This window comes from Actinophytocola sp. (genome assembly GCF_035762905.1).
In the GTDB taxonomy this organism is placed as follows: Bacteria; Actinomycetota; Actinomycetes; order Mycobacteriales; family Pseudonocardiaceae; genus DASYTH01.
In genome coordinates this window covers 1-56807 of the sequence record NZ_DASUCC010000077.1, presented here as the reverse complement: position 1 = coordinate 56807, position 56807 = coordinate 1, and the positions used below count along the sequence as shown (strand labels likewise).

The window sequence follows — 56807 nt, the reverse complement described above, 5'->3', positions numbered from 1 at the left end:
ACGCGCCTGCGAAGACTCACGTCCTCTCACGGTACGCCCACCCGACGCCGAGCGGGCACACTGGAAGGTATGCAACGCACCGAGATCGATCCGCGGTGGCAGGACATCGAGGTCATCGAGCGGTTGGTGCGGGAGTCCCGGACGGTCGCCGTGGTCGGCCTGTCCGCCGATCCCCGCCGGCCGAGCCACGGGGTGGCCAGGTACCTGCGGGACAGCGGGCTGGTGGTGCTGCCGGTCAACCCGGCACTGTCGACCTGGAACGGCATCCCCGCGTACCCGGCGCTGGACGCGCTGCCCGAGGCGCCGGACATCGTCGACGTGTTCCGCCGGCCGGAGTTCGCGCAGGAGGTCGCCGAGCAGGCCGTGGCCATCGGCGCCGGAGCGCTGTGGCTGCAGCTCGGGGTGATCAGTGACCGCGCGGCCCGGATCGCCGCTGCCGGCGGGTTGGACGTGGTCATGGACCGGTGCCTGGCCGTGGAGCACCGCGAGGTCGTCGGGTGGAGCTGAGCCACGGTTCACCTGTGGCGCCAGCCACACTGTCCGGCGCACAACCTACGGTCCCGTAACCTGGCATTCGTGTCAGCCGCGACGATGACCCCGCCGCCCACCGCGCCCGTCAAGCCCCGGATGCGCGGAGTGATCCACTATTGGTCCTTTGTGGCCTCGGTAGCCACCGGCGCCACCCTCATCGCTGTGGCCGCCGCCACCGTCTCCGCCCGCGCCGCCCTGGCCACGTCCGTCTACGGCGTCACCGTCCTGGCCATGTTCGGTGTCAGCGCCCTCTACCACCGTCGCTGGTGGGTCAGCCTCCGGGTCCGCGCCTGGATGAAGCGCCTCGACCACTCGATGATCTTCCTCTTCATCGCCGGCACCTACACCCCGTTCATGCTCCTGTCGATGCCGCCCACCTCCGGCTACGTCGTCCTCGCCATCGTCTGGTCCGGCGCCCTGCTCGGCGTGGCCCTCAAACTCTTCTGGCCGCACGCCCCCCGCTGGCTCGGCACCCCCATCTACATCGCCCTCGGCTGGGTCGCCGTCTTCATCCTCCCCGACCTCCTCCACCACGCCGGTGTAGCCGCCCTGGTCCTCCTGTTGGCCGGCGGCCTCCTCTACACCCTGGGCGCCATCTTCTACGCCACCCGCTGGCCCAACCCCTGGCCCCACCACTTCGCCCACCACGAGTTCTTCCACGCCGCCACAGTCCTCGCCGCCATCACGCACTACATCGCGATCTGGCTCGCCATGTACCCCTAGCTGCAGGAATGCGGCTGCATACCCCGACCAGGCCGTCATCAGGCCGCCCGGTCGCTCTCAGCTAGGAAGGCATCGATCGCCTTCCGGGTCCGCTCGTGGCTGGTCGGCAGCAGGTGCGTGTACACGCGCAGCGTGAACCCCGGATCCTCGTGCCCGAGGTACTGGGCCAGTGCCTTGATCGACTCGCCCGCGTCCAGCAGCACCGAGGCGTACAGGTGCCGTAGCGCGTGCATCCCATCCGCCCGGCTCGGCGCCACCTTCGCCTTCACCAGCGCCGGCCGCCACACGTACCAGTTGAACGCCGACCGCCGGCACGCCCGCCGCTTGTCGTCGACCAGGACCAGCCGCACCGTCACCGGCTTCCCACCCGGGTGCAGCCAGGGCAACGTCAGCTCGACCGGCTCGAACTCCTTGGCGTAGCTCTCCAGCGCCTTCGCCACCCCGGCCGGCAGCGGCACCGAGCGGGTCTTCCCCCGCTTCGGCGGCGCGAACACCGGCCGGTTGTTCACCAGCCGCACCTGGCGAACCACGTTCACCGTCTCGCCCTCCGGATCCACGTCATCCGGCGAGAGCCCGAACACCTCGCCCTGCCGCAGCCCGCACCCCGCCCCGAGCGTGACCACGATCTTGTACCGGTCCGGCAAGGCCTCCCGTACCGCGTGCGCCCGCTGGTGCGACCACACTTCGATCTTCGCCTGATCGGCACGCGGCCGGGACACGCTCTTGGCATGACACGGGTTGATCAGGATCCGCTTGTCGTCGATCGCCGCGTTCAGGATCGACGCCAGGTGGGTGAACAGCAGCACCCGGTAGTTCTGCGACACCCCGTTGTCCTGCAGCCACCGCACCCAGCCTTGGATGTCGGTCGGCTTCACCGACGCCAGCGACCGTCCCTCGAAGTACGGGTAGACGTGCACCCGCAGCCGCCCGCCGATCCGCTCCCGCGTGGTGTAGTCGAACGTCTGTGCCGCCCGCCACTGCTCGCCGAAGGTCTGCACCGACATCCGCCCCCGCGCCGGATCGAGGTACTTCCCCTCCCGCTTGTCGTTCTCGACGCCGATGAGGAAGTCCTCGGCCGTCTTCTTCTGCCGATCCGGGAACGACTTCGACCGCTCCCGCCCGTCCGGGTCCAGGTACCGAACCTTGTACCGGTCGCCGACCCCGTACAGATTCGTCCGCTCCCGCCCAACCTTCCCGGTGACTGGATCAACGACCTTCCGGTACCACCTGTCCTGAATGTGCGCCATCGCCGCCGCCCCCTACGCCGCATCCGTCGCCCAGCTGCGCACCGCCGCCGGGTCGTACCGCAGATGCCGTCCGATCTTCCGAACCGGCGGCCCCTCACCCCGCCACTTCCACTGGTAGAGCGTCTTGACCGGCACTCCGAGGTAGGCCGACACGTCCTCGACGCTCCACAACCGATCGATCGAGCTGCTTTGGTTCATCTCGTCCCCCAGGTCAGGCCGCTGTCGGTTGAGTTGCTGAAACATCTGGGTCGGGTGGTCCGGCCGCCGCCAGCAGTGCCGCGTCGTACTCAGCCCGCCATCGGATCCGCTCGGCGATGGCGTGCATGACCAGGTGCGCCCGTGGCGGCACGTTCGGATCACCGGGCTGGACCTTGAACCAGACCAGCCGGGTGCGGTCCGGTTCGGGCTTCTCGATCCCGATGGCCGCCAAGGCCTGCTTGACGAAGGCCTTCCGGTCGGCCCGGTGGTCGGCAAGCGTCTTGCCGGACCACTTGCGCGAGACCAGCACCCGCCGGCCGGGGAGCCCGAGGGTGGTCCGCCGGTGAGCCCGGCTCTTGCAGTGCCCGGGTGTGGCCTTGCTGGTGACCCCGAGAGGTTGGATGCCGTAGAGCAGCCACACCGCGCACCGCGACGAGCACGGCGTGATGGACAGTTCCTCGTGCAGCCGGTCATGGTGTGCGCGTTGCCGGTCGGTGTCGGCCTCAATCACCTCACCCGTGCTCTTGGTGAGGTACTTGGTCAGGTAGCCGATGTGCCGCCCGGCCTGGTCGGTGCCGCCGAGGATGCCCTTGGAGTGCACCTGCCGCCCGAAGGTGGCGACGTGCGCCGGCTCGTCGAGCTGCTCGACCGCCTCGTCCCACGCGGTCAGGGGCGCCCGGGTGTCCGGGTCGACGAACCGCTCGCCGTCCCACACCGGTAGCCGGCCCTGGCCGTAGACCAACTCGTCATGGTTGGGCCACCACACCTGCAGGTAGGTCGCCGCGGTGACCTGCCGCAGCACCTCATGCGGAATGGATCCCCGCAGCGCCGCGTGCAGATGCGGCGCCACCCGCTTCTGCGGCTCGACCGTGGCGAAGTACTGCACCTCCCACCCGACACAACGCCGCAGGTTCTGCCACCACCGGTCCACCAGCGAGGCGAAGTGCACCGCATCCCGCGCCGCCCGCCGATAGTTATAGGTCCCCGGATCCACCGGCGTGCCGTCATCCCGCACCCGGCCGTAGCTGTCACAGGTGAGCGTGACGAACATTGACGGCCGGAACCGCCCCGCGAACTCCCGGCCCACGGTCCGCTTCTCCACCGGCAACCGAGGCAGGTCCGGAGCATCCTGCCGCCGCCGCGTCGACCGGTTCGCCGGTTGCTTGCCGGGCCCGTCCGGATTCGGCATCCGCCCGCGCATCCCGAGCGCGTGTAGCTCCTCGTCGACCGAGCGGATCTCCTCGCGCAACTCCTCAGCATCCCCGGCCCGCTCGTCCTCGAGCGCGGATCGGTAGGCCGCCACGAGATCGGCGCGCAGCTCCAGTAGCGCTGTCTGATCGGCCGTGGGTGGCTCCGGTGTGAAGTCCGGCTCCACCTCCAGGTGCCAGCCCTCCCGGCACTGCGCCATTCGCAGCGCCCGCGCCTTCCGTGCACAGGGTCCACAGACACTCTCCACAGTGGACCCGCACGGAACGCCGACATACTTGAGTTCGCCGGTGTCCCGGTCGCCGACCTCCATCGTGAACGGCCGCACGCACACGCCGTGCTGCTCCGCCGTCGCGGTGATCACATCCAACGCCAGGGGTTGACGCATCCGCTCCGCGCGGGTCTGCCCAGCCACGTCCGCCGGAAGGGTGGGAACGGTGGCGTTCATGCGGCCACCCCCAACGCCCAGCCGCGCAGCACACCCAGCGAAACACCCTGTCGGCCGCCGGGCTGCAGATCCCCGAAGGTGGTCGGCTCGAACGGGACGCCGCCGTAGATCTTGACCGTCTCCTCGACCAGCCGGCCCGCCACGACCAGGTGCACGCACTCGCCATCGGGCACCCGCCACACGGTCACCCTCGGCTCGGACAGCCCGTGTGCCCAGTCCAGCAGCGCCGACGCCAACCCGGCCAACTTCTCCTCGCCGAGCTGCACCGACACGACCTCGCCGTCCACCCAGTTGATCACCACGTCAACCGAGGCGATCTCCCCGGCCGGCTCCACCACCGCCAGGTGATCCCGGATCGCACCGAGCAGCCGCACAAAGTCCGCATTGGTCCTCATGCCGCCGCACCCCCATCCGAGTCCCCACCAGCCACCGGGAACGCCAGGACCTCCGCCGAAGGCAGCGCCGAGCGCCCGATCAGATAGGAGACGAGCTGGGCCAAGTCGTCATCGGTGACATGGAACGCACGGGCCCGCACCGGTTCACGCCGGCCGTCCTCCTTCACCCACGCCACACCCGGCGTGTTCTCGCTGATCTCGTGCGCATTCGCGCCCCGCAGTCGCACCCCATCGCCGAGCACCATGTCCACCTGCGCCGGCTCATCCAGCCGCATCGCGACCCGGGTGGAGAACAGATGCCGGAAGGAGATGATCTCCTTGCGCGGGTCCTGCAACAGCCCCAGCACGCACACCCCGGGCGCCCGCCCCTGCGAGGTGATGGTCTGGATCGCCCGGGTCGCCCGGTCCCGAAGGGCCTTGTCCGGCTGGTACGCGATCAGGTCAGCCAGCTCGTCGATCACGAGCAGGATGAACGGATCACCCGTCTCCGGGGTCCACACCCGCCGCCGACCCCGATACGACTCGGCGCGCCGTTTGACCTCCAACGCCAGCCATTCGAGCTGGGTCACCGCGACCGACCCGTTGTCGAAGACCACCCGGTCGAACACCTCCGGGGCCGCGCCGAGCTCCATGCCGCCCTTGGGATCGATCCCGATCAACTTGACCCGGCCGGCCCGGATCGCCGGAGCCAACGCCCACGCGACCGCCCACAGCAACGACCCTTTGCCGGCCCCGGACACGCCCACCGTCAGCACATGCGTACCCACCAGCTGGAGCCGCCACGGCTTGCCGGTCTCGGTCCGCCCGATCACCACCCGCCGCAGGTCCACCGCCGCCGGATCCTCGGCCAGCGCCGGAACCGGCACACGCCGCGCCAGCGGGTCATGGTGGATGAAGTCCAACTCCAGCACGCCGGGCTTGCGGACCCTCACTCGGCAGGACGTAGCGTGGAACGAATGCGCCAGGCCGGAGGCGTGCAGCTCCCACTGTTCCGGCGCCTGGCCTTTGATCATCCGGACCCGCACCAGATCCCGCCATCCCTCCGCGCGGACCCGGCGCAGTCGAGGCCGGTGCTCCTTGCCACGCTTGTCCTTTGTGAGTTCGGACAGCCGCATGACCGTGCGCCACTGACAGGCGTAGATCACGAACCGGCGGAACTCCGTGCGTGGCCGGGGCAGCACCCACCGCTCAAACGACGATCGTGCCCGCCACCACCACACGAACAACCCGACGAGCAGCACGCCGCCGAGCACGGTCAGCGGCCACTCGCCCAACACCTGCCACAGCCAGCCGACCGCCGCGAGCACCGCGAGGGTCAGCGGGTAGCGGAACACGACGCGGCCGAGCTGGTAGCCGGACCAGCCGAGGAGGATCACCAGGGCCAGCGGCGAGAGGATGAGCTTGACCCAGCCGGGCAGCATGGTCCACCACGGCAACCGCGGCCGCGACACCTCCAACGGCGCCGGATCCACCCAGCGCGACTCCCGCCCGTTCATCGCCGATCACCGCCGCTCGGGGTGAAGTCCAGCGGCAGCTCTCCCCGGCACTTGGCGCACCGGGTCTCGCCAGGCCGCAGCCGGGCGAAGCGCCGGCAGGCCGCGCAGCGGGGACGAGCAATAGTAGGGGACCCCTCTAGCGGGGCCGGGACTGTTGGTTCTAGCCTGTGCATGTTCACCTTCTCCGGTGGACAGCGCAGAAGCGGAATGGTTGGTAGCCGGCCGCTTCTGCGCCTATCGATTCCTTGCAGGGCAACGGAGTCGTGTGTCATCGCCACGCGACGCGCCGTCGCATGTTCACTGTCTGATTTGGATTTATGGCTTGTCTCGTTAGGATCGATCGGCGCCCCCACCTGTCGTGTTCTGGCTGGCTTGCTCGCGTTCACGGCGCGCCCAGTAGAGCGCCTCGTGGTGGTGCCCCCGGTCGACGTCGGCGATCCATTCGTATGCCTTCGCGCTGCGCAGGCGGTAGGCCCGCCACCGCGCGACATCCGCCGTCGCCGAGGGCCGCAGCCGGCCCAGCGCCTCGTGCACCTGGAACAAGGTCTTGCAGGCCTGCACTTCCTGCCACGCCGCGTTGTGGTCACTCATCGGCGCCGGCCTCCCCGCGCGGCTCGTGACGCGACGCCGCCTCGACCGGCCGGTCCAGTGCATCTGCCAACCGCCCGGCCTCCCGTGACAGCTCCCGGCAGAACCGAGCCAGGATGTGCGGACCGTCCGGTATCGCTGGGAGTTGGATGGCCATGTTCACCGGGTCCAGGTAGAGCACCAGCGCCGGCAACTCCGGCGTGACCTGCATGAACGCCACCGCCGATTCCCGGCCGGGCGTGCACGTCACGTTGAAACCCACTGCTCAGTCCTCCTGCTTCCTGTTGGCCGCCTCCAGCTCACTGCGGCTGTGCTGGATCACCTCGCCGAGCCGTTCCAGGGCACCGCGGTCGACGACCAGCACGACCGGGAAGGCCTTGCCGAAGCGGATCTCCACGCGGTCCGCGAACGGCAGTGCACGGGCCCGGATCGGCAAATCGGCCGTGACATGCATGTGCACCAGGTCTCGCATGTCGGCCACCGCCGCGATCACGCGGCGGACTTCTGGGTCTGGCCCGACTTCGCACCGGCGGGCGCACGCATGCCGGCCGCGCGGAAGCTGTGCGCGATCCGCCCCTTGTTGTTCGCGTACGGGGTGATCGTCAGCCCGTCGAACTCCACCGGCGCGAACGGGAAGCCCTGGATCTTGGCCGGCGGCACCGGCTGGTGGTCGGCGCTAATCTTGACCTTGAACTCGGCGCCGAACTTGGCCGCGTCGGCGTTGGCGTCCAGCGCGCGGACGATCCAGACGAGCTGTCCGGTCTCCTTGTCCCGCTCCTGCACCTTCGGCGCGGACGCGTCCGCCGAGAACGCCATCGAAGCCTCCACGCCGAGCACGAACGCGCCGTACGGGAAGACCTCGCCGAAGTCCACAGCAAACCGGGTCGGGATGAGTGGCATGTCTGCCTCCAGTTGTCGGTGCCCGGCCGTTCCGGGCACTCTCCACTTTCGGCATTTCCGGAGGACGCAAGCACCGCATAGCAGGACATCTACGGACGTCCTTGCTACCCTTGAGACGTCCCTACTCGTCTCTGCGGAGGTGCGATGCCGAACGAGCGGCTACGCGACGCCTTGCTACGCAATGGATTAGACCTCGATCACGTCGCCAAGGCGACGGGCGTGGACCCCAAGACCGTCGAACGATGGATCACCAAGGGCCGCATCCCGTACCCGCGTCACCGGCACGCAATCGCCGCCATGGTCCGCGAGACCGAGAACTACCTGTGGCCGGATGCCGTTGCCCCGGAACGGAAGGCCGAGATCGGCGGATCGGAGATCGTCAAGGTCTACCCCCATCGCCACAACATCCCCGCCGACCTGTGGGACCGTCTCCTGGACCAGGCCGAGGAACACATCGAGATCCTGGTCTACGCCGCGATGTTCCTCACCGACAACCCGACGCTGATCAAGCGCCTACGCCGCAAAGCCGGGGACGGCGCCAAGATCCGCATCATGCTCGGCGACCCCACCAGCCGCGAAGTCGCCCGCCGCAGCGTCGAGGAAGGCCTGGCCAAGACCGCGATCCCCGCCAAGGTCGGCAACGCCCTGACCTACTTCCGCCCGCTGGACGGCGTGTCCGGCGTCGAGATCCGCTGCCACGGCACCACGCTGTACAACTCGATCTACCGCTTCGACGACGAGATGTTGGTCAACACCCACGTCTACGGTTTCGCCGCCGCCCATGCCCCCCTGCTGCACCTCCGCCAGCTCGCCGGCGGCGACCTCTTCGACACCTACTCCGAGAGCTTCGACAGCGTGTGGAACGCGGCCAAGCCGCCCAAGTGGTAAGCAGGGATCATGGCCCGCGTCGACTACTACAACGACCCTCACGCCCCCAAGGCCAACAGCATCGTCGTCGCCGTCACCGCGTTCGTCCAAGACGACACCGGCCGCGTGCTGCTCATACGCCGCACCGACAACGACCTCTACGCCATCCCCGGCGGCGCCCAAGAGATCGGCGAAACCCTCACCCAGACCGTCACCCGCGAAGTCCAAGAGGAGACCGGCCTGTCAGTCGAAGTCACCGGCCTCATCGGCATCTACTCCGACCCCGCCCACGTCATCGCCTTCACCAACGGCGAAGTCCGCCAAGAGTTCTCCATCTGCTTCCGCGCCCGCCCCACCGGCGGCCAACTCCGCACCAGCACCGAGTCCAGCGAAGTCCTTTGGATCGCCCCCACCGACCTCGACAGACTCAACATCCACCCCACTATCCGCCTCCGCCTCAACCATGGCCTGGCCCATCGCGCCACCACTTACTACACGTAGCCGATCCGACCAGCGGGTAACTGCAGCTCGCTTGCTACAAGCCAAGGAGACTCCGTCGGCGAGCGTCAATACTGACGCCCACGAAATCTTGCAAATGCTGATTTCCTTCCAGCAACTCTGCTACCTTCGGCCACGCCGATGCCACTCGATCGACGGTTTCGACAACACACCCGGGAAGGTCAGCAGCCGAGGCGCCAAGCCTATCCTGCAGCCGCTTGAAAAAGCCCAAATTCACCTGGTCAAACCGCCTTGTTCCCCCGAATTTCAAACCGAGGTCCTCCGGCTCGTCGTCGATCTTGTAATAGCCTGTTGCTACAAGATCGTACACAGGCGACAGGGTGGGAATTCGGGGATGACTATATATAAGTGACCAGTTCTTAAGGTGTGCGTCACCGTTAGAAACGAGTACGTTGAACGCCACTCGCCTCGCAAACTCCCGCAATGCTGCCTCGTCGCGGCGGCGATAAACCAACGCTGCGACGGTTTCAAGGTTTCCCTCGTACTTGGCTTCCGCATATCTGTTTCGCACTTGCGCCAGATCTTCGATGTGTACCAACGCGCGACGTTCTCCACGATCGAACCGCTTTACAGCGTACGCTAAGGTCTCAGTGCCCCTCCACGCCTCATCAGGAAGACTGTCCAATTTTTCGCGAGGAACCAGAACATGTTCTGGAACCTCGATACCAGCCGCCGCAGCCAGTGACATCATGGTGTGCTCATTCCGTGGCACGTCGACATAGAGCGGGTCGGGCAACTTGACGATCCAATCGCCACCCTGACCAAAAGCCGGCAGCACCAGGCGATCACCTTTCTTAAGCATAGAAAATTTCAAGGCGACGCCTGCCAAGGAAAAACGCCATCCGGCGGCCGCCTTCTCAGGAACGCTAAGCGCCGGGGAGGAGTCACCGATTCGTAGTTCATCTAGGAACTCGGGGGGTTGATCCTCAACGAGCACCTGGACAGCTCCTGGCAAATCTCGCCCGACCTGCGCAAGCAGCTCCATTTCACGATCAGGGGATACGGCCCGATCATGTGCAATCCAATTTCTAAGTGGACCTTCTGGCAGGAGGTTAGAGAACCATGGCGGGAGGCGCAAAGCACTTGAATGCCGAGCGTGCAAGTCTTCCTCAAATGCCAGACCTAGCACCGCGCGCTCCGCATTACCAAGATAGTCGTCGGAGAACGTAAACCAGGTATAGTCACCCCGCTGGTTTAGCGTTCCGACTCGATCAGCATGCAGCCAAACACCATACCGCCTTTCAATCAATGGCATCGCTTACCTCGTCGTCCACCTCGAACTCGGCAAGTGGCGGAGTGTCTTCGAATTCTTCCTCGGCCATTAGCGAGAGAAATTGCGCAGCCCTTCCCTTTAGCAAGTCATTGCGCTCCTGGACAAACCTCGTCACATCACCCTGCTCCAGATACGAAGCCATATCAGGTGTTATCCCGTGAGACTCGAGCACTTCGACCCATCCATGATGACCCAGATCCAATGACGGGCCCGCAAGTAGACTGCTTATTTCATTGATGTCAACATCGAGCTGCGGCATTAGTGCTCGGGCCGCGGCCCACTTGCGATATTCAGGAGATACAGTACGACGCTGCACGATATAACGAACCGCATCCCGCGCTGTTTGTTGATCGATGAGACTCTCCGATAGATCGGACAACTCATACTGCTCCCCACTCAGCGGGTTGCGCGGAGACGACGCCCACCACACACAGAGAAGCATCTTCGTAGCCGCCTCATTTGTCGCGAATCGCGATAGATCGAGCGTACGAAGCGTGTCACCACTTACGGCACTCAACAGCCCTTGCACAGAATCTGAAAGGCTCGCTTCACTCACTTGCGTACAGAGAACTCTAGCTGCATTTGGAGTGCCGCCTTTAAAACGTTCGGGACCGGCAGCAGCAGCCCGCCAGTACCAACGCCTGAGCAACAAACGATGTCTGCTGTCCGGCTGAGGATGGAACGCAAATAGCCGTGTCAGCACCACGATCAGATACCGATACGCAAGCATGGCGATATGTGGCACGCCGGCCTCATTTTGAAGAAATGACACGGCTCGCCGCAGCGCTTCCTCGCCTGCCTGGTAAGCAGCGTCACGTCCCTCGTCATTCTCCTTGGTAAACTCACTACGAATGTCACGCCTAACCTCAGGTCCTCGCCGCGCCAAAATCGCATTGAGGACCGTATCATTGTCAATCTTTCCGAACTTTAGATCCAGGTCGATCCGCTCAGCGATACGTTCGATAGCTGGCAAACTGTCGTTTTGATCTTCATCGCCCGCATTGAGTGCCGCGAAGATTTCCGCGCGTGACAGCCGCTTACCATAGTTGTTCATTCGGTCAAAGATGTCTTGAAGTGTCGATGGATTATCCTGGCTAACGAGATAAGCAGGAACTTCAAACTGGCGAATTCGCCTAGTTATATTCGTCGCCTCGTCAAGGTAGCGCTCCGATATCTCGCCGTATCTAGCGAACCACTTCAAGATCTGCTGCAAATTGAACAATACAGGCAGGGGTATCACAAGGGGGTTCTCAACGGCAGGTGTTCGCACAAACTCTTCCCGCACAAGGTCATACGCGAGCGCAAATTTGACATCCGTTTGACCATCTGAGTGCAATGCGTTAGCCAGGCTCGTGAGCCGCTGCTGTCCGTCGACGACCCACATTGCATCGCTGGCCGCAGGTGCAGCAATACGAAGTGCACCAAGCTGGACTGTGTCACGTGACGCTTTGCGAGTCCATAGCAGTAGGCTTCCAATTGGATAGCCCTTGACTATGCTATCGAACAGCCGCCGTACATCTTCCCAGCTCCAGCGGAAGTCTCGCTGGAAATGCGGAACTCGGATCCTTCCACTCCATGCCATCGTCACGAGGGCCTCCACATCGTATGTGGTGGCAGTAGGACGAGAGTCCAACGTCGTCGCCATGCGGCCTCCTCTACCCGGGTCGTCCGAGTCCGCTCATTCACCAGGCTGGCGCAGCTCGTCGTGACGCGCCACATACGATGCTGACCAGCCCAAACCCGTCACCGGGTCGACGGTACGGCACGTTATATGCCCTGCCTGGACGACAGTACGGACGGATGCGCATTGAATGCTGCCGAACTTGGCTCTGTGGGATCAAGCGCGCCGCCGGTGGCGGCGCGGTGGGCCTGTTGCGCTGGCACCGGGGTAAGCATCCATCGCGGCACACGGCCGGCTGCCGCTTCGCTCACGCCGGCCGGGCCGCGCGGCGCGGCCCCGTTGGGCACCAGGTGGCGCCGCCACCGGCGGCACTATGAGCGACAGCCACTCGGGGGACTGCATGCGGGCCCCAGCCACAAGCCAGGGCGGACCCCTCAGGCGCCCTCTGATCGTTTAACACCGGGCCGCCGGCATCAAGGGCGCCTGACGGCGTCGCACGCGATGGCTTCGCCACCCTTGACACCGACGACCCGGCGCTAACGGGCGGCAAGGGCGAGGGGGACGGCGGCGAGTAGGGGCCGCTTCTCCACCTGATCTTGTCGGCTCACCGAAGCGGAGGTGTCGGGATGCGTCGGAACTGGTGGCCCGGGCCGAACCAGCTCGTTTCTGGACTCGGGCGCAGCTCCGGGCCCTAGGTAGCGCGGTCCGCCAGCAGGCCAGGCGGCAACGGCGGCCAGGCCGTCTCCAGGCCGTCAGGTGCCGGGTAACGGGGAGAATCTGCGAGAAGTGCCGAGACTTGTTTGGGCAGGTAGACGGCCTGATCCGGGGTGTGCCGGCTGGTCAGCGGCGGGCGGGGATCATTTCATCGCGATCTGGCTGGCCATGTACCCGTAGACGCCATCGCCGCTGGCGGCCGCTCCGCGGCCCCAGCGGCGATGGCGTCTTCTTTGTCTAGTGCGGCTTAGAGGTTGGGGCCTTGGGTGCGCAGGTCGTCTACTTTGGACATGGCGGCGCGGAGGTCGGCGAGCCAGGATTCGGCGTGTTCGCCGACCAGGCGGACGGCCCAGGCTAGGGCTTCGGAGCGGGAGCGGGCCACGCCGGCGTCGACGAGGGTGTCCAGGATGAGGCGTTCGGGTTGGCGGAGGCGGGTCATCACGGGGATGGACAGGGTGGTGAAGAGTTCTTCGGTGGAGCCGATGCGGGCGCCCCAGGCGATTTTGCGGGCGTAGCGGTGTTCGGCTTGGCGGGCGATCTCGATGCGTTCGTCGCGGGTGTCTTCGCGGAAGCGGGCGATGCGGCCGGATTCGGCGGCGGCGCGGGCGGCTTCGTCGGGGAAGTCGCCGTCGAGGGGTGGCAGGGAGCCGACGACGATGATCTCTTCGCGGTCGGTGGTGATGCGTGGCGACTCGGTGAACCAGGTGTCGGGCAGGCGCCCGGTGAGCCAGGCGGCCGCGTCGTCGGCTGAGGGTAGGTCGGCCTGTTGCCAGCCGCCGCGGACTCGGTGGCCGCTCCATCCGCGTCCCATGTGTCCCGTCCTGAAGTGTTTGTGCATGGCGGCCTCCCCGGCGAGCCTGATTACATGATTACAACACTGCTTACGTTACGCGGGCAAGAGGGGAACCGGGGAGGTGTTCACGGGGAGCGGACAGGTGGGTAGCTCAGCGGGACAGGGCGGTGACCAGGTCGGCGACGGTGGTGACCGGGCGGTCGCAGACGTAGCCGCGGCACACGTAGGCGGCGGGGGCCCCGTCGACCAGGCCGCGACCGGCGAGCAACGGCACGCCCTCGGCGTCGGGGGGACCGGCGAGGACGACCGAGCCGCCGGGGGCGCCAAGGACGGCGGCCGAGCGCAGCTCGGCGGTGCGCGGGTCGTCCGGCGAACCGGCCAGGGCGACCTGGACCGGGCCGCGGACCATGGCCTCGGCCACCGACAGCCAGTGGCCGGCGAACCGGGGCACCCGGCCGGCGAGCATTCCGGCGCGGGTGACGGCGGCCTCGGCGGCGGCGCGGTACCTCGCGGCCCGGTCGGGACCGGCCAGCGCGGAACCGAGCAGCAGGGCGCCGGCGATCGCCGAGGAGCCGGACGGGCTGGCGTTGTCCCCGATGTCCGACGGGCGCCACACCAGCGCCTCCGAGTCGTCGGCGGTGTCGTGGAACGCCCCGGACGCATCGGCGGAGGCGAAGTGGTCCAGCGCGGTGTCCAGCAGCCCGGTCGCCACGTCCAGCCAGCGGCCCGCCCCGGTGGCCTGGTGCAGGACCAGCAGGCCCTCGGCGAGCAGGCCGTAGTCCTCGAGCACGCCGGCGGCCGCGCCGACCACGTCGTCCCGGGACGCCCGGCGCAGCCGGCCGTCCACCAGGTGCAGCGAGACCACCAGCTCGGCCGCGGCCCGGGCCGCGGCAAGCCAGCGATCGTCGCCGAGCACCACGCCGGCCTCGGCCAGTGCGGCGATGGCCATGCCATTCCAGGCGGTGATCACCTTGTCGTCCCTGGCCGGCTGCGGTCGGGCCAGGCGCGCGGCCAGCAGCCGGGCCCGTACGTCGCGCCAGCGCTCCGGGTCGTCCGGCTGCTCAAGCAGTTGCAGCGTGGACATGCCGTGCTCGAAGGTGCCGGACCCGGTCACGCCGAGCAGGTTCGCCGCCCACGCGCCGTCCGCTTGACCGAGCGCCTCGGCGAGCTGCACCGGCGTCCACACGTAGGTCAGCCCCTCGACCCCGTCGGTGTCCGCGTCCAGCGAGGCGGCGAACCCGCCCTCCCGGGTGCGCAGCCGGTCGAGCAGGAAGCCGGCGGTGTCCTCGGCGACCTCCCGGTACCGGGCCGAGCCGGTCAACCGGGTCAGATGCGTGTACACCCGAAGCAGCAAAGCGTTGTCGTACAACATCTTCTCGAAGTGCGGCACGGTCCAGCGGGCGTCCACGCTGTACCGGGCGAAGCCGCCGTCCAGCTGGTCGTAGATCCCCCCGGCGGCCATCTTCACCGCCGTTCGCTCCACAATGGACAGAGACTCCACCGAGCCGGTGCGCTCATGGTGGCGCAGCAGGAACTCCAGCACCATCGACGGCGGAAACTTCGGCGCGTCACCGAATCCACCGTTGCGCCGGTCGTACTCGCCGAGCAGCGAGGTGGCCGCCCCGGCCAACACCTCCTCGTCCACAGCGGCCTCCTGGAGCGGGCCGGTCTGCTTGGACAACTCGGCGACCACCCGGGCACCGGCGCCGCGCACCTCGGCGTCGCGCGAGGACCAGGCCTTGTCCACGGCGTCGAGCAGTTGCCGGAACGACGGCATCCCGGCCCTCGGCGCCGGCGGGTAATACGTGCCACAGTGAAACGGCTCACCCTCCGGGGTGAGGAAACAGGTCATCGGCCAGCCGCCGTGTCCGGTCATCGCCTGCGTCGCGGTCATGTAGACGGCGTCGACGTCCGGCCGCTCCTCCCGATCCACCTTGATGTTGACGAACCGCTCGTTCATCAGCGCCGCGGTCGCCTCGTCCTCGAAGGACTCGTGCGCCATCACGTGGCACCAGTGGCAGGCCGCGTAGCCCACGGACAGCAGCACCGGGACGTCCCGCCTGCGCGCCTCGGCGAACGCCTCTTCGCCCCACTGCCACCAGTCCACCGGGTTGTCCGCGTGCTGCAACAGGTACGGGCTGGTTGCGTCTGCCAGTCGGTTCGCCATGTCCGGAAGCCTCTCAAAATCACACGTCGCGCGCCGGGGGGTTGGGTCAGACTGCGGAGATGCTCCTGACGCTGACCACCACCATCGAGCCTGCCACCGACCTGGGTCACCTGCTGCACAAACACCCGGACCGGCTGCAGAGCTTCTCGGTGGTCGCCGGCACCGCGCACGTCTTCTACCCGAAGGCCGATGCCCGGGAGTGCACCGCCGCCCTGCTGCTCGACATCGACCCGGTCACCCTGGTGCGCGGCCGGGCCGGCCGGGCCACCACCGGGTTCACCCTCGGCCAGTACGTCAACGACCGGCCCTACGCCGCCTCGTCCATGCTGGCCGTCGCGCTCGGGACGGTGTTCCGAACCGCGATGAACGGCCGGTGCGACGCCCGGCCGGAGCTGGCCGGCACGCCGATCCCGCTGCGGGTGCGGATTCCGGCGCTGCCGTGCCGCGGCGGCGACGGCCTCGCCGAGCGGCTGTTCGCGCCGCTGGGCTGGCGGGTGACCGGCACCGCCGTGCCGCTCGACCCGGCCTTCCCGGACTGGGGCGAGTCGAACTACACCGACCTGACCCTGACCGGCGAGTTGCGCCTCGCCGACGCGCTGCGGCACCTCTATGTCCTGCTTCCGGTGCTGGACAACGCAAAGCACTATTGGGTCGCCGCGGACGAGATCGACAAGTTGCTGCGGTCCGGTGACGGCTGGCTGGCCGCGCACCCCGAGCGCGGCCTGATCACCAGCCGCTACCTGGCGCACCGCCGCGGCTACATCCGCTCCGCTCTCGACCGCCTGGCCGAGGCCGAAGAGGTCGAGCCGGAGCGAGTGGACAACGCGCTGGCCGAGCCGGTGGTCACCGAACTGCCCGCGGCACCCGAGCCGCTGGCCGTGACCCGGCGCCGCGCCGTCCTGGCGGCGCTGCACGCGGTCGGTGCCCGCCGGGTGCTCGACCTCGGCTGCGGCAGCGGCCAACTGCTCACCGAGCTGGTCCGCGACCGGACGTTCACCGAGATCCTCGGGGTGGACGTGTCCAGCCGGGCGCTGGAGCAGGCCGCCGCCCGGCTGCACCTGGATCGGGCCTCGGACCGGGTGCGGCAACGGATCGGCCTGCGCCAGTCCGCGCTCACCTACGCCGACCCCACGCTGGCCGGTTACGACGCGGCCGTGCTGATGGAGGTGATCGAGCACGTCGACGAGCCCAGGCTGCCGGCGCTCGAGCGGGCGGTGTTCGGCGTGGCGCGGCCCGGCTCGGTGATCGTGACCACCCCCAACGTCGAGCACAACGTGCGGTTCGAGACGCTGGAGCAGGGCCGGCTGCGCCACCCGGACCACCGATTCGAGTGGAGCAGGGCGCAGTTCCGGGCCTGGGCCGACCTGGTGTGCGCCAACCACGGCTACCGGGTCCGGCACGAGCCGGTCGGCCGGGACGACCCCGAGGTGGGACCGCCCACCCAACTCGCCGTCTTCGACCGGACGGAGGTGTCCTGAGTGGAGCTGACCATTCCGAACATGGCCCTGGTGCTGCTGGTCGGCGCGTCCGGCTCGGGCAAGTCCACCTTCGCCGCCCGGCACTTCGCCCGCACCCAGGTGCTGTCCAGCGACTTCTTCCGTGGCCTGGTCAGCGACGACGAGAACGACCAGACCGCGTCCGGCGTGGCGTTCGACGCGCTGCGCTACGTCGCCGGCAAGCGACTGGCCGCCGGACGGATCACCGTGGTCGACGCGACCAACGTGCAGCGGTCCAGCCGGGCCGAGCTGCTCACCCTGGCCCGCGAGCACAACGTGCTGCCGGTGGCCATCGTGCTGGACCTGCCCGAGGCGGTGTGCGTGCAGCGCAACGAGTCCCGGCCGGACCGCACGTTCGGGGCGGCGGTGGTCCGGCGGCACCGCGCGGAGCTGCGCCGCTCGCTGCGTTCCCTTGAGCGCGAGGGCTTCCGCAAGGTGCACGTGCTGCGCAGCCAGGCGGAGGTGGACGCGGCGACCGTCGTGATCGAGCCGCTGCGCAACGACCTGCGACACGAGTCCGGTCCGTTCGACGTCATCGGCGACGTGCACGGCTGCCGGGCCGAGCTGACCGAACTGCTGGAGCGGCTCGGCTACCGGATCGCGCTGGACGAGGCGGGCCGCCCGGCCGGGGCGCACCATCCCGGCGGACGCCGCGCGGTGTTCGTCGGCGACCTGGTGGATCGCGGGCCGGACACGCCGGGCGTGCTGCGGCTGGTGATGGGCATGGTCGCCGCGGGCGACGCGTTCGCGGTGTCCGGAAACCACGAGCACAAGCTGCTGCGCGCGCTGCGCGGGCGCAACGTCAAGATCTCGCACGGTCTGGCCGAGTCGCTCGCCCAGTTGTCCGCCGAGCCGGCCGAGTTCGGCAAGCGGGTCGAGGAGTTCTGCGCCGGCATGGTCGCGCACTACGTGCTGGACGGCGGAAAGCTGGTCGTGGCACACGCCGGGCTGCCCGAGCACTACCACGGCCGGGCCTCCGGCCGGGTGCGCGGCTTCGCGCTGTACGGCGACACCACCGGGGAGACCGACGAGTACGGGTTGCCGGTGCGCTACCCGTGGGCCGAGGACTACCGCGGCCGCGCGATGGTCCTCTATGGACACACGCCGATCCCGGAGGCCGAGTGGGTCAACGGGACCATGTGCCTGGACACCGGATGCGTGTTCGGCGGCCGGCTGACCGCGCTGCGCTATCCGGAGCGCGAGGTGGTTTCCGTTGCGGCGCACCAGGTCTGGTACGAGCCGGCCCGACCGCTCGGCGCACCGGTGCCGAGCAGGGACCACGACCTGCCCGCGCTCGCCGACGTGGCCGGCCGCCGGGTGGTGGAGACCGCAACGCACGGCCGGATCACGGTGCGGGCCGAGCACGCCGCCGCCGCGCTCGAGGTGATGAGCCGGTTCGCCGTGGACCCGGCCCGGTTGCCGTATCTGCCACCGACCATGGCCCCGGCACCGACTTCGAGCCGGCCGGGCCTGCTCGAGCACCCGGACGAGGCGTTCGCCGAGTATCTGGCCGAGGGCGTGCGATCGGTGGTGTGCCAGGAGAAGCACATGGGATCACGGGCGATCCTGTTGGCCCGCAAGGACGATGCCGGCGCGCTGTACACCCGGACCGGCCGGCCGTTCTTCGGTCCGCAGGACACCGGTCGGCTGCTGGACCGGGCCCGGTCGGCGATCACCGCCGCCGGGCTGTGGGCCGAACTGGACACCGACTGGCTGCTGCTGGACGCCGAGCTGATGCCGTGGAACGCCAAGGCCGAGCGACTGATCATGAACCAGTACGCGGCCACCGGCGCCGCGGCGGCCGCCGCGCTGCCGGTCGCGCTGGCCGAGCTGACCGCGGCGGCGCGGCGCGGCATCGACGTGGCCGAGTTGCTGGCCGCCACCGGGTCCCGGGCGGCCAACGCCGAGGCGTTCCGGGCCGCCTACCGCCGGTACTGCTGGCCGGTGGACGGGCTGACCGGGGTGCGGTTCGCCCCGTTCCAGCTGCTGGCCAGCGCGGGCCGGACCTATCAGGACCGGGACCACGGTTGGCACCTGGCGCTGGCCGACCGGCTGGTGGCGGCCGATGCGGAGCTGTTCGCGCCGACCCGGCACCTGGTGGTGGACACCGGCGATCCGGACTCCACCGCGGCCGGGGTGGCCTGGTGGACCGAGCTGACCGCGGCCGGCGGCGAGGGCATGGTGGTCAAGCCGATGGCGAACCTGGTGCGCGGCGAGCGCGGGCTGGTGCAGCCGGGCATGAAGGTGCGCGGGCGGGAGTACCTGCGGATCATCTACGGCCCGGACTACACCGAGCCGCGGCACCTCGAGCGGCTGCGCGAGCGCGGGCTGCGGCACAAGCGCACGCTGGCGCTGCGCGAGTACGCGTTGGGGCTCGAAGGGCTGGACCGGCTGGCCCGCGACGAGCCGCTGTGGCGGGTGCACGAGTGCGTGTTCGCCGTGCTGGCGCTGGAGTCCGAACCGGTGGATCCGCGGCTATGAGGGCTTGTCGGACCGGTCCGGCGTGGCCGCCTCGTCCTCGGCCGGCGGGTCGAAGCTCTCCGGCACCCGCTTGAGGTGCTTGGTCATCGAGCGGATCAGGAACGCGACCGCGATGAAGAACAGGATCAGCACCAGGAAGCCGACCGGGGAGGACTTGCCGAAGTCCTCCCCCCGGCCGCCCGGCTCCTCCGGACCCGGCACCGGCGACGGCTGGGCCAGCACCACCGGCACCGCCGTTGCCGGGTCGAACCCGGCGAGACCGAGAACAATCACGGCGCCCATTGTCCGCTCCCACTCGGCCGCCACCGGCGCCGGCTGCCTCCGCTCACGTGCTCACCTTCTCACGGATGCCGGAGAACAGGTCGTCCTCGGGCAGCGTGGTGTCCACCAGCGAGCGGGCCAGTTCGTACTCCTCGTACGGCCACACCTCGCGCTGGATGTCCATCGGCACGGCGAACCAGCGGCTGTTCGGGTCGATCTGGGTGGCGTGCGCCATCAGGGCGGCGTCGCGAACCTCGAAGTAGTCGGCGCACTCGATCCGGGTGGTGACCCGGTGGCTGAGGTCACCGCGCTCCGGCGTCCACCGCTCCAGCCACTCGCCGTAGGGCGACTCCAGCCCTCGGGACAACAGCGCCTCGTGCATGGCGACCAGGCGGGCCCGGGAGAAGCCGTGCGAGTAGTACAGCTTGAGCGGGGTCCACGGATCGCCGGCATCCGGGAAGCGGTCCGGGTCGCCGCACGCGTCGAACGCAGCGACGGACACCTCGTGGCAGCGGATGTGGTCCGGGTGCGGGTATCCGCCGTTCTCGTCGTAGGTGATCACCACGTGCGGCTTGAACTCGCGCATCGCGGCGACAAGCTCCCGGGCCGACTCCTCCAGCGGAACGAGAGCGAAACACCCGTCGGGCAACGGCGGCTTCGGATCGCCCTCGGGCAGACCGGAGTCGACGAAGCCCAGCCAGCGGTGCGCGACGCCGAGGATCTCGGCCGCCGTGGCCATCTCCCGCCGCCGGTACTCGATCATGTTCTCGGCCACCTCGGGCCGATCCAACGCGGGGTTGAGAATGTCGCCGCGCTCTCCCCCCGTGCAGGTCACCACCATGACCTCGTGACCGTCGGCCACGTACTTGGCCATCGTCGCCGCACCCTTGCTCGACTCGTCGTCGGGGTGGGCATGGACCGTCATCAAACGCAGTTTCTCGGCCATGACCTCCGCGAACCCTCCCAATTCGGCTAGCCCATACTCGACCTGGTTAGTCGAACTACTCAGGTGGGGCTCATTGTTCCCGGTGGACGAACGGTGACGGTCGCGGGTCGCGCGCTGCCGCAGGGTCGGTACGGCGGCAGGGGCCGGCCGGCCGCGCGGCGGACCCGATGGATCGCCGCGGCCTGCGCGGTGCTCGTCGGGTGCCTGATCGGCTACGTCGCGTACGCCAACCTGGGCGGCGCGGCGATCGAGACCGAGCGGACCGGGTTCACCGCGTTGCCCGGCAACGCCCTGCGGATGAACTTCACCGTGCTCCGGGACCAGCCGGAGCGGGCGGTCGTGTGCATCGTGCGGGTGCGGGCCCGGGACGGCGCCGAGACCGGCCGCAAGGAGGTCCTTGTTCCAGCGGGCGGGACGACGACCTCGGTGACCACTGTCATTCAGAGCACGGATGAGCCGGTCACGGCGGATGTTTTCGGCTGCTCGTACGAGGTGCCGGCATATTTGCTGAGCACGCGGCCATCAGGGTGAACCGCCTGTCCACATCCGGCGAATCGGACAAAACGGACCAGACTTTCGTTGCAACCGTGATATCCTGACTCACCGGCACGGCCCCGCGCGGGCCGTGTTTTTCCGTTCCGGGTAGGCACTACCAGCCCGGAAACTGTCGGTACGCGTCCTGGCGACCGTGCAGGTAACGACGAGGAGATGGTGACCGTGAGCGACGCAGGCGTGACCTGGTTGACCCAGGATGCCTACAACCGGCTCAAGCAGGAACTCGATGAGCTGATTGAGAATCGCCCGGCCATCGCCGCGAAGATCAACGCGAGCCGCGAGGAGGGGGACCTCAAGGAGAACGGCGGTTACCACGCCGCTCGCGAGGAGCAGGCCCACCAGGAGGCCCGGATCCGTCACCTGCAGGAACTCCTGCGTAACGCCAAGGTCGGCGAGGCGCCGGCCAACGACGGCCTTGCCGAGCCCGGCAAGGTGCTCACCGTGCGGTACGACGGCGACGACGACACCGAGAACTTCCTGCTGGCCACCCGCGAGGAGGGCGCCGAGGGCGGGCTGGAGATCTACTCGCCGGACTCCCCGATCGGCAGGGCACTGCTCGGCGCCAAGGAGGGCGAGACCCGCTCCTACGAACTGCCCAACGGCAGCACCCAGAAGGTCACCCTGGTCAAGGCCGTGCCCTACGCCGGCTGACCGGTCACACGTTCCAGTAGCTGCCTGACCCGGTACGGGATGGGCGTGGTCAGCGCGATCGAGGTCGACGTCCGCTCCACCCAGCGCACGTCGACCACCTCGTCGATCACCCGCTGCAGGTCGGCGTTGGACCTGGCCACCATGCGCACCAGCAGGTCGCCCTGCCCGGTGGTGGCGTGCACCTCGCACACCTCGTCGATCGCGGCGAGCCGCTCGGCCACCTCGACCCGCCGGCCCTGGGCGATCTCCAGCACGGCGAACGCGGTCAGCCCGTAGCCCATCGCGGCCAGGTCGAGCGCGGGCGGGAAGCCGTGCAGCACACCGCGCCGCTCCAGCCGGTCCAGCCGGGCCTGCACGGTGCCCCTGGCCACCCCGAGCTGGCGGGAGCACTCCAGCACGCCCAGCCGGGGCTCGTCGGCGAGCAGCAGGAGCAACCGGGCGTCCAGGTCATCAATCTCGGACATGGAACTCCTTCTGCGCAGCCTGCTCACTTTGCCGACCGAATCTGGCATTCCGCTGGACCGATTGTCCAGTGAAACGACGAAGTGTTGCCCAGACTGCGCTGACCGGCTCATCCTGGGCAGATGACCGAGACCATGGACGACCTCAGCTTCGATGCGCTGCGCCAGCTCGTCGGGCTGGTCGACTACGACGAGTCGAGCGACCCGTTCCCGGTGCGGGCGATGGACGCCGTGGTGTTCGTGACCGGCAACGCCACCCAGACCGCGTGGTTCTACCAGCACGCGTTCGGGATGCGGCTGGTCGCGTACTCCGGCCCGGAGACCGGCAACCGCGACCACAAGTCGTTCGTGCTGGCCTCCGGATCGGCCCGGTTCGTGATCAACGGCGGGGTGGCCCCGGACAGTCCGCTGCTCGACCACCACCGCCGGCACGGCGACGGCGTGGTCGACCTCGCCCTCGAGGTGGCCGACGTGGACCGGTGCGTGGCGCACGCCAGGGCGCAGGGCGCGACCGTGCTCGACGAGCCGCACGACGTCGGTGACGAGCACGGCACGGTCCGGATCGCGGCCATCGCCACGTACGGCGAGACCCGGCACACGCTGATCGACCGGTCCCGCTATTCCGGCCCGTACCGGCCCGGCTACGTGGCCAGACAGAGCACGGTGACCCGGCCGCAGGGCGCGCCGAAACGGCTGTTCCAGGCCATCGACCACTGCGTTGGCAACGTCGAGCTGGGCAAGATGGACCACTGGGTGGAGTTCTACAACCGGGTGATGGGCTTCGTGAACATGGCGGAGTTCGTCGGCGACGACATCGCCACCGAATACTCGGCGCTGATGAGCAAGGTCGTGTCCAACGGCAACCATCGGGTCAAGTTCCCGCTCAACGAGCCGGCGATCGCGAAGAGGAAGTCGCAGATCGACGAGTACCTGGAGTTCTACGGCGGCCCCGGCTGCCAGCACATCGCGCTGGCCACGAACGACATCGTGGCCACGGTGACCGCGATGCGCGCGGCCGGCGTGGAGTTCCTGGAGACCCCGGACTCCTACTACGACGACCCCGAGCTGCGAGCCCGGATCGGGGCGGTGCGGGTGGGGATCGAGACCCTCAAGGAGCACCGCATCCTGGTGGACCGGGACGAGGACGGTTACCTGCTGCAGATCTTCACCAAGCCGATCGGCGACCGGCCGACCGTGTTCTACGAGCTGATCGAGCGGCACGGCTCGCTCGGCTTCGGCAAGGGCAACTTCAAGGCGCTGTTCGAGGCCATCGAGCGGGAGCAGGAGCGCCGGGGCAACCTCTGAGGACACCCCCACCCGCAGCGCGACCTCCGGTACTCTCGGCTACGAGCAGGCACATCAGGGTGGGGTGAACGGACATGGCAGTCGGCAAGCGCCTCGCCGGGGTACTACCGCTGGCCGGAGCCTCGGTCGCCGCGATGGCACTCGCCGGGGTCGCGGTGTTCACCGTGACCAGCGCGGGCTGCGCCGAGGCCGGCCGCTACGTGCAGGACCAGGACGGGACGGTGCGGCTGGTCGGCAGCTGCCTGGACCCGGCCGAGCTGCCCGCCGCCCCCGTTCAGCACGTGCCCGACCCGCGCCCGGCCGAACCCGCCTCGAACGAACTCGGCCAGATCAACCCCTGAGCCCACCCCCGGCGAATCGGCGAGTCCGCGGTTGCCGACGGCGATGACGCGGCCGCACTCCACGCCGCCAGAACCCGCGACTGACGCGCCCAAACCGGCAACTCGAGTGCCGGAACCAGCGACACGAGTGCCCGAAGCGGCAAACTCGAATGCTGGGGCCGGGGGCTCGGGTGCCCCAATCGGCAACTCGGCTGTTGGCGCCAGGACCAACGCAACCTCAGGGGCACCGTGACGGCACCCAGCCACAATCACCCCGCCAACCGCACCACCACCGGCTGGAACGCGACAACAGCAGTAAATCCCGGAGAGGCGGACTAGTAACAACAGCAGTAAATCCCGGAGAGGCGGAACAGCGGACTACTACTTCTAATCGAGGGCTTGGAGGAGGTCGGCGACGAGGTCGGTGGCGTCTTCGATGCCTACCGAGAGGCGCAGGACGTTGCCGGGGATTTGGAGGGGGGAGCCGGTGGTGCTGGCGTGGGTCATGCGGCCCGGGTGCTCGATGAGGGATTCGATGCCGCCGAGGGACTCGGCGAGGATGAACAGGCGGGTCCTGGCGGCGAGTTCGAGTGCTGCTTCTTCGCCGCCGGACACCGCGAACGAGACCATGCCGCCGAAGCGGCGCATCTGCTTGGCGGCGACCTCGTGTCCGGGGTGGTCGGGTAGGCCCGGGTAGTAGACCTTGGCGATCTTGGGGTGGCCGACCAGCGCCTTGACCACACGTTCGGCGTTGTCGCTGTGCTTCTCCATGCGCAGCGCCAGGGTCTTCGCGCCGCGCAGTACCAGCCAGGAGTCGAACGGGCTGGGCACCGCGCCGACGGCGTTGCGCAGGAAGAAGAACTGCTCGCGCAGCTCGTCGTCCGAGGTGATCAGCGCGCCACCGACCACATCGGAGTGTCCACCCAGGTACTTGGTGGTCGAGTGCAGCACCACGTCGGCGCCGAGGCCGAGCGGCGACTGCAGGTACGGCGTGGCGAAGGTGTTGTCCACCACGAGCCGGGCTCCGGCGTTCGCGGCCACCGCGGACAGTGCGGCGATGTCGGCGATCCCGAGCAGCGGGTTGGTCGGCGACTCGCACCAGACCACCTTGGTGTTCGGCCGGACCGCGGCCCGCACGGCGGCCACATCGGACAGGTCCACCGAGGTGTGCTCGACGCCCCACAGCGCGAGCACCTTGTCCAGCAGGCGGAACGTGCCGCCGTAGGCGTCGCCGCCGAGGATCACGTGGTCCCCCGGGCGGGTCATGCTGCGCAGCGCGACATCGGCGGCGGCCATGCCGGAGGCGAACGCCAGCCCGTGCCGGCCGCCCTCGAGCGCGGCGAGCGCCTCCTCGAGGGCGGACCGGGTGGGGTTGGTGGTGCGGGAGTACTCGTGCCCACCGTCCCGGACCCCGCCGACGCCGTCCTGAATGAACGTCGACGTCGCATAGATCGGCACGATGACCGACCCGGTGCGGGGATCGGGGCGCTGGCCCGCGTGGATGGCCCGGGTCTCGAAACCCCATCTGCCGGTGTCATCTGCCATGACTACAGCCTACGACCGGACCCGGACCGGTCCGCATTGTGGGATGGATCACCAGACCGGCTGCTGGCCCTGCGGTTCCTCGTAGTCGTTGCCGGCCCGGCGGCGCAGGTGCCGCAGGGTGGACGGCAGAATCGCGAAGATCAGCGCGAGCGGCGCGGCGAACAGGGCCACCACACTTCCGATCGAGTCGGCGTCCTCGAACTGGAAGATCAGCTCGAAGTAGCGGCTCATCGGCATCTCGGCCAGGACCGGCAACAGCAGCACCGACGCGATCGTGGCCAGCGCGCCGAGCACGGTGAGGATCGCTCCGGCCATCTTCCTGGCGAACACCAGGATCGCTCCGATCAGGAGCAGGGCCGCACCGGCCACGCGCAGCACGAGGATCGTCTTCAGCTCGCCGGGCAAGTCGCCGAACCCGCCGTCGAGCTCGTTGAACACCGCGACCGCGGCCAGGCCGATCGCCCCGGCCGCGACCAGGGCGAGTAATCCGGTGAGGACTGCGGTCGCCGGGTTCGTGCGCGGCGCCGCCGCACCGGCGCCGAACTGACCAGGAAGCTGCTGCTGTTGCTGTTGCGGGAATCCCTGCTGTTGGTAGGACATGTGCCCCCCTAAGGGCATCGTCGTCGTCTGGGCGCGCCCATCTAAGCAGTCCCACCGACCCAATGAGACGGTTTCGGTGGATATGGCGAGGCCCCGACCACATGGCCGGGGCCTCGAGGAATTCGAACTACCGATTCACCACTGCTGCGGCGGGTTCTGCGGCGGTCCGCCGAAACCACCACCGGGCGGCGGCTGCTGCGGCGGCTGCCCGTAACCCTGCTGGGGCGGCTGCCCGAAACCCTGCTGCTGCTGCGGCGGCGGCGGACCGAACGGTCCCGGCTGGCCGAAGCCCTGCGGCGGCGGAGGCGGGCCGCCGAATCCACCGGGCGGGCCGCCGGCCAGCACCGAGCCGCCGAGCCCGACGTACTTCTTGGTCTGCTCCAGGAACCCCATCACGCCGACGGCCAGGATGATGATGCCGAACAGCAGGGTGAACACGATCCGGGTCTCGGAGCCCTCGGTCATGAACAGGATCGAGCCGACCAGCAGCAGCGCGCCGCCGCCAACGGTGACGTAGTGCGAGAACGGCCGGCGCAGGTAGATCAGCACGCCGCCGGCGATCGCGGCCAGGGAGCCGACGGACAGCACGCCCGCATAGACGTAGAACTTGGTCGGTACGGAGATGTCGAGCTCCTGGACCTGCGCCTCGACGTCCGCGGCGATCTCCTCGCACTGGTCACGCGGCAACCCGGCCTGCACGCACTGCTCGATCCCGGTGTCGGCCGCCTCGCTCGCCGCACTGCTGGCGCTGCTGAGGTCGCTCCAGATGGTGATGGACATGATCGCGGCGATCACGCCGAGCACCGCGACGACGCCGGCCACCACCATCGTGATCATCTGCAGGTTGACGCCCTGGCCGCCGAAGTTCGGCGGGCCGCCGAGGCCGCTCTGCTGGGCGAACCCGCCGGGCGGCCCATAGCCGGGCGGAGGCGGACCGTAACCCGGCGGGGGCTGGCCGTACCCGGGCGGGGGCTGCTGGCCGAAGCCACCGGGGGGCGGGCCGTAGCCCGGCGGGGGCTGCTGACCGGGATACCCGCCGCTGGGTCCGGGCGGGAAGTCGGATGCGCTTGGCGGCGGCGCGTACGGCGGCTGCTGCGGCGGCAGCGAGCCGGGCGGCACCACGTGGGTCTTGTCCCCTTGCGGCTGATGCTCACCCGGCCGGACGACCTGGGTGCGCTCGATGCCGTCGGCGCCGGGCTGGCCGCCGTACTGCTGCCCGGGGCCACCGAGCGCCTGGGTGGGGCCGGGTGCGGACAGGGCCGGGTTCTGCTCGGGCGAACCGCTCGGTTGCCCCTGCTGCTCATTCGGCTCAGATTGCCATGGTTGCTGTGGCTGGCCGCCCTGCCATGGTTGGTTCGGCGGCTGCGGGGCACTCATCGGGTTCCAACCCTTCACCTGCGCTGTCGAGTTGCGTCCGGGCCAACGCTAGCGGATAGTGCAGGGATTTGCCGGTACCGCCCCACCCTGACCGGCGATCATCGGCCGGCCAGGAACCCCAGCAGATCCTGCCGGGTCACCACGCCCGCCGGCTTGCCGTCGACCAGCACCATCGCACCGTCCGCGGCGGACAGCGCGTTCATCGCCACGGTGATCTGCTCGCCGGCCCCGATCGTGGGCAGCGGCGGCGACATGTGCTTGTCCACCCGGTCGGCCAGGGCCGCCTTCCCGGTGAACAGCGCGTCGAGCAGATCCCGCTCGTTGACCGCGCCGACCACCTCGGCGGCCATCACCGGCGGCTCGGCGCTGACCACCGGCATCTGGCTGACCCCGAACTCGCGCAGCACCGCGACCACGTCGCCGACCGTCTCGCTGGGGTGGGCGTGCACCAGTTTGGGCAGGGTGCCGTCCTTGCGCCGCAGCACGTCACCGATCGTGGCGCCGGAGTGCTCGGGCGGCAGGAACCCGTAGGAGGCCATCCACTGGTCGTTGAACACCTTGGTCAGGTAGCCGCGCCCGCCGTCCGGCAGCAGCACGACGACCACATCCTCCGGGCCGAGCCGCTCGGCAAGGCGCAGCGCGGCCGCGGCCGCCATCCCGCAGGACCCGCCGACCAGCAGGCCCTCCTCGCGGGCCAGTCGCCGGGTCATCCCGAACGAGTCGGCGTCGGACACCGCGATGATCTCGTCGGCGATCTCCCGGTCGTAGGTGGACGGCCAGAAGTCCTCGCCGACGCCCTCCACCAGGTAGGGCCGGCCGGTGCCGCCGGAGTACACCGAGCCCTCCGGATCGGCGCCGATGATCCGGACCCGACCGCCGGAGACCTCCTTGAGGTAGCGGCCGGTGCCGGAGATCGTGCCGCCGGTGCCCACCCCGGTGACGAAGTGCGTGATCCGGCCGTCGGTCTGCCGCCACAGCTCCGGGCCGGTGGTGTGGTAGTGGCTTTCCGGGTTGTGCTGGTTGGAGTACTGGTCCGGCTTCCAGGCGCCCTCGATCTCCCGAACCAGCCGGTCGGAGACGTTGTAGTAGGAGTCCGGGTGCTCCGGTGGAACGGCGGTCGGGCACACCACCACGTCGGCGCCGTAGGCCTTGAGCGCGTTGCGCTTGTCCTCGCTGACCTTGTCCGGGCAGACGAACACGCAGTGGTAGCCCTTGCGCTGGGCGACGATGGCCAGGCCGACCCCGGTATTGCCGGAGGTCGGCTCCACGATCGTGCCACCGGGCCGCAGCTCGCCGGAGCGCTCGGCCGCCTCGACCATGCGCAGCGCGATGCGGTCCTTCACGCTGCCGCCCGGGTTGAAGTACTCGACCTTGGCGAGCACCAGCGGGGCGAGACCCTCGGACAACCGGCCAAGACGCACCAGCGGGGTGTTCCCGACCAGCTCGATCACGTGCTCGACGTACTCCACGGCCCCATAGCATACGTTCGCCCAGGAACCCAACGACTTCGAGCCGTATTCCAGTAGATCGTTAGCCGACTCACCGACAATTTCCGAGCGCCTTTCAATTTGCCCCGGTTCGGCGATATCCAGGGAACCGGGGAACGAACCGGGCGTCGAACGCGACACCCGGCGTGGGAGGGGGAGACGGCGATGGCGGGAGCACGGATCGTGCGGGCCATGGTTTTCGCCGCCGGATCGGTGGGCGGACTGTCAGGCGCGGCGTACGGACTACTCACCGGGCAGTCCCGGCGGGCGCGGTCGGTCATCGGCCCGCCGCCGGACCTCGCCCCGAACGCGGACGGGGTGTACCCGCCGCCCGGCAGGCCCGGCCCGGAGCTGTCCTTCGCCATGCTCGGCGACTCGCTGGCCGCCGGGCTCGGTGCCGAGTCCACCGGCCAGCTGCCCGGGGTGCTGCTGGCCGCCGGGCTGGCCGACGAGACCGGGCGGCCGGTCCGGCTGACCACCTACGCGGTCAGCGGGGCGCGCACGGCCGACCTGCCGGCCCAGGTGGACCGGGCGCTGATCGACCCGCCGGACCTGGTGCTGGTGATCATCGGGGGCAACGACGTCACCAGCCGGACCCGGATCGCCACCGCGGTCGGCGAGCTGCGGGCGGAGGTCACCCGGCTACGCGCGGCCGGTGCCACCGTGGTCGTGGCGACCTGCCCGGACCTCGGGGTGGTGCGCTCGATCCCGCAACCGCTGCGCGAGCTGGTCAGCCGGCTCAGTCGCTCGCTGGCCCGCGCGCAGCGGCGCGAGCTGGACCGGATCGGGGTCGGCTCGGTCTCGCTCGGTGAGCTGGTCTCGCCCGAGTTCCGGATCCGGCCGGACGAGCTGTTCAGCCCGGACTGCTTTCACCCCAACGGGTTGGGTTACGAGGTCGCGGCCGGCGTGCTGCTCCCCGCGCTGTGCGCGGCGGCCGGTGCGCTCGCCGAACCGGTGCGGCCGGCCGCCTGAGGTCACACCGGCCGCGACCCTACCCAGGGGTAACCTCAGGATGTCGCCCGTCACCCGGCACACCTGAGGAGCGGAAGCCATGCCCGAGGCCGTCATCGTGTCCGCCGTCCGGTCCCCGATCGGTCGCGCGTCGAAGGGATCGCTGGTCGACCTGCGACCCGACGACCTGGCCGCGCAGCTGGTGCGGGCCGCCCTCGACCGGGTTCCCCAACTGAACCCGACGGACATCGACGACCTGATGCTCGGCTGCGGCCTGCCCGGCGGCGAGTCCGGGTTCAACATGGGCCGGGTGGTCGCGGTCCTGCTCGGCTACGACCACCTGCCCGGCTGCACGATCACCCGGTACTGCTCGTCCAGCCTGCAGACCACCCGGATGGCCTTCCACGCGATCAAGGCCGGCGAGGGCGACGTGTTCATCAGCGCCGGGGTGGAGACCGTGTCCCGGTACGCCAAGGGCAGCTCGGACTCCTGGCCGGACACCCGCAACCCGGTGTTCACCGACGCGTTGGCGCGCACGGCGGCCACCGCCGAGCGGGGCGCGGACTCCTGGCACGACCCGCGCGAAGACGGTGTGGTGCCGGACATCTACATCGCCATGGGGCAGACCGCGGAGAACCTGGCCCTGCTCAAGGGCGTCACCCGGGAGGACATGGACCACTTCGGCGTCCGCTCGCAGAACCTGGCCGAGCAGGCGATCAAGGACGGGTTCTGGGCCCGCGAGATCGTCCCGGTCGAGCTGCCCGACGGCCGGATCGTGGACACCGACGACGGCCCGCGGCCGGGCGTGACCTACGAGAAGACCTCGACGCTGCAGCCGGTGTTCCGCCCGGACGGCCGGGTCACCGCCGGCAACTGCTGCCCGCTCAACGATGGCGCGGCCGCGCTGGTGATCATGAGCGACACCAAGGCGGCCGAACTCGGCCTCACTCCGCTGGCCCGGATCGTGTCCACCGGCGTGTCCGGCCTGTCCCCGGAGATCATGGGCCTCGGCCCGGTCGATGCCTCCCGCCAGGCGCTGGCCCGGGCCGGGATGACCATCGACGACATCGACCTGGTGGAGATCAACGAGGCGTTCGCCGCGCAGGTCATCCCGTCCTACCGGGACCTCGGCATCGACATCGACAAGCTCAACGTCAACGGCGGCGCGATCGCGGTCGGCCACCCGTTCGGCATGACCGGCGCCCGGATCACCACCACGCTGATCAACTCCCTGCAGTACCACGACAAGCAGTTCGGCCTGGAGACCATGTGCGTCGGCGGCGGCCAGGGCATGGCGATGGTGCTCGAACGGCTGAGCTGAGCCGCAAGCACCGGATGCGCGGGAACCGGTAACTCGGTTACCCGCAGCCGGCGACTCGCCGGTCCGGTTCCGGGGACTCGCCGAACCGCAACCGGGGACTCGCCGAGGATTACGGCAACGTTCGGCGAGTTGTCAGCTCGGGCAACCGAATTGCCGGCTCGGTGCGGACGGTTTGCGGATTCAAGCGCCGAATCGCCGGCCACCGCCGGGCCGGGCCACCGCGCCTGCGCCGCGGCCCCCGCCGACCCAACCGACAACTCGCCAGAATGGACCGGGGGGACTCGCCGGACCGGAACCGGGGACTCGCCGAGGATCGCGCCCACGCTCGGCCCGACCGAGGCCGAATTGCCACCCTCCGGCCGAGACCGGGCCACCGAGCCTGAGCCGCCGCCGCGGGCGGGGCCCCAGCGGCGCCGCAGGCGCCTGGGGGCCGAATTGCCGCCCTCCAGCCGAGGCCCTACCGCCGCGCCTACGGCCCGGCCCGGCCCGGCGCCGCAGGCGCCGGGGCGGGCGCAAGCGATGGGCCCCGGACTCGGCAACTGGCCGAGCCGAAAGTCCAGGGGGACCGGACGGGATCGGTGCACGGTTGTGGGCAGGCCCGTGCCCCGCACCTGGACACCCGGTGGCCTGGCCACAGCCGCGCCGCGGAACGCCGGGCCCAGCCCAGCCAAGGCGACCGACCCGAGCGTTCCGACGCAGCCGGGGACGGGAGCCAGGCCCACCCGGACGCTTGGAACCAGCAACTCCCCGGCCCCGAACCGGTAACTCGGTTACCCGCAGCCGGCAACTCGCCGGTCCGGTTCCGGGGACTCGCCGAGGATTGCGGCGGCTGGGATCCAGGAGGGCAGGACGCCGGAGCGCTTGGGGCTTCCCGCGCGGGTCAGGCGCTGGGGGCGAGCCGGGTGGCGGCGGTGATCATGCGGTCGAAGGCGTCGCCGTCGCGGGGGTCGTAGAGGCCGGCGAGGAGTTTGAGGACGAGTTTCATCAGGGTGGCTCGGGGGAGGCCGTACTTCGTGGCAACGCGCATCACGGCGGGGTTGCCGATCAGGCGGCTGAAGATGTTGCCCAGGCGGTAGTAGCTGCCGAGGGACTGGCGTAGGGCCAGTGGGTAGCCGGCGAGGGCGCGTTCGCGGGCGGGGCCGGGGCGGCGGACGAGGGCCTGGATGACGCATTCGGCGGCGAGGCGGGCGGATTCCATGGCGTAGCCGATGCCCTCGCCGTTGAACGGGTTGACCATGCCGCCGGCGTCGCCGACGAGGAGGAGGCCGGCGGCGTAGTGCGGGGTGCGGTTGAAGCCCATGGGCAGGGCGGCGCCGCCGATCTTGCCGGCGGCGTTCGGTTCGCGCAGGCCCCAGTCTTCGGGGGTGCCGTCCAGCCAGGAGCGCAGCAGCGCGCGGTAGTCGGTGCTGCCGAAGGCTTTCGAGGTGGACAGGATGCCGAGGCCGACGTTCACGGTGCCGTCGCCCATGCCGAAGATCCAGCCGTAGCCGGGGAGCAGCTTGGGCTGCGCGGGATCCGAGCGGTCCCAGAGCTCCAGGTGCGACTCGAGGTAGTCGTCCTTGCTGCGCGGGCTGGTGTAGTAGCGGCGGACGGCGACACCCATCGGGCGGGCGTCGTTCTTGTCGATGCCCACGGACAGGGCCAGGCGGGCGGACACGCCGTCGCAGGCCAGCACGATGGGTGCGCGGTAGCTGACCGGCTCGCGAGTGGGGCCGGTGCGGGCGGACACGCCGACCACCCGGCCGGTGCGCTCGTCGGTGACCGCGCCGGTGACCGAGGTCTGCTCGAACAGCCGGGCGCCGGCCCGCTGCGCGGTGCGGGCCAACAGCTCGTCGAAGTCCTGCCGGGGGCGGACCACGCCGTAGGGCGGGAACGAGGCCAGGTCCGGCCAGTCCAGCTCGAGCGTGACCCCGCCGCCGACCACCCGCAGGCCGCGGTTGTGCAGCCAGCCGGCCTCCTCGCGGGTGTCCACGCCCAGGTCGATCAGCTGCTTCACGCCGCGCGGGGTGAGGCCGTCGCCGCACACCTTCTCCCGGGGGAAAACGCTCTTCTCCAGCAGCAGCACGTCCAGCCCGGCCCGGGCCAGATAGGTGGCCGCGGTGGACCCGGCCGGACCGGCGCCGACCACGATGACCTCCGCGTCCTCTCCCGCCGTCCGCCGGCTGCTCGACGCGGTCATGGAACTCCCAGAGGCTTGTGAAAGGCGTTCACGAACGACCTTGGCAGTCTAACCGTTTGCTTTTGGGCACGATCTCGGTTAACGGTGTCACGTATCACCGGTCGCCATAGGAGATTCCGAATCACATGGTGTTCAACGGGTCGCTGACCATGCTTCGCAACCGGAACCGACGAACCGGTCCGGACCGGCTGGCCGGCTTCCTCGCGGCACTGCGCCAAACGCCGATCCCGACCTCCCCGCCGCCGCACGACGCCCACCAGGAGGCGCTCGGACTGCACCTGCTTGCCCTCGCATTGCGACTCGAGCACATCGACCGCATGTCCGAGGCGCTGACCCTGGCCGACTCCACCCACATGGCCCGCTCGGTCACCATCGACATCGACATGACCGTGCTCACCCCCGACCAGCTGCACGCGCTGCGCTCGGACCCGACGCAGGAGTCCCGCCCGTCGTCGGTGTGGCTCCCGGTGGCCCGGCAGTCGCGGACCGACCTCGCGCCGGTGGTGGTGCGCAACGCCGCGGGTGAGGTGGTGCCCCGGCTCACCCAGGTGGAGACCGCGCACGCGCTGATCCACGGGGTGAGCAAGGCGTTCCGGATGTTCCTCAACTCCGACCCGCGCACCGAGGTGCCTGGCGAGCTGCTCTACGACATCCGGCACGGCCTGAACCGGTCCCGCTGGCTGATCGAGGCCACCATCGCCAACCTGATCGACACCGCCGGCCGGCACCCCAGCCCGGTGCGGCCCCGCTCGGCCCGGCACCGGGCCACCGACTCGGACAGCATCCGGGACAAGGCGGCGACCGCGGTGGAGCAGCTGTTCCCGGCGGACAGCCCGTTCCTGCGGCTGCTCGACGTGGCCGCCTCGGAGTACCTGCTGGTGGCCCAGGTCCGCACGAACAAGACGCAGGCGTTCCTGCGCTACGACGCCCCCGTGATGCCGGCCAGGTCCCGGGACCTGCGCGGCCGGGCCACGATCGCCCGGTGGGGCGCGGGCGCGTTCCGGCACGAGTTCACCGTGCAGTACGCCACGGTCATCCCGCGCGCGGTGAACTCCTACCACGTCACCCTCGAGGTGCCGCCGGAGATCCAGGTGCGCCGGTTCTTCCTGACCAGCGACGTGGACGCGCCGGCGCTGCGCTCGCTGGTCAACGACATGCACGCGGTCGCCGACGGCTACGCCGAGCTGAACACGGTGGCGCCCAAGCTGCTCGAGCTGGAGCTGCAGGGCATCGTGTCCCGGCTGGCCGAGTTCGGCCGGCGCCGCTACCGGGACCTCGAGGTGTTCATGTCCTACATCGAGGACTGCTACTCGACGTTCTCCCGGCGCCGGCCCCGGTTCCCGGCCCGCACCGACCCGGGCAACCCGGTCTCGGTCGAGGAGAGCCTTGAGCCGCAGAAACGGGTGATCACCGGCCTCGGGCACCTTGCCCACCAGTACGAGTCGGACAACCTGCGCAAGCTCGCCGAGGGCCTTGTCGACCCGGACAGGCTGCGCCGGTGGGCGGACGCGCTGACCCGATCACAGGTCCACACCGACATCTACGTGGACAACGACCCGAGGGAGAACGCCGGGCACGCGCACTGGCAGCGCCGGCCGTTCGGCTCCGACCCACAGTCGGTCGAGCCGGTCTCGGCGACCGTCTACATGGCACTGGTGGACGATCCGCCCTCGCTCGCGGCCAACGTGTCCAAGCTGCTGCTCGCCGTGCTGCTGCTGGTCGTCGGGTTCGGCGTGCTGCTGCAGCCGCAGCTGTTCGCCGGGGTGCCGGTGCTCGGCCCGCTCGGCGCCTGGCTCGGCCTGCCGGGCAGTGACGACTCGGTGATCTCCTCGGCCGACGCGATCGTCACCATGCTGCTGCTGGTGCCCGGCGTGATGCTGTCCCGGCTGGACATCCCGTCCGGAAAGTCGGTGCTCGGGCAGCTGCGGCTGTTCCCCCGGTACGTCGCCTACACCTCGGTGATCATCGCCGGGGCACTGGCCCTCGCCGTGGCCGGCGGCCGGGACGACCGGCTGGCCGGGCCGTTCCTGGCGGCCATCAGCGCGCTGCTGCTGCTGGCCGTGCTGGTCGGACTCGACGGTGTGGCCAAGGCGGTCAAGCGGCGCAGCCGGGTCCCCGGCGCCCAGGTCAACCCGAACTGGCTGATCACCGAGATCCGCCGGAAAGCCCGGCGGCCCAAGCGCTGCACCGCCAACTTCTCCACGGTCGGGTCGGACGGCGACACGAGCGCCACCCGCGCGCACCCCGCACTCGCCGCCGTCGCCGCCCGGGCGGCCAGCTCCGGCAGCGCCGCCGTGATGTTCAACGTGACGCACTACGGCACGGCCGACCGGACCGCCCCGCCCGCGCCGCAGATCGACTTCATCCCGCCGACCGAGAACGACCGGGTGGCCACCGAGACGCTGGCGTTCCATCCGGTCATGGCCGGCTTCCAGGTGCACACCTGGACCCCGGACACCCCGCACAAGCCGGTCGAGGGCGTGTCGATCAACCGGATCTCCGCCGGTCCGCGCCCGGACGAGCGCAACCCGGCCAGCCACCTCTACCACGGCAGCGTGGTGATCAACCCGAACTTCCTCTACGACCCGGCGAACAGCACCGAGATCCTGATCACCATCGGCTACGACCCGTGGCGGCCGGAGTTCGCCGATTCCCTGATGGTCAGCCGGATCTACCAGGGCATCGCCACGGCGGCGGCCGACGGCGGCGTCCCGGTGCTGTTCCTGCAGTCCCCGGTGGCGCCGTTCCGCGACCCGCCGGGACGGTTCCGCGAGGACGGCTCCGGCGAGGCGCCCCGCACGGCCAACGGGATGGCGCTGCGGGTGCTGGTCGGGCTGGACGACCGCCAGCCGGAGAAGCGGCTGGACCTGCTGCGCGACATCGCCGGCATGGCCCAGGACATCGGGCTCGGTCTGCAGATCGCCGACCGGCGGTTCGGCCGGGTGCGCGGCGAGTGGTGGTCGGTGCTGGCCCCGCACGCGAACCGGTACGCCGAGCGCAAGGCCGACCTGTTCGGCTGGGCGCCGCCGGGCGTGCCGGAGACGGTGCAGCTGGTCACCTTCGTCGGGCCGGCCCGGGTCGGCTCGTCCGCGGCCCTCGCCGCCGACCTGGTGGCCCGCAACATCGGCATCCTGGCCATGTCCGGGGCCACCCTGCAGGAGATCGCGTTCATCAACGTGATGCTGCCGATCGCCCCGGCCCGCAGCGGCCGCACGCCGTCGGCGGCCGGCACCTGCCTGCCGATCGCCGAGGGACTCGGGCTGGTGGCCAGCGACTGCGGGCTGACCCGCCGCCAGGGGGTGCGCGAACGCAGCCGGATCGCCAGTTCGCCGGCCACCGACTACCAGGTGCTGTCCACCGGCCCGGTCCGGCCGGGGATCGCCGACCCGGACAGCGGCATCGAGCATCCGCTGTGGTTGTCCTGGACGGTGCCGCTGGAGTTCGACGCGGCCAAGCGCCCGCCGGACGTCGCCCAGCTGGTGCTGGCCCAACTGTGCGCGGCCAGCGGCCAGGTCACCGGCGGTCGGGTGGACTACTACCGGGTCCGGGTGCTGCCGGACGGCCGGGTCCGGGGCCGGGCCAAGGTGTCGGTCACGCTCGCCGAGGACATCACCCGCAGCCGGATCCCGGAGATGCTCTCCGAACTGTGCCCGTGGGCGCAGCGCGAGGTGGTGGCCACGCTGATCCGCGACCGGGTGCCGCTGCGGGCGATCCGGCTGCGGGTGGCCTGGCGGGAGCGGTGGCTCGGCCGGGTCAGCATCGTCATGTGAGACTGGGGCGCGTGAGGGCAGAGGCGCAGCAGCAGGCGCGGCGGTCGGCGACCCTGTTCGACCGGGCCCGCGCGGCCACCCCCGGCGGGGTGAACTCGCCGGTGCGGGCGTTCAAGGCGGTCGGCGGCACCCCGCGGTTCATGGTCCGGGGCGAGGGACCCTACCTGTGGGACGTCGACGACAACCGGTACGTGGACCTGGTCGGCTCGTGGGGGCCGATGATCCTGGGCCACGCGCACCCGGCGGTGGTCGATGCGGTGCGGGTGGCGGCCGGCTCCGGACTGTCGTTCGGCACCCCGACCGAGGGCGAGATCGAGCTGGCCGAGGAGATCATCCGCCGGGTCGCCCCGGTGCAGCAGGTGCGGCTGGTCAACTCCGGCACCGAGGCCACGATGAGCGCGATCCGGCTGGCTCGCGGGTTCACCGGGCGCGGCCGGATCGTGAAGTTCGCCGGCTGTTACCACGGTCACGTGGACGCGCTGCTGGCCGACGCCGGCTCCGGGGTGGCCACGCTCGGCCTGCCGACCACGCCCGGGGTGACCGGGGCGGCCGCCGCCGACACGATCGTGTTGCCGTACAACGACATCGACGCGGTGCGGGCGGTGTTCGCCGAGCACGGCGGGCAGATCGCCGCGGTGATCACCGAGGCGGCCGCCGGCAACATGGGCGCCGTGCCGCCGGAGTCCGGCTTCAACGCGGCGCTGCGCGAGATCACCGCGGCACACGGCGCGCTGCTGATCATGGACGAGGTAATGACCGGGTTCCGGGTGTCCGCGGCCGGCTGGTTCGGGCTCGACCCGGTCGCCGCCGACCTGTTCACCTTCGGCAAGGTCATGTCCGGCGGACTGCCGGCCGCGGCGTTCGGCGGGCGGGCCGACGTGATGGCCGCGCTGGCCCCGTCCGGGCCGGTCTACCAGGCCGGAACGCTGTCCGGGAACCCGGTGGCGGTGGCCGCCGGGCTGACCACGCTGCGGGTCGCGGACACCGCCGTGTACCGGGCGCTGGACGCCAACTCGCAGCGGCTGGGCGCCCTGCTGACCAACGCGCTGACCGCGGTGGGCGTGCCGCACCGGGTGCAGTACGCGGGCAGCCTGCTCAGCGTGTTCTTCACCGAGGACCCGGTGCGCGACTACGCGGCGGCCCGGGCCACCGACACCTGGCGGTTCCCGGCGTTCTTCCATGCCATGCTGGACCGGGGGGTGTACGCCCCGCCGAGCGCGTACGAGTCGTGGTTCGTCAACGCGGCCATGGACGACGCGGTGTTCGGGGTGATCGCCGACGCGCTCCCGGCCGCGGCCGCCGCCGCGGCAGAGGCAGTCGAGGAAGGACACAGTTGAGCAGAACCGTCGTGCACTTGCTGCGGCACGGTGAGGTGCACAACCCGACCGGGGTGCTGTACGGCCGGCTGGACGGGTTCGGGCTCTCCGAGCTGGGTCACCGGCAGGCCCTCACCGTGGCGGAGCACCTGCGGGACAACGACATCGTCCACGTCGTGGCCTCCCCGCTGCAGCGCGCGCAGGAGACCGCGGCGCCGATCGCCGACTCACACCGGCTGGAGCTGCACACCGATGCGCGGCTGATCGAGGCGGCCAACCTGTTCGAGGGCCGGAAGGTGTCCGTCGGCGACGGGGTGCTGCGCTCGCCGCGGAACTGGCCGATGCTGCGCAACCCGTTCCGGCCGTCCTGGGGCGAGCCGTACCTCGAGGTCGCGCACCGGATGCTGGCCGCGGTGTACCGGGCCCGCGAGCGGGCGGCCGGGCACGAGGCGGTGTGCGTGTCGCACCAGCTGCCGATCTGGACGGTGCGCCGGTTCCTGGCCGGCCAGCGGCTGTGGCACGACCCGCGCCGCCGGGAGTGCTCGCTGGCGTCCATGACCAGCCTGGTTTTCGACGACGAGCAACTGGTCGACATCCGCTACAGCGAACCGGCCGGGTCGAGCAGCCCGAAGGTGACCGGCGCATGAGATTCATGTTGCCCCTGCTGGCGATTCTGCTCGCGCTGGCCGGGTGCTCCACCGGGCCTGACGCGGTCGCCTCCGGCACCGAGTTCCAGTTCGTCTCCCCGGACGGCAAGACCGAGATCTTCTACGAGGGCGCGGACCGCAAGCCGATCGGCGAGTTGTCCGGCGACGACCTGTTGGCGCAGGGCCGCCGGATCGCGCTGTCCGACTTCGCCGGCCAGGTGGTCGTGCTCAACATCTGGGGCTCGTGGTGCGGGCCGTGCCGGGTCGAGGCCCCCGAGCTGCAGGAGCTCTACGAGGCGAACCGGGACGCCGGGGTGACCGTGCTCGGCATCGACGTGCGGGACGAGCAGCGCACCGCGCCGCAGGACTTCGTCCGCGACCGCGGCATCACCTACCCGTCCATCTACGACCCGCCGGGCCGGTCGCTGCTGGCCCTGAAGGGCTACCCGCGCTCGGTGGTGCCGTCGACGATCGTGCTGGACCGGGCGCACCGGGTCGCCGCGGTCTACCTGCACGACCTGCTGGCCACCGACCTCGAACCCCTCGTCGACCGGCTGACCGCCGAGCGCTGAGCGCCCGGCCCGGGTGTCTACCCTGTTTTCGTGAATCCCACCGAGCTCGCCCAGTCCGGCCCGCTGCTGCTGGCCGCCGGCGTGGCGCTGCTGGCCGGGACGATCTCGTTCGCCTCGCCCTGCGTGGTGCCGCTGGTACCGGGCTATCTGGCCTACCTCGCCGCGCTGGTGGGAGCGGACGCGCCCGCGGTCAGCGACGACGAGGCGCCCAAGCGCGGCCGGTTCCGGGTGGTGGGCGCGGTCGGCCTGTTCATCCTCGGGTTCACCGTGGTGTTCGCCATCGGCGTGGGCAGCCTGGTCTGGCTGGCCGACGCGGTGCAGCTCAACCAGGGGCTGCTCGAACGAATCGGCGGGGTGCTCACGATCGTCATGGCGCTGGTGTTCATCGGGCTGATCCCGGCGCTGCAGCGGGACGTCCGGCTGCACCGGGTGCCGCGGCTCGGGGTGGCCGGCGCCCCGGTGCTCGGCGCGATCTTCGCGCTTGGCTGGACGCCGTGCCTCGGCCCGACGCTGTCCGCGGTGCTGGCGATGGCCGCGAGCACCGGCGGCACCGCGGCCCGCGGCTACCTGCTGGTGCTGATCTACTGCCTGGGGCTGGGCCTGCCGTTCCTGCTGATCGCGCTGGGCGCGGGCTGGGCGGTCCGGACCAGCGGCTGGCTGCGCCGGCACGGCCGGGTGATCCAGTACGTGGGCGGCGGGCTGATGCTGGTCGTCGGCGTGCTGCTGGTCACCGGGCTGTGGGGCGAGCTGACCGCCTGGCTGCGCGGCACGATCGTCGCCGACACGAGGTTGCCGCTCTGATGACCGTGGACAGTCGCGCGGCCGGCCCGGCGCAGCAGGTCCCGCCCCGCGTGAACCCGCTGCTCGCCTTTCTGCGCAACACCTGGCGCGGCCTCGTGTCCATGCGCACCGCCCTGGTGCTGCTGTTCCTGCTGGCCCTTGCGGCCCTGCCGGGGGCGCTGCTGCCGCAGCGGTCGCTGAACGCGCCCAAGGTGACCGAGTTCATCGCCGAGCACGGCTGGTGGGGCCGGCTGCTGGACCGGCTGCAGTTCTACGACGTCTACGCCAGCGTCTGGTTCTCGGCGATCTATCTGCTGCTGTTCGTGTCGCTGATGGGCTGCCTGGTGCCGCGCACGCTGGACTACGCCCGGTCGCTGCGGGCCGCGCCGGTGCTCACCCCGCGCAACCTGAGCCGGCTGCCGCACCACAGCACGGCCACGATGGACGCCGGGGTGGCCGAGGTGATGGCCGCCGCGCACCGCCGGCTGCGCGGCTGGCGGCGGGTGGAGCGGGCCGAGCCGGACGGCGGGCGCAGCATCAGCGCGGAGCGCGGGTACCTGCGGGAGACCGGCAACCTGCTGTTCCACTTCGCCATGCTCGGCCTGGTCGTGGCCCTGGCGCTCGGCAAGATGTTCAACTACGAGGGCCAGGTGATCGTGCTGGCCGACGGCTCGGAGTTCTGCAACGCCGGGACGCTCGGCTACGACTCGTTCCGGCCCGGGCTGCGGGTGGACGGCACCGACCTCAACCCGTTCTGCGTCCGGGTGGACGGTTTCTCGGCCCGGTACCTGCCGAACGGCCAGGCGGAGAGCTTCCGGGCGGACCTGCGCTACCAGTCCGGCGCCGACCTGGAGACCGGCACCTGGCGGCCGTACCCGCTCGCGGTGAACGATCCGCTGCGCACCGCGGGCGACCGGATCTACCTGCTCGGCCACGGCTACGCCCCGACCTTCACGGTGACCTTCCCGGACGGAACGAGTCGCACCAGCACCATCCAGTGGCGCACGGTGGACCAGCGGACGATGCTCGCCGAGGGCGCCACCAAGCTGGACCGGCCGGGGGTGTCCGACCCGGCGGAGCGGCGGCGCACCGGGCTCGCGATCACCGGCCTGCTGGCCCCGACCGCGGTGTTCCGCGGCGCGCTGCTCGACTCCGGGTTCCCGGACCTGCGCAACCCGGCGGTCGCGGTGGACGTGCTGCGCGGCGACCTCGGGCTGGACGCCGGCCGCGGTCAGTCCATCTTCTCGGTCGATCAGTCCCTTGTGGACAGTGGCCGGCTTTCCCGGGTGGCCCGGGCGAACCTCAAGCCCGGCCAGGAGATCACCCTGGACGACGGCACCCGGGTGCGGTTCGACCGGGTCGAGCGGTGGGTGGCGCTGCAGGTCTCGCACGACCCGACGCAGGGCTGGGTGCTCGCGTTCGCGCTGCTGCTGATCGCCGGGTTGGGTGTCTCGCTGACCGTGAAGCGGCGCCGGCTGTGGATCCGGGCCACCCCGGCGGGCGCCGGTGCTGATCAGAGTCGTACCGTGGTCGAGGTCGGCGGGCTGGCCCGAACCGACCGGGCGGGGTACGGCGAGCAGTTCGAGCGGCTGTCCGCCGAGTTGGTGCGCGGGAGGGAACCCTGATGCCGGTCGACGAGACCCTGGCGACCTACAGCGACTGGTGCTACTTCACCGCCGTCGCGGTGTACGTGCTGGCCATGGTGTTCTACCTGACCGAGCAGGCGCTGACCCGGACCCGGGTCCGCGCCCCCGAACCCGCGCTGGTGGGCGCCGAGGACCGGGACGCCGCACCGGTCGACCCGGACGAACGTGCCGGTGCCGCCGAGCCCGGGCGGGCGGATCGGATCGGCCGGATGGCGGTGGCGCTGACCGTGTTCGGCGCGCTGGTGCACCTGGCTTCGCTGGTGTTGCGCGGGATCGCGGCCGGGCGGGTGCCGTGGGGCAACATGTACGAGTTCGGCTCGCTGCTCTGCCTCGGCGCGGTGGTGACCTGGCTGGTGCTGCTGCGCCGGTTCCCGGTGCGGCGGCTCGGCGGCTTCGTGCTCGCCCCGGTCGCGCTGCTGATGTTCTTGGGCGGCACCGTGCTCTACACCAGCGCCGCCCCGGTGCAGCCGGCCCTGCAGTCCTACTGGCTGGTCATCCACGTGTTCACGGTCGCCACGTCCAGCGGGGCGCTGCTGGTGTCCGGCGTGGCCAGCGTGCTGTACCTGATCAAGACCAACCCGGACCGGTTCGCCCGGCTGGCTCCCCGGCTGCCGGCGGCGGACACCCTGGACCGGGTCGCCTACCGGATCACGATCATCGCGTTCCCGGCCTACACGCTGGCGGTCATCTTCGGCGCCATCTGGGCGGAGGCCGCCTGGGGCCGGTTCTGGGGCTGGGATCCCAAGGAGACTTGCGCGTTCGTGGCCTGGGTGGTCTACGCCGCCTATCTGCACTCGCGGGCGACCGCGGGCTGGCGCGGCGGCCGGGCGGCGGCGATCAACGTGCTGGGCTTCGCGGTCATGGTGTTCAACCTATTCTTCATCAACCTGGTCATCTCGGGCCTGCATTCCTATGCCGGGCTCGGCTGACGCCCCCGTGTCGCGCCGAACGATCGGATGCGACTACCGTCGTGGGCGAAGCCGGCGGTAGTTCAGGGAGGACCCCAGCGTGAGTGGGCGGGAAGACCAGTCCGGGTGGCAGCTGCCCGAGGCGCAGCCCACCGATCCGGGCGAGCCGGGCACCGGCGGGCCGCGGCCCAAGGTCACCACCGACCAGCTCGACGGGTTGACCCACGACTTCGGGCCGATGCCGGGTGCTTCTCACCTTGAGGAGGAAGAGAAAACGGACTCGACCCCGCACCCGGACGCACCGCAGCCGGGGCAACCCGGTCCGCACCAGTCCGGGCCCCACGCCGTGCCGCCGCAGCAGTCCGGACCGCAACCCGTTCCCCCGCAGCAGTCCGGGCCGCAACCGGCACCCGCACACCAGTCCGGACCGCACCCCGCGCCGCCGCACCAATCCGGACCGCACCCCGCGCCGCCGCACCAATCCGGGCCGCATCCCGTTCCACCGCACCAGTCCGGACCGCACCCGGGGCCGCCGCACCAGTCGGGGCCGTATCCCGTTCCGCCACATCAGTCCGGACCGCACCCGGTTCCGGGTGAGCAGTCCGGGCCGCACTCGGGTCCGTATCCGGTGGCCGGCGGACCGTCCGGTCCGCACTACGTCAACCCGTCTGGCTCCGGCGGCTACCCGGTTCCCCCGTACCAGCAAGGGTTCCCGCCGGGCTACCCGCCGCCGCACCTGCGGGGCCAGACGTCTCAAACCGTCCGGCCGGGACCGGTCGACCCGCACGGCCGCGGCGTCGGCCATGGCCACGGCGAGCTGTCCTCCGCCCGGTTGATCAAGCAGGCCAAGCGCCGGCCGCAGTCCGGCTGGCGCAAGGCGGTGTTCGTGGCCAGCGGGCATCTGATCAACGTCGGGGAGAGCCCGGCGGACAGCCGGCGCCGGGAACTGATCAACCGGGTGAACCAACCGCTGCGCGGCTGCTACAAGATCGCCATGCTGAGCCTCAAGGGCGGGGTCGGCAAGACCACCACCACCACGACGCTCGGCTCCACCTTCTCCTCGCTGCGCGGCGACCGGGTGATCGCCGTGGACGCGAACCCGGACCGCGGCACGCTGAGCCAGAAGATCCCGCTGGAGACCACGGCCACCGTGCGGCACCTGCTCCGCGACGCCGACCGGATCCGGCGCTACAGCGACATCCGCGCCTACACCTCGCAGGGCCCGAGCCGGCTGGAGGTGCTGGCCAGCGACCAGGACCCGGCGGTGTCCGAGGCGTTCAGCGAGAGCGACTACCGGCGCACGATCGCGCTGCTCGAGCACTTCTACAACATCGTGCTCACCGACTGCGGCACCGGGCTGATGCACTCGGCCATGAAGGGCGTGCTCGACCTGGCCGACTCACTGGTCGTGGTGTCCTCCGGTTCGGTGGACGGCGCTCGCAGCGCCTCGGCCACCCTGGACTGGCTGGACGTGCACGGCTACCGGGACCTGGTGGCCCGGTCCGTTGCGGTGATCAACTCGGTGCGGCCGAAGGCCGGCTCGGTGGATCTGGACCGGCTGGCCCAGCACTTCGGGTCGCGGTGCAGGGCGGTGTGCCAGATCCCGTTCGACCCGCATCTGGAGGAGGGCGCGGAGATCGAGCTGGACCGGCTCAGCCCGGCCACCCGGCTGGCCCTGCTGGAGATGGCGGCCACGGTCGCCGACGCCTTCCCCGGGAACTAGGAGGAGGGTTTGCCGTCGTCGTCTTCGGGCCGGCGGCGGCGCCGCTCGAGGTCGCGGAGGAACTCCGCGTCGTCGTCCGGAGCGACCGAACGCTTGCGAGGGGGAGCAACGCTGGCCGGCCGGGCGACGAACGCCCGCCACAGCAACACCAGCACCGCAATCGCGCCGATCACCGCGAGCAGATAAATCATCGAACGCCACCTCCCTCATCCTCGACACCGAGATTAGCCCGTTTGTCGGGTTCGGGGGTGGAAGGGGGACGACGGCCTGGTCAGTCCCGGCCGGCCGGCGCGGTCGCCTCGGTGGTCAGTTCGGCAAGCAGCGCCTTGACTTCCGACTCGCGGAACCGGCGGTGCCCACCCGGCGTCCGGATCGAGCCGATCCGGCCCGCGGTCGCCCAGCGGGTCACGGTCTTCGGATCCACCCGGAACAGCGCGGCCACCTCGCCAGGGGTCAGCAGTCGTTCGCCGATGTGTGTGACAGCGGTCAACTCACGCCTCCTCCATCGCCCGGTGCGTGGTGTACCGCATCGTCGCATCTCGCCCTTCGGGTACTCGAACGGTTGTCCGGAGGTAAAGAGGTAGTAAGGGACAAATCGAGCGCTTCGGACATCGGTCGGGGCCCGGTCGGGGCCTAGGCTTGGATGCCGTGGACTCCGTGGACCGCAGGATCATCGACGCGCTTCGGCGCAACGGCCGCGCCACCTACGCCGACCTCGGCCGGCAGGTCGGCCTGTCCGCGTCGGCCGTGCACGAGCGGGTGGGCAAGCTGGAGGCCACCGGCGTGATCACCGGTTACCACGCGGTGGTCGACCCGCACGCGGTCGGGCTCGGGGTCACGGCGCTGATCGGCATCACCCTGTCCGACACCGCGGACGAGGAGGCCGTCGCCGCCGAGCTGGGCGGCCTGTCCGAGGTCGAGTCCTGCTACGCGGTGGCCGGCGACGACGCCTTCGTGGTCAAGGTTCGGGTGGCCACCGTCGACGAGTTGGAGCACACCCTCGGCCGGCTGCGCCGGATCGTCGGGGTGGCCAGGACCCGCACCACGGTGGTGCTGTCCACCCGGTTCGAGGGCCGGCCCAACACCGCATCCGACTAGGGCCGGGTTACGGTCTGCACATGGCGGACGGACATCTGGGGCGCGACCTCGCCCTCTACACGCTGGCCCGGATCGGGCTGGTGGCCGCCGTCGGTGGGCTGCTTCTGCTGTTCGGCGTGCCGCTGCTGGTCAGCCTCGCGGTCGCGATCGTCGCCGGCTTCCCCCTCGGCCTGCTGCTGTTCCGCGGCCTCAACCAGCGGGTGACCGCGAGCCTGGCCGCCCGCGGCGCCGCACGCAGCGCCGAGCGGGACCGGCTGCGCGCCCAGCTGCGCGGCGCGGACACCCCGCCCGCCGAGGACGACGGCAGGTGACCGCGCTCGACCGGTGCAGCGACACCACCCGGGACTGGGTCTGCCGGGCCGTGCGGATCATCGAGGCGGACGCCAACCGCAGCGCCGACACCCACCTGCTGCCGTTCCCGCTGCCGCCGGACTGGGGAGTCCAGCTCTACCTCAAGGACGAGTCGACCCACCCGACCGGCTCGCTCAAGCACCGGCTGGCCCGCTCCCTGTTCCTCTACGCGCTGTGCAACGGCTGGATCGTCGAGGGCACCCCGGTGATCGAGGCGTCGTCCGGCTCGACCGCGGTCTCCGAGGCCTACTTCGCCCGGCTGCTCGGGCTCCCGTTCATCGCGGTGATGCCGAGCACCACCAGCGCGGAGAAGGTCGAGCTGATCGAGCGGCAGGGCGGCTCGTGCCACTTCGTCGACGAGCCCGGCCGGATCTACGCGGAGTCGCACCAGCTGGCCGAGAAGCTCGGTGGGCACTTCATCGACCAGTTCACCAATGCCGAGCGGGCCACCGACTGGCGGGGCAACAACAACATCGCCGAGTCGATCTTCGAGCAGATGGCCTGGGAGGAGCACCCGGAGCCGGCCTGGATCGTGGTCGGCGCCGGCACCGGCGGCACCAGCGCCACGATCGGCCGGTTCATCCGGTACCGGCAGCTGCGCACCCGGCTGGCCGTGGTGGACCCGGAGAACTCGGTGTTCTTCCCGGCCTGGCGGGACGCCGACCCGGCGCTGACCAGCTGCCGCGGCTCCCGGATCGAGGGCATCGGCCGGCCCCGGGTCGAGCCGAGCTTCATCGGCGAGGTGATCGACCGGATGATCCCGGTGCCGGATGCCGCGTCGCTGGCCACCATCCGGACCGTGCAGCAGGTGCTCGGCCGCCGGGTGGGCGGCTCGACCGGCACCAACCTGTGGGGCGCGTTCCAGATCGTGGCCGAGCTGACCGCCCTCGGCCGCCCGGGCAGCGTGGTCACCCTGCTCTGCGACGGCGGCGAGCGGTACGCGCACACCTACTACGACGACGCCTGGCTGGCCCGGCACGGCCTGGACCTGGCCCCGTACCGCCAGGTGCTCGACCACTTCCTGGCCACCGGCCTGTGGACTGTTCCGCCTCTCCGGGATTAACTGCTGTTGTTGCGTTCCAGCGGAAGGTGCGGATCGCGGGGTGATTGTGGCTGGGTGAACGTCACGGTGCCCCCGAGGTTGCGTTGGTTGGGCCAAGACCTAACCAAAGGCAAGGGCTGGGGCCGTGGTCACGGCCCAGAGCAGCATCGCGAGGGCGGTGTCGCGCAGCACCGGGATCAGCTCCGGCCCGGTGGCGCCGCCGGCCACCCGGCGGGCGGCGGGCAGCACCGGCAGCACGGCCAGCAGGGCGGCGAGCAGCCACGGGTTGCCGGGCGCGGCGGCCAGGCTGATCGCGAACGGCACCGCGACCAGCGCGCAGTAGAGGATCCGGGTGCGCCGCTCGCCCAGCCGGACCGCCAGGGTGATCTTGCCGGCCACCCGGTCGGTGGGCATGTCGCGCAGGTTGTTGGCGACCAGCACGGCGGCCGAGAACGCGCCGGTCGCCACCGCCCCGGCCATCCCGGCCCAGCTGATCCGTCCACTCTGGACATAAAGGGTGCCGAGCACCGCGACCGGACCGAAGAACAGGAACACCGCGGCCTCGCCCCAGCCCGCATAGCCGTACGGCCGGCGGCCCCCGGTGTAGTACCAGGCCGCCAGCACACAGCCGGCGCCGACCGCGAGCAGCCACCACCGCCCGGTCGCGGCCACCAGCACCAGCCCGGCCACCGCCGCGACGCCGAAGCACCCGAACGCCGCCGCGCGCACCGAGACCGGCGTGGCGACCCCGGACCCGACCAGCCGCAGCGGCCCCACCCGCCGCTCGTCGGTGCCCCGGATCCCGTCGGAGTAGTCGTTGGCGTAGTTCACGCCGACCTGCAGCGCCAGCGCCACCACCAGCGCCAGCAGCGACTGCCACCACACGAAGGCGTCCAGCGCCGCCGCCGCACCCGCGCCAACCAGCACCGGCGCCACCGAGTTCGGCAGCGTCCGAACCCGCGCGCCCTGCACCCACTGCCCGACCGTGGCCATGCCCCCATCTTGGTGGATCACCGGAGGTCAGAACGAGGCGGCCACGGCCTCCCGGTCCACTTTGCCCGGTCCGCGCAGCGGCAGCCGGTCCACGAACCGGATCGCCTTGGGCACCGCGGCCGGGCCCAGTTCGGCTCGCACCGCCGCGCACAGCGCCGCCGGGTCCGGCCGCCCAGTGCCACCCCCAGGGCCACCCCCGGGGCCGCACTCGGCGCTGCACACCACGGCCGCCACCACCCGCTGGCCCCACTCCGGGTCGGGCAGCCCGACCACACACGCCTCGGCCACGCCCGGCTGCGCGGCCAGCACCCGCTCCACCGCACCGGGCGCCACCTTCAGCCCGCCGGTGTTGATCAGGTCGTCGGCCCGGCCGAGCACCTCAAGCGTGCCGTCCGGCCGCAGCCGGCCAAGGTCGCTGGTGCGGAACCAGCCGCAGGCGAAGGCCGCGGCGGTCTCCACCGGCCGCAGCCGGTACCCGGTGGCCAGCATCGGCCCGGCCAGTTGGACCAGCCCGTCCGGCCCGATGCGCACGGCCGCGCCGGCCAGCGGGACGCCGGCGTAGACGCAGCCGCCTGCGGTCTCGGTCATCCCGTAGGTGGTGACCACCGCGACGCCGGCCGCCCGGGCCCGGTCCAGCAGCCCGGCCGGCGCCGGCGCGCCGCCGAGCAGCACCGCGTCGAACGAGCGCAGGGCCGGGCCGCCCGCGCCGGCCAGCAACCGGCCGAGCTGGGTGGGCACCAACGCGGTGTAGCGCGGGCGGCCGGTCATGCCGGCCGCGGCCGCCGCGAAGGCCGCCGCGTCGAAGCCCGCCGACAAGTCCAGCAGCACCGGCTCGGTCCCGGCCAGGACCGAGCGCACCAGCACCTGCACCCCGGCGATGTGCCCGGCCGGCAGCGCCAGCAGCCACCGGCCCGGACCGCCGAGCCGCTCGTGCGTCGCGCTCGCCGATGTCGACAGCGCGGCGGCGGAGAGCACCACACCCTTCGCCGACCCGGTGGACCCGGACGTGGCCACCACGAGCGCGGTCCCCGGCTCGACCGGCTCGCCCGGCGCCAGTTCGGCCAGCAGCCGGTCCTTGCCGGCGGGCAACGGCAGCACCGGCGGCCCCGAGCCGGTCAGCGCGGCCCGCAGCGCGGCCAGGAGCGCACCGGCCGCGGCCGGCGAACCGTCCACCGGGACATGGCGGATCATCAGTAGTAGTAAGGAAACCGGGTCCAGTCCGGCGCGCGCTTCTCCAGGAAGGCGTCCCGGCCCTCGACCGCCTCGTCGGTCATGTAGGCCAGCCGGGTGGTCTCGCCGGCGAACAGCTGCTGGCCGACCAGCCCGTCGTCGATCAGGTTGAACGCGTACTTGAGCATCCGCTGGGCGGTCGGCGACTTCCCGTTGATCTCCCGGGCCCACTCCAGCGCGGTCGCCTCGAGCTCGGCGTGCGGCACCACGGCGTTCACCGCGCCCATCCGGTGCATCTGCTCGGCGGTGTAGGCGCGGCCGAGGAAGAAGATCTCCCGGGCGAACTTCTGGCCGACCTGCCGGGCCAGGTAGGCCGAGCCGAACCCGCCGTCGAAGCTGCCCACGTCGGCGTCGGTCTGCTTGAACCGGGCGTGCTCGGCGCTGGCCAGAGTGAGGTCGCAGGTGACGTGCAGGCTGTGCCCGCCGCCGGCCGCCCAGCCCGGCACCACCGCGATCACCACCTTGGGCATGAACCGGATCAGTCGCTGGCACTCCAGGATGTGCAGCCGGCCGGCCCGGGCCGGGTCGACCGTCTCGGCGGTCTCCCCGCTGGCGTACTGGTAGCCGGTGCGGCCGCGGATGCGCTGGTCGCCGCCGGAGCAGAACGCCCAGCCGCCGTCCTTGGCCGACGGCCCGTTGCCGGTGATCAGCACGCAGCCGACGTCCGGGGTCATCCGGGCATGGTCAAGGGCCCGGTACAGCTCGTCGACCGTGTGCGGCCGGAACGCGTTGCGCACCTCCGGCCGGTCGAAGGCGATCCGGACGGCACCGGTGGCCACCGCGCGGTGATAAGTGATGTCGGTGAAGTCGAAGCCGTCCACCGCGCGCCACGCGGCCGGGTCGAACAGCTCGGAAACGGGACGATCAGCCACACGCGCAGCATATGGGCGTGCTTACATGACTCCGTGAACCCCTCGACCGCGCAGGCCACCGTGATCGTGGACGAGCTGGTGCGCAACCGGGTCGGGCACGTGGTGCTGTGCCCGGGCTCGCGCAACGCGGCGCTGGCCATGGCCCTGCACCAGGCCGCCGAGCAGGCCCGGTTGGCGCTGCACGTGCGCACCGACGAGCGCACCGCCGGGTTCCTCGCCCTCGGCCTGTCGCTCGGCGGCGGCCGGCCGGCCGCCGTGGTGTGCACCTCCGGCACCGCGGCGGCGAACCTGCACCCGGCGATGCTCGAGGCGCACCACAGCGGGGTGGGTCTGCTGGCGATCACCGCGGACCGGCCGGCCGAGCTGCACGGCAGCGGCGCGAACCAGACCATCGACCAGCGCGCGCTGTTCGGCCCGGCCGCGGTGGCGGTGGACTTCCCGGTCGCCGAGCGGCGCGGTGCGCAGAACGCGGTGTGGCGCGGCCTGGTCTGCCGGGCGGTCGCGCAGGCCGAGCAGGGCCGCCCGGTGCACGTGAACATCCCGTTCCGCGAGCCGCTGGTGCCCACGTTCGAGCCGCGCTGGCCGGAGCCGCTGGACGGGCGCGCCGGCGGGCGGCCGTGGACCACGTCGGCGGCGCCCCGGTCGGTGGCCGGCAACCGGGTGGACTTCCCGCTGCCGGCCCGGACCCTGATGGTGGTCGGCAGCGGCCGGCCGGACCGGGCCGGAGCGGCGGCGGCGGTGGCGGCCACGGCCGGCTGGCCGGTGGTGGCCGAGCCGGGCCGGCAGGCCGAGGCGCTGGACGGCGGCGCGGCGGTGCTGCGCTGCGGCGCGCTGCTGCTGGCCGCCGGGGACCTGCCCGACGCGCTGCGGCCGGACGCGGTGGTCGTGGTCGGCCGCCCGACGCTGTCCCGCGGGGTGCGCGGGCTGATGGGCCGGGCCGCGGTGTACGGGATCGGCGACCATCCACAGTGGACGGACCCGCAGTATGTGGCCGAGCACGTGCGTGGCTGGCTCGACCTCGACGATCTGTCCCATGTGGACGATCCGGCGCCGGACTGGCTGCCGGCCTGGCAGCGGGCCGACGGGCACGCCGCGGCCATGGTGGACAAGCTGCTGGCCGACGAGGACTGGCCGACCGGCCTGCGGGTGGCCCGCGACCTGGTCGAGGCGCTGCCGTCCGGCGTCACCCTGTTCCTCGGCTCGTCCAACCCGATCCGGGACGTGGACCTGGTGGCCGAGCCCCGCGCGGACGTCGCCGTGTACGCCAACCGCGGGGTGGCCGGCATCGACGGCAACCTGTCCACCGCGGTCGGCATCGCCCTGTCCACCAACGTGACCGGTTACGCCCTGGTCGGCGACCTGACCTTCCTGCACGACCTGAACGCGCTGGCGATCGGCCGCGGCGACCGGCGGCCGAACCTGACGATCGTGGTGGTCAACGACGACGGCGGCGGCATCTTCACCCTGCTCGAGCAGGGCGCCGCCGAGCACAGCCCGAGCTTTGAGCGGGTCTTCGGCACCCCGGTCGGCGCGGACCTCGGTGCGCTCTGCGCCGGCTACCACGTCCCGCACACCCTCGTCCGCACCCCCGAGGCGCTGCACGCCGCCCTCGCGCCCGCCCCCGGCCTGCGCGTGGTCGAGGTGCGCGCCGACCGCTCCCGGCTGCGCGATCTCCATGCCCGGCTGCGCGCCGCGATCAGCGACGCCGCCATGCGTTGACCGCCGGACTAAGATCGCTTCTGCGATTCTCGTTGGCGCACAACGATCTGGGAGGCCCCTGACCATGCGCACGTTGTCCAGACTCACCCTGACCTGCACGTCCGCGGCGCTGGCCACCGTGCTGCTGGCCACGTCGGCGAGCGCGGCGCCCGGCGCGCCGGGGCTCGACGACCCGTACTACCCGCTGGACGGCAACGGCGGCTACGACGTGTCGCACTACGACATCCGGTTGACCTACCAGCCGAGCGGCGACCTGCTGTCCGGCACGACCACGATCCTGGCCACCGCCACCCAGGACCTGGACCGGTTCAACCTGGACTTCCTGCTGCGGGTCAGCTCGGTGCGGGTGAACAACGCCCCGGCCCGGATCGCCTCGCACCAGGACGGTGAGCTCGCGGTGGTGCCGAGCCGGCCGGTGCCGAGGGGCGGCGCGATGACCATAGTGGTCCGCTACGCCGACGTGCCGTCCAACCCGAACTACACGCTCTACGGGTTCAACCTGTGGACCAGGACGCCGACCGGCGCGCTGGCCTCGAACGCGCCGCAGACCGCGGCCTGGTGGTTCCCGAGCAACAACACCATGACCGACAAGGCGACCTTCGACGTGTCGGTGGCCGCGCCGGACGGCGTCGAGGTGCTGTCCAACGGCAACCTGGTGTCCCGGCAGAAGCAGATCGACGGCTGGACCCGGTGGAACTGGCGCAGCACCAAGCCGCAGGTGACCTACGCGGTGCTGCTGGCCGTCGGGCAGTTCGACGATCTGCGGTTCGCCAGCACGCCGGGCGGGATGCCGCTGATCACCGCCTACGCCAACAACCTCGGCGAGTTGGCCGGCGCCGCCCGGGCCAGCGTGGAGCGCACGCCGGAGATCGTCGAGTTCGAGGAGTCGGTGTTCGGCCCGTACCCGTTCGACGCGCAGGGCGGCATCGTGGTCGGCCTGAACGAGCTGGGCTTCGCGCTGGAGAACGCCACCCGGCCGGTCTACGACGCGGTGTTCTTCAACCAGGGCTCCAACACCTACGTGGTGGCCCACGAGCTGTCCCACATGTGGTTCGCCAACTCGGTCTCGGCGCACAGCTGGCAGGACGTGTGGCTGCACGAGGGGTTCGCCACCTACGCCTCGTACCTGTGGTCGGACTACCTCGGTGAGGGCACCGCGGCCGAGCTGGCCCAGTTCCGCTACGACGTCATGCCGGCGGCGGCGTCCTGGTGGCAGGTGCTGCCCGGTGATCCCGGCGTGCCGTTCCAGTTCCACCCGGCCGTCTACCACCGCGGCGCGATGACCCTGCAGGCGTTGCGCACCGCCGTCGGCGACGAGGCATTCCTCCAGATCCTGCAGAGCTGGACCGCGACGCACCGGTACGGCGACGCCACCACCGCCGAGTTCATCGCGCTTGCCGAGCAGGTGTCCGGTCAGCAGCTCGACGAGCTGTTCAGCACCTGGCTGTTCACCAGGGGCAAGCCGGCGGTCGGGCCGAACGGCGCGGTCGCGGCCCGGCTGGCCCCGGCCACGGAACCGAAGTCGTACCGCAAGATCAGCGAGACCTACGAGCTGATGGCCCGCGCACACGGCTGACCCGGTCGCCGCGTCGGGGGCGCCGGGCCGGCAACCTGGATAAGGGATTTCCCCAGTATTGGCAACTCCCCGCCGAACGGCGGTGGCCGGGAGACGGCGGCAATCCTAGGTTCGGGGCCATGCGAAAGCTTTCCCGGTTCACCCTCAGCAGCGCGGCGGCGGTCATGGCCACCGTGCTGTTCACCAGCACGGCCGCCGCGGCACCATCGCCCGGCGCTCCCGGCGCGGGCGACCCGTACTACCCGCTGGACGGCAACGGCGGTTACGACGTGTCGCACTACGACATCCGACTGACCTACAACCCGAACTCGGACCTGCTGTCCGGGACCACGACGATCCTGGCCAGAGCCACCCAGGAACTGAGCCAGTTCAACCTCGACTTCCTGCTCCGGGTGAACTCGGTGCGGGTCAACAACGCCGCGGCGCGGTTCACCTCCACCGACGACGGCGAGCTGGTGGTCACCCCGACCCGGCCGCTGGCCCTTGGCGCCAACCTGACCATCGTCGTGCAGTACAGCGACGTGCCGTCGAACCCGGAGTACACGCTCAACGGGTTCAACGCGTGGACCAGGACCCCGACCGGGGCGCTGGCGATCAACGAGCCACAGATCGCGCCGTGGTGGTACCCGAGCAACAACCACCCGACCGACAAGGCGACGTTCGACGTGTCGGTGGCCGCGCCGCAGGGCGTCGAGGTGCTGTCCAACGGCAACCTGATCTCCCGGCAGCAGATGATCAACGGCTGGATCCGGTGGAGCTGGCGCAGCCTGCGGCCGCAGAACACCTACAACACGTTCATCGTGGTCGGGCAGTACGACGACCTGCGGATCAGCACCACGCCGAACGGGCAGCCGTACATCAACGCCTACGCCAACGACCTCGGCGACAACCTGGACCCGGCCCGGGCCAGCATCGAGCGCACCCCCGAGGTCACCGAGTTCCTCGAGACGCAGTTCGGGCCGTACCCGTTCGAGGCGCAGGGCGGCGTGGTCACCAACAACGGCGAGCTGGGCTTCGCCCTCGAGACCCAGACCCGGCCGGTGTACGACGGGTTGTTCTTCCGGCGCGGCTCGAACACCTCCGTGGTCGCGCACGAGATGGCCCACATGTGGTTCGGTGACTCGGTGTCGGTGCACGGCTGGACCGACATCTGGCTCAACGAGGGCTTCGCCACCTACGCCGAGTTCCTGTGGTCGGAGTGGAACGGCGAGGGCACCCCGGCCGAGCTGGCCCAGTTCCTGTACGACTCGATCCCGGCGGACAGCGGGTTCTGGCAGGTCCTGCCGGGCAACCCGGGTCCGGACAACCAGTTCGACGACGCCGTCTACGACCGCGGCGGGATGACCTTGCAGGCGCTGCGGACCGCCATCGGCGACGACGCGTTCCGCCAGCTCCTGCGCGACTGGCCGACCGCCAAGCGGTACTCCGACGCCACCACGGCGGAGTTCATCGCCATGGCCGAGGCGGTCTCCGGGCAACAGCTCGACGAGCTGTTCGACACCTGGCTGTTCACCGCCGGCAAGCCCGAGGTCGGGCCGAACGGCGCGGTCGCGGCCCGCACGGCCACCGTGGCCGCAGAGCCGAAGTCGTTCCAGAAGATCAAGTACACGCACGAGCTGCTGGCGCAGGCCGGGCGGTAGCCGGAGATCGGGGACTCGCCGGGCCCGGGCCCGGCGGGTCCCCGTACCCTCGATTTCGTGGTGGTTGAGCAGCAGCTGGCGCCGCCGGCCACGACGGCGCCGGGACGGCGGTTCGAGCGGATCGCGGTCCGCGCGCTGCTGGCCGTCGGTGCCCTGGTCACCGTGCTGGGCCTGCTGCTGGTCGTGTCGGCGTGGACCGAGGACGTCCGGATCGATCGCGCCACCGGGTATGCCAACGCCGAGGTGGTCTCGGTGTCCTTCCAGCGCACCCTGGTCCGGTACCAGACGCCGGACGGCGCCGAGCACATTCCCTCGGTCGGGGTGCTCTACCCGCATGGGCTGGCCGTCGGCCAGGTCGTCCGGGTGGAGTACGAGCAGAGCAATCCCGAGCTGGTCCGGGTGGCCGGCCGGGGCGTGACGCTCACCCTGCTGCCGGTCGGCACCACCCTGCTTGCCGTCTGGCTGGTGCTGATTCCGCTGGTCGTGTGGCTGCGCAGGCGCGTCCGGCGGATGTAACACTTATCCGCGATTCCTGCGCAAAGGTGTAACATCGAGGCTGTGAACGAGGACCTGGAACGGGACTTCGACCGCGTGATCGCGGCCGAGCAGCGCATCGAGCCCCGGGACTGGATGCCGGACGGCTACCGCCGCACGCTCATCCGCCAGATCGCCCAGCACGCGCACTCCGAGATCATCGGCATGCAGCCGGAGGGCAACTGGATCAGCCGGGCACCGTCGCTGCGGCGCAAGGCGATCCTGCTGGCCAAGGTGCAGGACGAGGCCGGCCACGGCATGTACCTCTACTCCGCGGCCGAGACCCTCGGCGCCGACCGCGCCGACCTCACCGACAAGCTCATCGAGGGCCGGCAGAAGTACAGCTCGATCTTCAACTACCCGACGCTCACCTACGCCGACGTCGGCGTCATCGGCTGGTTCGTCGACGGCGCGGCGATCTGCAACCAGGTGCCGCTCTGCCGCTCCTCCTACGGGCCCTACGCCCGCGCGATGATCCGGATCTGCAAGGAGGAGTCCTTCCACCAACGGCAGGGCTTCGAGCTCCTGATGACGATGATGCGGGGCACCCCCGAGCAGCGCGCCATGGTGCAGGACGCCGTCGACCGCTGGTGGTGGCCGACCCTGATGATGTTCGGCCCGCCCGACGAGCACAGTCCCAACACCGCGCAGTCCATGGCCTGGAAGATCAAGCGACACAGCAACGACGAACTGCGGCAGCGGTTCGTCGACATGACCGTCCCGCAAGCCGAGGCGCTCGGCGTGACGCTGCCCGATCCGCGGCTGCGG

55 protein-coding genes (1 of these 55 running past the window's edge) are annotated in these 56807 nt (G+C 70.7%); 28 read left to right on the top strand and 27 right to left on the bottom strand.

The window, feature by feature from the left end:
- Window positions 1–20, bottom strand: the start of a protein-coding gene (locus tag VFV67_RS15470; RefSeq protein ID WP_326470675.1) for an isoprenyl transferase. 757 nt of this gene lie to the left of the window's left edge; only the first 20 of its 777 coding nucleotides appear in the window; it begins with the start codon at window positions 18–20; its stop codon lies beyond the left edge, outside the window.
- Window positions 21–69: 49 nt separating this feature from the next.
- Between VFV67_RS15470 and VFV67_RS15465 the strand changes: the two genes are divergently transcribed.
- On the top strand, window positions 70–507 hold the full coding sequence (locus VFV67_RS15465; RefSeq protein ID WP_326470674.1) for a CoA-binding protein: 438 nt from the start codon (window positions 70–72) through the stop codon (window positions 505–507).
- 84 nt (window positions 508–591) lie between these two features.
- Window positions 592–1254, top strand: coding sequence for a PAQR family membrane homeostasis protein TrhA (gene trhA / locus VFV67_RS15460; protein ID WP_326470876.1), 663 nt, complete (start codon window positions 592–594; stop codon window positions 1252–1254).
- A gap of 38 nt (window positions 1255–1292) precedes the next feature.
- Here the strand turns inward: trhA and VFV67_RS15455 are convergent, their stop codons facing one another.
- The 9 genes from VFV67_RS15455 to VFV67_RS15415 all read right to left on the bottom strand — a co-directional run bounded on the left by VFV67_RS15455 (window position 1293) and on the right by VFV67_RS15415 (window position 7732).
- Complete coding sequence (locus VFV67_RS15455; protein WP_326470673.1) at window positions 1293–2501, bottom strand: site-specific integrase; 1209 nt, start codon at window positions 2499–2501, stop codon at window positions 1293–1295.
- A 12-nt stretch (window positions 2502–2513) separates the two neighbouring features.
- Complete coding sequence (locus VFV67_RS15450) at window positions 2514–2699, bottom strand: helix-turn-helix domain-containing protein (RefSeq protein WP_326470671.1); 186 nt, start codon at window positions 2697–2699, stop codon at window positions 2514–2516.
- Between the two features lie 13 nt (window positions 2700–2712).
- Window positions 2713–4353 (bottom strand): replication initiator, encoded by a 1641-nt coding sequence (locus VFV67_RS15445; RefSeq protein WP_326470670.1) that lies wholly within the window; start codon window positions 4351–4353, stop codon window positions 2713–2715.
- Window positions 4350–4748 carry a hypothetical protein gene (locus VFV67_RS15440; RefSeq protein ID WP_326470668.1) on the bottom strand — a complete coding sequence of 133 codons (399 nt, stop codon included), beginning with the start codon at window positions 4746–4748 and terminating at the stop codon, window positions 4350–4352. Before VFV67_RS15440 ends, VFV67_RS15445 begins: the two co-directional genes overlap by 4 nt.
- On the bottom strand, window positions 4745–6244 hold the full coding sequence (locus VFV67_RS15435) for a type IV secretory system conjugative DNA transfer family protein (RefSeq protein WP_326470666.1): 1500 nt from the start codon (window positions 6242–6244) through the stop codon (window positions 4745–4747). The genes VFV67_RS15440 and VFV67_RS15435 overlap by 4 nt, the downstream gene beginning before the upstream one ends.
- Before the next feature lie 330 nt (window positions 6245–6574).
- Entirely contained in the window at window positions 6575–6835 is a 261-nt protein-coding gene (locus VFV67_RS15430) for an AMED_5909 family protein (RefSeq protein WP_326470664.1), read from the bottom strand.
- Complete coding sequence (locus VFV67_RS15425; RefSeq protein WP_326470662.1) at window positions 6828–7094, bottom strand: hypothetical protein; 267 nt, start codon at window positions 7092–7094, stop codon at window positions 6828–6830. The genes VFV67_RS15430 and VFV67_RS15425 overlap by 8 nt, the downstream gene beginning before the upstream one ends.
- Window positions 7095–7097: 3 nt before the next feature.
- Window positions 7098–7325, bottom strand: a complete 228-nt coding sequence (locus VFV67_RS15420; protein ID WP_326470660.1) for a hypothetical protein — start codon at window positions 7323–7325, stop codon at window positions 7098–7100.
- A complete protein-coding gene (locus tag VFV67_RS15415; RefSeq protein WP_326470658.1) occupies window positions 7322–7732 on the bottom strand; it encodes a plasmid replication, integration and excision activator in 411 nt (136 codons plus the stop codon). Before VFV67_RS15415 ends, VFV67_RS15420 begins: the two co-directional genes overlap by 4 nt.
- A gap of 144 nt (window positions 7733–7876) precedes the next feature.
- Here VFV67_RS15415 and VFV67_RS15410 point away from each other — a divergent pair, with 144 nt between their 5' ends.
- Together VFV67_RS15410 and VFV67_RS15405 are read left to right on the top strand one after the other, a co-directional pair.
- Window positions 7877–8620, top strand: a complete 744-nt coding sequence (locus tag VFV67_RS15410) for a DUF5919 domain-containing protein (RefSeq protein WP_326470656.1) — start codon at window positions 7877–7879, stop codon at window positions 8618–8620.
- Between the two features lie 9 nt (window positions 8621–8629).
- Entirely contained in the window at window positions 8630–9100 is a 471-nt protein-coding gene (locus VFV67_RS15405) for an NUDIX domain-containing protein (protein WP_326470654.1), read from the top strand.
- 34 nt (window positions 9101–9134) lie between these two features.
- Here VFV67_RS15405 and VFV67_RS15400 read toward each other — a convergent pair whose 3' ends face one another.
- The 4 genes from VFV67_RS15400 to VFV67_RS15385 all read right to left on the bottom strand — a co-directional run bounded on the left by VFV67_RS15400 (window position 9135) and on the right by VFV67_RS15385 (window position 15686).
- Window positions 9135–10373 carry a type II toxin-antitoxin system HipA family toxin gene (locus VFV67_RS15400; protein WP_326470652.1) on the bottom strand — a complete coding sequence of 413 codons (1239 nt, stop codon included), beginning with the start codon at window positions 10371–10373 and terminating at the stop codon, window positions 9135–9137.
- On the bottom strand, window positions 10360–12036 hold the full coding sequence (locus tag VFV67_RS15395) for a DUF262 domain-containing protein (protein ID WP_326470651.1): 1677 nt from the start codon (window positions 12034–12036) through the stop codon (window positions 10360–10362). The genes VFV67_RS15400 and VFV67_RS15395 overlap by 14 nt, the downstream gene beginning before the upstream one ends.
- Window positions 12037–12973: 937 nt before the next feature.
- Window positions 12974–13537, bottom strand: a complete 564-nt coding sequence (locus tag VFV67_RS15390) for a hypothetical protein (protein ID WP_326470649.1) — start codon at window positions 13535–13537, stop codon at window positions 12974–12976.
- Window positions 13538–13670: 133 nt separating this feature from the next.
- On the bottom strand, window positions 13671–15686 hold the full coding sequence (locus VFV67_RS15385; protein WP_326470648.1) for a thioredoxin domain-containing protein: 2016 nt from the start codon (window positions 15684–15686) through the stop codon (window positions 13671–13673).
- Between the two features lie 59 nt (window positions 15687–15745).
- On the opposite strand from VFV67_RS15385, the gene VFV67_RS15380 reads away from it, so the two are divergent.
- Both VFV67_RS15380 and VFV67_RS15375 read left to right on the top strand, forming a co-directional pair.
- A complete protein-coding gene (locus VFV67_RS15380; RefSeq protein WP_326470647.1) occupies window positions 15746–17164 on the top strand; it encodes a 3' terminal RNA ribose 2'-O-methyltransferase Hen1 in 1419 nt (472 codons plus the stop codon).
- A complete protein-coding gene (locus VFV67_RS15375; protein WP_326470645.1) occupies window positions 17165–19663 on the top strand; it encodes a polynucleotide kinase-phosphatase in 2499 nt (832 codons plus the stop codon).
- Here the strand turns inward: VFV67_RS15375 and VFV67_RS15370 are convergent.
- Together VFV67_RS15370 and mca are read right to left on the bottom strand one after the other, a co-directional pair.
- Entirely contained in the window at window positions 19658–19945 is a 288-nt protein-coding gene (locus VFV67_RS15370; RefSeq protein WP_326470644.1) for a hypothetical protein, read from the bottom strand. The genes VFV67_RS15375 and VFV67_RS15370 overlap by 6 nt on opposite strands.
- Before the next feature lie 43 nt (window positions 19946–19988).
- Entirely contained in the window at window positions 19989–20870 is an 882-nt protein-coding gene (gene mca / locus VFV67_RS15365) for a mycothiol conjugate amidase Mca (RefSeq protein WP_326470643.1), read from the bottom strand.
- Window positions 20871–20963: 93 nt separating this feature from the next.
- Between mca and VFV67_RS15360 the strand changes: the two genes are divergently transcribed.
- Complete coding sequence (locus tag VFV67_RS15360) at window positions 20964–21401, top strand: DUF4307 domain-containing protein (RefSeq protein ID WP_326470641.1); 438 nt, start codon at window positions 20964–20966, stop codon at window positions 21399–21401.
- Between the two features lie 177 nt (window positions 21402–21578).
- Complete coding sequence (greA, locus tag VFV67_RS15355; protein ID WP_326470639.1) at window positions 21579–22076, top strand: transcription elongation factor GreA; 498 nt, start codon at window positions 21579–21581, stop codon at window positions 22074–22076.
- On the opposite strand, the gene VFV67_RS15350 is transcribed toward greA, so the two are convergent.
- Window positions 22064–22540: an Lrp/AsnC family transcriptional regulator gene (locus VFV67_RS15350; protein ID WP_326470637.1), complete on the bottom strand. Its 477-nt coding sequence runs from the start codon at window positions 22538–22540 to the stop codon at window positions 22064–22066. The genes greA and VFV67_RS15350 overlap by 13 nt on opposite strands.
- A gap of 120 nt (window positions 22541–22660) precedes the next feature.
- Between VFV67_RS15350 and hppD the strand changes: the two genes are divergently transcribed.
- Together hppD and VFV67_RS15340 are read left to right on the top strand one after the other, a co-directional pair.
- Window positions 22661–23842 carry a 4-hydroxyphenylpyruvate dioxygenase gene (hppD, locus tag VFV67_RS15345; RefSeq protein ID WP_326470635.1) on the top strand — a complete coding sequence of 394 codons (1182 nt, stop codon included), beginning with the start codon at window positions 22661–22663 and terminating at the stop codon, window positions 23840–23842.
- A gap of 74 nt (window positions 23843–23916) precedes the next feature.
- Entirely contained in the window at window positions 23917–24183 is a 267-nt protein-coding gene (locus tag VFV67_RS15340) for a hypothetical protein (RefSeq protein WP_326470634.1), read from the top strand.
- Window positions 24184–24549: 366 nt separating this feature from the next.
- Here the strand turns inward: VFV67_RS15340 and VFV67_RS15335 are convergent, their stop codons facing one another.
- The 4 genes from VFV67_RS15335 to VFV67_RS15320 form a co-directional block, all read right to left on the bottom strand.
- The gene (locus tag VFV67_RS15335) at window positions 24550–25707 is read right to left on the bottom strand and encodes a cystathionine gamma-synthase (protein WP_326470633.1); all 1158 of its coding nucleotides are present in this window, start codon (window positions 25705–25707) and stop codon (window positions 24550–24552) included.
- Window positions 25708–25755: 48 nt separating this feature from the next.
- Window positions 25756–26307 (bottom strand): hypothetical protein, encoded by a 552-nt coding sequence (locus tag VFV67_RS15330; protein ID WP_326470632.1) that lies wholly within the window; start codon window positions 26305–26307, stop codon window positions 25756–25758.
- Window positions 26308–26442: 135 nt separating this feature from the next.
- Window positions 26443–27684, bottom strand: coding sequence for a hypothetical protein (locus tag VFV67_RS15325; RefSeq protein WP_326470630.1), 1242 nt, complete (start codon window positions 27682–27684; stop codon window positions 26443–26445).
- 98 nt (window positions 27685–27782) lie between these two features.
- On the bottom strand, window positions 27783–29153 hold the full coding sequence (locus tag VFV67_RS15320; RefSeq protein ID WP_326470628.1) for a cystathionine beta-synthase: 1371 nt from the start codon (window positions 29151–29153) through the stop codon (window positions 27783–27785).
- A gap of 183 nt (window positions 29154–29336) precedes the next feature.
- Between VFV67_RS15320 and VFV67_RS15315 the strand changes: the two genes are divergently transcribed.
- Both VFV67_RS15315 and VFV67_RS15310 read left to right on the top strand, forming a co-directional pair.
- The gene (locus VFV67_RS15315) at window positions 29337–30143 is read left to right on the top strand and encodes an SGNH/GDSL hydrolase family protein (RefSeq protein WP_326470626.1); all 807 of its coding nucleotides are present in this window, start codon (window positions 29337–29339) and stop codon (window positions 30141–30143) included.
- A 79-nt stretch (window positions 30144–30222) separates the two neighbouring features.
- The gene (locus VFV67_RS15310) at window positions 30223–31443 is read left to right on the top strand and encodes an acetyl-CoA C-acetyltransferase (RefSeq protein ID WP_326470624.1); all 1221 of its coding nucleotides are present in this window, start codon (window positions 30223–30225) and stop codon (window positions 31441–31443) included.
- An 880-nt stretch (window positions 31444–32323) separates the two neighbouring features.
- On the opposite strand, the gene VFV67_RS15305 is transcribed toward VFV67_RS15310, so the two are convergent.
- A complete protein-coding gene (locus tag VFV67_RS15305) occupies window positions 32324–33622 on the bottom strand; it encodes a geranylgeranyl reductase family protein (RefSeq protein ID WP_326470622.1) in 1299 nt (432 codons plus the stop codon).
- Window positions 33623–33747: 125 nt separating this feature from the next.
- Here VFV67_RS15305 and VFV67_RS15300 point away from each other — a divergent pair, with 125 nt between their 5' ends.
- The 8 genes from VFV67_RS15300 to VFV67_RS15265 all read left to right on the top strand — a co-directional run bounded on the left by VFV67_RS15300 (window position 33748) and on the right by VFV67_RS15265 (window position 44984).
- Window positions 33748–37392: a hypothetical protein gene (locus VFV67_RS15300; RefSeq protein WP_326470621.1), complete on the top strand. Its 3645-nt coding sequence runs from the start codon at window positions 33748–33750 to the stop codon at window positions 37390–37392.
- 11 nt (window positions 37393–37403) lie between these two features.
- Window positions 37404–38729 (top strand): glutamate-1-semialdehyde 2,1-aminomutase, encoded by a 1326-nt coding sequence (gene hemL, locus VFV67_RS15295; protein ID WP_326470619.1) that lies wholly within the window; start codon window positions 37404–37406, stop codon window positions 38727–38729.
- Window positions 38726–39355: a histidine phosphatase family protein gene (locus VFV67_RS15290; protein WP_326470617.1), complete on the top strand. Its 630-nt coding sequence runs from the start codon at window positions 38726–38728 to the stop codon at window positions 39353–39355. The genes hemL and VFV67_RS15290 overlap by 4 nt, the downstream gene beginning before the upstream one ends.
- Window positions 39352–39927: a TlpA disulfide reductase family protein gene (locus VFV67_RS15285; RefSeq protein ID WP_326470615.1), complete on the top strand. Its 576-nt coding sequence runs from the start codon at window positions 39352–39354 to the stop codon at window positions 39925–39927. Before VFV67_RS15290 ends, VFV67_RS15285 begins: the two co-directional genes overlap by 4 nt.
- 30 nt (window positions 39928–39957) lie before the next feature.
- Entirely contained in the window at window positions 39958–40728 is a 771-nt protein-coding gene (locus VFV67_RS15280; protein ID WP_326470613.1) for a cytochrome c biogenesis CcdA family protein, read from the top strand.
- Window positions 40728–42332, top strand: a complete 1605-nt coding sequence (resB, locus tag VFV67_RS15275) for a cytochrome c biogenesis protein ResB (protein WP_414636256.1) — start codon at window positions 40728–40730, stop codon at window positions 42330–42332. The genes VFV67_RS15280 and resB overlap by 1 nt, the downstream gene beginning before the upstream one ends.
- Window positions 42332–43282: a c-type cytochrome biogenesis protein CcsB gene (ccsB, locus tag VFV67_RS15270; protein WP_326470612.1), complete on the top strand. Its 951-nt coding sequence runs from the start codon at window positions 42332–42334 to the stop codon at window positions 43280–43282. The genes resB and ccsB overlap by 1 nt, the downstream gene beginning before the upstream one ends.
- 217 nt (window positions 43283–43499) lie before the next feature.
- On the top strand, window positions 43500–44984 hold the full coding sequence (locus tag VFV67_RS15265) for a MinD/ParA family ATP-binding protein (protein WP_414636259.1): 1485 nt from the start codon (window positions 43500–43502) through the stop codon (window positions 44982–44984).
- On the opposite strand, the gene VFV67_RS15260 is transcribed toward VFV67_RS15265, so the two are convergent.
- Both VFV67_RS15260 and VFV67_RS15255 read right to left on the bottom strand, forming a co-directional pair.
- Window positions 44981–45175, bottom strand: coding sequence for a hypothetical protein (locus VFV67_RS15260; protein WP_326470610.1), 195 nt, complete (start codon window positions 45173–45175; stop codon window positions 44981–44983). The genes VFV67_RS15265 and VFV67_RS15260 overlap by 4 nt on opposite strands.
- An 80-nt stretch (window positions 45176–45255) precedes the next feature.
- Window positions 45256–45474, bottom strand: coding sequence for a BldC family transcriptional regulator (locus VFV67_RS15255; protein ID WP_326470609.1), 219 nt, complete (start codon window positions 45472–45474; stop codon window positions 45256–45258).
- 158 nt (window positions 45475–45632) lie between these two features.
- On the opposite strand from VFV67_RS15255, the gene VFV67_RS15250 reads away from it, so the two are divergent.
- Genes VFV67_RS15250 through VFV67_RS15240 form a run of 3 tightly spaced genes read left to right on the top strand, consistent with a single transcriptional unit; the run spans window position 45633 to window position 47496 of the window.
- Window positions 45633–46082, top strand: a complete 450-nt coding sequence (locus VFV67_RS15250; protein ID WP_326470607.1) for an Lrp/AsnC family transcriptional regulator — start codon at window positions 45633–45635, stop codon at window positions 46080–46082.
- Window positions 46083–46102: 20 nt separating this feature from the next.
- On the top strand, window positions 46103–46393 hold the full coding sequence (locus VFV67_RS15245) for a DUF4229 domain-containing protein (protein WP_326470606.1): 291 nt from the start codon (window positions 46103–46105) through the stop codon (window positions 46391–46393).
- On the top strand, window positions 46390–47496 hold the full coding sequence (locus tag VFV67_RS15240; RefSeq protein WP_326470605.1) for a PLP-dependent cysteine synthase family protein: 1107 nt from the start codon (window positions 46390–46392) through the stop codon (window positions 47494–47496). The genes VFV67_RS15245 and VFV67_RS15240 overlap by 4 nt, the downstream gene beginning before the upstream one ends.
- A 99-nt stretch (window positions 47497–47595) precedes the next feature.
- Here the strand turns inward: VFV67_RS15240 and VFV67_RS15235 are convergent, their stop codons facing one another.
- From VFV67_RS15235 to VFV67_RS15225, 3 genes are read right to left on the bottom strand one after another with little or no spacing between them, the layout of a single operon-like run.
- The gene (locus VFV67_RS15235; protein WP_326470603.1) at window positions 47596–48468 is read right to left on the bottom strand and encodes a 1,4-dihydroxy-2-naphthoate polyprenyltransferase; all 873 of its coding nucleotides are present in this window, start codon (window positions 48466–48468) and stop codon (window positions 47596–47598) included.
- A gap of 27 nt (window positions 48469–48495) precedes the next feature.
- Window positions 48496–49656, bottom strand: a complete 1161-nt coding sequence (menE, locus tag VFV67_RS15230; RefSeq protein WP_326470874.1) for an o-succinylbenzoate--CoA ligase — start codon at window positions 49654–49656, stop codon at window positions 48496–48498.
- Between the two features lie 2 nt (window positions 49657–49658).
- Complete coding sequence (locus VFV67_RS15225) at window positions 49659–50570, bottom strand: 1,4-dihydroxy-2-naphthoyl-CoA synthase (protein WP_326470602.1); 912 nt, start codon at window positions 50568–50570, stop codon at window positions 49659–49661.
- Window positions 50571–50603: 33 nt separating this feature from the next.
- Here VFV67_RS15225 and menD point away from each other — a divergent pair, with 33 nt between their 5' ends.
- From menD to paaA, 5 genes are all read left to right on the top strand, one after another.
- A complete protein-coding gene (menD, locus tag VFV67_RS15220) occupies window positions 50604–52289 on the top strand; it encodes a 2-succinyl-5-enolpyruvyl-6-hydroxy-3-cyclohexene-1-carboxylic-acid synthase (protein ID WP_326470601.1) in 1686 nt (561 codons plus the stop codon).
- Between the two features lie 64 nt (window positions 52290–52353).
- Window positions 52354–53865, top strand: coding sequence for a M1 family metallopeptidase (locus tag VFV67_RS15215; protein WP_326470598.1), 1512 nt, complete (start codon window positions 52354–52356; stop codon window positions 53863–53865).
- A 119-nt stretch (window positions 53866–53984) separates the two neighbouring features.
- A complete protein-coding gene (locus VFV67_RS15210; RefSeq protein WP_326470596.1) occupies window positions 53985–55505 on the top strand; it encodes a M1 family metallopeptidase in 1521 nt (506 codons plus the stop codon).
- 57 nt (window positions 55506–55562) lie between these two features.
- Window positions 55563–56021, top strand: a complete 459-nt coding sequence (locus VFV67_RS15205; RefSeq protein ID WP_326470595.1) for a DUF3592 domain-containing protein — start codon at window positions 55563–55565, stop codon at window positions 56019–56021.
- A gap of 33 nt (window positions 56022–56054) precedes the next feature.
- The coding region (paaA, locus tag VFV67_RS15200) for a 1,2-phenylacetyl-CoA epoxidase subunit PaaA (protein ID WP_326470873.1) at window positions 56055–56807 on the top strand (753 nt) is incomplete at its 3' end.

Excerpts from the sequence above, each read along its gene's own strand:
- VFV67_RS15465 (WP_326470674.1), top strand. The coding sequence starts at position 70 with ATGCAACGCACCGAGATCGATCCGCGGTGGCAGGACATCGAGGTCATC.
- trhA (WP_326470876.1), top strand. The coding sequence starts at position 592 with ATGACCCCGCCGCCCACCGCGCCCGTCAAGCCCCGGATGCGCGGAGTG.
- VFV67_RS15455 (WP_326470673.1), bottom strand. The coding sequence starts at position 2,501 with ATGGCGCACATTCAGGACAGGTGGTACCGGAAGGTCGTTGATCCAGTC.
- VFV67_RS15450 (WP_326470671.1), bottom strand. The coding sequence starts at position 2,699 with ATGAACCAAAGCAGCTCGATCGATCGGTTGTGGAGCGTCGAGGACGTG.
- VFV67_RS15445 (WP_326470670.1), bottom strand. The coding sequence starts at position 4,353 with ATGAACGCCACCGTTCCCACCCTTCCGGCGGACGTGGCTGGGCAGACC.
- VFV67_RS15440 (WP_326470668.1), bottom strand. The coding sequence starts at position 4,748 with ATGAGGACCAATGCGGACTTTGTGCGGCTGCTCGGTGCGATCCGGGAT.
- VFV67_RS15435 (WP_326470666.1), bottom strand. The coding sequence starts at position 6,244 with ATGAACGGGCGGGAGTCGCGCTGGGTGGATCCGGCGCCGTTGGAGGTG.
- VFV67_RS15430 (WP_326470664.1), bottom strand. The coding sequence starts at position 6,835 with ATGAGTGACCACAACGCGGCGTGGCAGGAAGTGCAGGCCTGCAAGACC.
- VFV67_RS15415 (WP_326470658.1), bottom strand. The coding sequence starts at position 7,732 with ATGCCACTCATCCCGACCCGGTTTGCTGTGGACTTCGGCGAGGTCTTC.
- VFV67_RS15410 (WP_326470656.1), top strand. The coding sequence starts at position 7,877 with ATGCCGAACGAGCGGCTACGCGACGCCTTGCTACGCAATGGATTAGAC.
- VFV67_RS15405 (WP_326470654.1), top strand. The coding sequence starts at position 8,630 with ATGGCCCGCGTCGACTACTACAACGACCCTCACGCCCCCAAGGCCAAC.
- VFV67_RS15400 (WP_326470652.1), bottom strand. The coding sequence starts at position 10,373 with ATGCCATTGATTGAAAGGCGGTATGGTGTTTGGCTGCATGCTGATCGA.
- VFV67_RS15395 (WP_326470651.1), bottom strand. The coding sequence starts at position 12,036 with ATGGCGACGACGTTGGACTCTCGTCCTACTGCCACCACATACGATGTG.
- VFV67_RS15390 (WP_326470649.1), bottom strand. The coding sequence starts at position 13,537 with ATGGGACGCGGATGGAGCGGCCACCGAGTCCGCGGCGGCTGGCAACAG.
- VFV67_RS15385 (WP_326470648.1), bottom strand. The coding sequence starts at position 15,686 with ATGGCGAACCGACTGGCAGACGCAACCAGCCCGTACCTGTTGCAGCAC.
- VFV67_RS15380 (WP_326470647.1), top strand. The coding sequence starts at position 15,746 with ATGCTCCTGACGCTGACCACCACCATCGAGCCTGCCACCGACCTGGGT.
- VFV67_RS15370 (WP_326470644.1), bottom strand. The coding sequence starts at position 19,945 with ATGGGCGCCGTGATTGTTCTCGGTCTCGCCGGGTTCGACCCGGCAACG.
- mca (WP_326470643.1), bottom strand. The coding sequence starts at position 20,870 with ATGGCCGAGAAACTGCGTTTGATGACGGTCCATGCCCACCCCGACGAC.
- greA (WP_326470639.1), top strand. The coding sequence starts at position 21,579 with ATGGTGACCGTGAGCGACGCAGGCGTGACCTGGTTGACCCAGGATGCC.
- VFV67_RS15350 (WP_326470637.1), bottom strand. The coding sequence starts at position 22,540 with ATGTCCGAGATTGATGACCTGGACGCCCGGTTGCTCCTGCTGCTCGCC.
- hppD (WP_326470635.1), top strand. The coding sequence starts at position 22,661 with ATGACCGAGACCATGGACGACCTCAGCTTCGATGCGCTGCGCCAGCTC.
- VFV67_RS15340 (WP_326470634.1), top strand. The coding sequence starts at position 23,917 with ATGGCAGTCGGCAAGCGCCTCGCCGGGGTACTACCGCTGGCCGGAGCC.
- VFV67_RS15335 (WP_326470633.1), bottom strand. The coding sequence starts at position 25,707 with ATGGCAGATGACACCGGCAGATGGGGTTTCGAGACCCGGGCCATCCAC.
- VFV67_RS15330 (WP_326470632.1), bottom strand. The coding sequence starts at position 26,307 with ATGTCCTACCAACAGCAGGGATTCCCGCAACAGCAACAGCAGCAGCTT.
- VFV67_RS15325 (WP_326470630.1), bottom strand. The coding sequence starts at position 27,684 with ATGAGTGCCCCGCAGCCGCCGAACCAACCATGGCAGGGCGGCCAGCCA.
- VFV67_RS15315 (WP_326470626.1), top strand. The coding sequence starts at position 29,337 with ATGGCGGGAGCACGGATCGTGCGGGCCATGGTTTTCGCCGCCGGATCG.
- VFV67_RS15310 (WP_326470624.1), top strand. The coding sequence starts at position 30,223 with ATGCCCGAGGCCGTCATCGTGTCCGCCGTCCGGTCCCCGATCGGTCGC.
- VFV67_RS15305 (WP_326470622.1), bottom strand. The coding sequence starts at position 33,622 with ATGACCGCGTCGAGCAGCCGGCGGACGGCGGGAGAGGACGCGGAGGTC.
- VFV67_RS15300 (WP_326470621.1), top strand. The coding sequence starts at position 33,748 with ATGGTGTTCAACGGGTCGCTGACCATGCTTCGCAACCGGAACCGACGA.
- VFV67_RS15285 (WP_326470615.1), top strand. The coding sequence starts at position 39,352 with ATGAGATTCATGTTGCCCCTGCTGGCGATTCTGCTCGCGCTGGCCGGG.
- resB (WP_414636256.1), top strand. The coding sequence starts at position 40,728 with ATGACCGTGGACAGTCGCGCGGCCGGCCCGGCGCAGCAGGTCCCGCCC.
- ccsB (WP_326470612.1), top strand. The coding sequence starts at position 42,332 with ATGCCGGTCGACGAGACCCTGGCGACCTACAGCGACTGGTGCTACTTC.
- VFV67_RS15265 (WP_414636259.1), top strand. The coding sequence starts at position 43,500 with ATGCCGGGTGCTTCTCACCTTGAGGAGGAAGAGAAAACGGACTCGACC.
- VFV67_RS15260 (WP_326470610.1), bottom strand. The coding sequence starts at position 45,175 with ATGATTTATCTGCTCGCGGTGATCGGCGCGATTGCGGTGCTGGTGTTG.
- VFV67_RS15245 (WP_326470606.1), top strand. The coding sequence starts at position 46,103 with ATGGCGGACGGACATCTGGGGCGCGACCTCGCCCTCTACACGCTGGCC.
- VFV67_RS15235 (WP_326470603.1), bottom strand. The coding sequence starts at position 48,468 with ATGGCCACGGTCGGGCAGTGGGTGCAGGGCGCGCGGGTTCGGACGCTG.
- VFV67_RS15215 (WP_326470598.1), top strand. The coding sequence starts at position 52,354 with ATGCGCACGTTGTCCAGACTCACCCTGACCTGCACGTCCGCGGCGCTG.
- VFV67_RS15210 (WP_326470596.1), top strand. The coding sequence starts at position 53,985 with ATGCGAAAGCTTTCCCGGTTCACCCTCAGCAGCGCGGCGGCGGTCATG.